Here is a 52,974-nt window from a genome sequence, read left to right on the forward strand (position 1 = left end):
CTCTGGCGGGGCCCCCCGGAGTTCGGAGGCCCCCCCGCTACCGGCTCATGGGGGGTACCCCCGCGGGGGTACCGCCCTTCTGCCGTACGCGCTGCCGTACGTGCTGTAAGTGCTGGCGGGGATTCTTCTCACAGCTCCGGACAGCACGTCCTACGGCTGCCGGAGGGGGTTCCCACGGCTGCCGGAAGGTGTCTCTACGGCTCGAACTTGTAGCCGAGGCCGCGGACCGTCACCAGGTACCGGGGCGCGCCCGGGTCCGGCTCGATCTTGGCGCGCAGGCGCTTGACGTGGACGTCGAGCGTCTTGGTGTCGCCGACGTAGTCGGCGCCCCAGACGCGGTCGATGAGCTGCATGCGGGTCAGGACGCGGCCCGCGTTGCGCAGGAGCATCTCCAGGAGGTCGAACTCCTTCAGGGGCAGGTCGACCTTCGAGCCGGAGACGGTGACGACGTGGCGGTCGACGTCCATCCGGACCGGGCCGGCCTCCAGGGCAGCCGGAGCGACCTCCTCCGGCTCGCCGCGGCGGCGCAGCACCGCGCGGATACGGGCCACCAGCTCGCGCGAGGAGAACGGCTTGGTGACGTAGTCGTCGGCTCCTATCTCCAGGCCGACGACCTTGTCGATCTCGCTGTCCTTGGCGGTCACCATGATGACGGGGACGTTGGATCGGCCGCGCAGCTGGCGGCAGACCTCGGTGCCGGGCAGCCCCGGCAGCATCAGGTCGAGGAGGACGAGGTCGGCGCCGTTGCGCTCGAACTCGTCGAGTCCGTCGGGCCCGGTGGTCGCGACGGCGACCTCGAAGCCCTCCTTGCGGAGCATGTACGACAGGGCGTCGGAGAAGGACTCCTCGTCCTCGACGACGAGCACACGGGTCACGGAAGGACCTCCGGAGCGGAAAGCGTCTGGTACGCGGTTGAGTCAGGGGGTGAGGAAGGGGATGAGGAAGGGTGGATGCCTCCGGCGGAGCCGTCGGCCTCGTCTTCGTCGTCGTGGTGCGACATCTTGTGGTCGCCGTCGGGGGGCTGGTGGGCGCGCTCGCGGGCGACACCCGCCTCCGGCAGCCGGAGCGTGAAGGTGGAGCCCTGTCCCTCGGCGCTCCACACCGTGACCTCCCCGCCGTGCGAGGCGGCCACGTGCTTGACGATCGCCAGCCCGAGGCCCGTGCCGCCGGTGGCACGGGAACGGGCCGGGTCGACGCGGTAGAAACGCTCGAAGATGCGCTCCTTGTCCTTGTCGGAGATGCCGATGCCCTGGTCGGTCACGGCGATCTCGATCAGGTCCCCGCCGTTCATGGTCACCCGGCGGGCGGCTATGCCGACGCGGGTGCGGGCGGGTGAGTAGTTGACGGCGTTCTCGACCAGGTTGCCGAGGGCGGCGGCGAGCTGGCCCCGGTTGCCCCAGACGTGCAGGCCGGCCGTGTCCGCCTGCCTTCGCTCGCCCTCGCCGGACGGTTCGCCGGGCTCCTGGATCGCCGCCGCCATGGTGATCTGCTTGGCGCCCGCCTGGTGCCGGCAGCGGTCCATGGCCTCGGCGACGAGCTCGTCCACGCGGACCGGCTCGGCGTCCTCGAGGGGATCGTCGTTCTGCACCCGGGAGAGGTCGATGAGTTCCTGGACCAGGTTGGTCAGCCGGGTCGCCTCGATCTGCATCCGGCCGGCGAAGCGCTGCACCGCCTCCGGGTCGTCGGAGGCGTCCATGACGGCTTCGGAGAGCAGGGAGAGCGCGCCGACCGGTGTCTTCAGCTCGTGGCTGACGTTCGCGACGAAGTCGCGTCGTACGGCCTCGATACGGCGGGCCTCGGTGAGGTCCTCGACGAGGAGGAGTACGAGCCGGGAGCCGAGGGGCGCGACCCGGGCGGAGACCGCGAGGGCCTCTCCCCGTCCCGTACCGCGCCGGGGCAGGTCCAGTTCGACCTGGCGTATCTCCCCGTCACGTCTGGTGTCGCGGGCCATCTGGAGCATGGGGTCGACGGCGAGCTTGCCGCCGCGGACGAGCCCGAGGGCGTACGCGGCGGAGCTGGCCTTGACGACGGCGTCGGCCTCGTCGAGGACCACGGCCGAGGAACGGAGGACGGAGAGGACGGTGTCGACGCCCGGGGGCAGGACGGGATCGGTGTGCAAGGAGGTCCTGGTGGGTCGGTTCTGGTCGCGTTCGCTCCAACGGAACGCCAGCATGGCGATGACACCGGTGAGCACCCCGGCGATCGCTGCCGCTGCGGCGACCGCCGCGTTCACGTCCATGGCACCAGGTTAGGCATGGCATCCGGCCTGGCCACAGCCATCGAGGTGGGAGCTCGAACACTCGTCGCCCAGAGTTCACCTTGGAGCCAGTGGCGGTTCATTTGGGGTGACGGAATCCGACGCGTAAGGGGCCGACCGTGACAACGTGGGGTTCGCAGGGCCGGTTGCACGGCCGGTTCTCGCCCCCGGAACCCCAAGAGCGACGCACGAGAGGGAACCCTGATGCGGGACGCGTACCACGAGGAACTGGACTCGATCGGCGACGGTCTGGTGGAGATGGCCCGGCTGGTCGGGTCGGCCGTCGGGCGCGCCACGACCGCCATCCTCGATGCCGATCTGAAGCTGGCCGAGAGCGTGATCGAGGCCGACAAGAAGATCGACGAACTGCAGCACGACCTGGAGGCCCGGGCCATAGCGCTGCTGGCGCGACAGCAGCCGGTGGCGACGGACCTGCGGATCGTCGTCACGTCGCTGCGGATGTCGGCCGACCTGGAGCGCTCCGGCGACCTCGCCCAGCACGTGGCGAAGCTGGCCCGGCTGCGCTACCCCGAGCGGGCGGTGCCGCAGGACCTGCACGCCACGATCCTGGAGATGGGCCAGCTCGCCCAGCGCCTGATGGCCAAGGCGGCCGAGGTGATCATCACGAAGGACGTCGACCTCGCGCTCCAGCTGGAGACGGACGACGACGCGATGGACCTGCTGCACCGCACGCTCTTCCAGCACCTCATCGACGAGCGCTGGAAGCACGGCATCGAGACGGCGGTGGACGTCACCCTGCTCGGCCGCTACTACGAGCGCTTCGCCGACCACGCGGTCGCGGTCGCCAAGCGCGTGGTGTTCCTGGTGACGGGCGAGCACGCGGACGATCTCCAGCAGGACCTGCAGACGGAGATCCAGCCGGTCGAGGGGGCGTAGGGCGCGCGACGGGAGGCGGCGGGACGCCGGGGAGCGTGGGCGTGTGCCACGGGGTCCCCGCGGCTCGCGGGGGCGTGGGAAAGCCCCCGTGCGCCGTTGATGCGCCCGGCGGAACGGGCATGGAATGGGCACAGGCGCTCTAGCCTCCAGGAGGAACCCATGGCCGAAGCCCCCAGCACCTCCACGCCCGACCCCGCCCGTGAACGCCCGACCGAGCAGCCCGCCGAGATCAGGAACCTGACGCTGATCGCCGCGTGCGGCTGCGGCTCGGGATGCGGCTGCGGCTGCCAGTCGGGCAACCCCTGCCAGTGCGGCTGAGGGATACGCGTCCGTACTCGTACGACGGGTGAGGGGTCCCGGTGTTCCGACCGGGGCCCCTCACCGTCGTACGGGAACTGGCGGGTGCCGGGGTCCCGGGCGCAGCATGGAAGGGCGGAAGGGACAAGAAGGCAGAGAGCGAAGAGCGGCGAAGAAGCAGAGAGGGGGTGCACGGTCATGACCCGGTTCATGGACGTCCACCGCGGTATGAAGGGCATCACAGCGGACCAGCTGCACGAGGCCCATCAGGCCGACCTCGCCATAGAAGCGGAAGAGAACGTGCACTTCGAGCGCGCCTGGGCGGACCCGGAGTCCGGCACCGTCTACTGCCTGTCCGAGGCCCCGTCCGCGGACGCGGTGCAGCGCGTCCACGAACGCACCGGCCACAAGGCGGACGAGATTCACGCGGTGCCGTTGTCGGTCTGACGGCGGCGCCTACGCTCCCGCCCGCAGCATCGTGGAGTCGAGCTGGCGGAGTTTCCTGAGCTCGATCTGCTGAGGCGTGCCGCCCGCTATCTCCACGGAGAAGACGGCTTCGAACGGGTGCCCCTCGGCGACCACGGGGTTGTTGAGAAGGTCCGAACCGGCGAGGAGCCGTGCCGCGGCGCTCGTACCGAAGCCGAAGCTGCCGGCGAGGATGATGACGTGCCGCTCGCGGTTGAAGGGGTTGGTCGCACGGATCAGCAGGCCCTGATCGACGGTGAGTTGATCGTTGGAGTCCATGACACAGCGCATGACCTCTCCGGTCAGGGCGTCGTAGATGTTCGCGTCGTGCGTCTCCACCGCGCCGAAGCTGAACGTCACGGGCAGGCGCCGCATGACCTCGGCGGTCACCTGGTTGGAGTGCGGCCCGCCGACCAGGACCAGGTTCCCCTGTCGCTCGAGTCCCGTGAGCTGGTGACTCGGTGTCAGGGGGAGATGGCTGACGCCCACCCGGTAGAGCTGCTGTCGCAGCTCGTTCAGAGCGAGTACGTCCCCCACGCCGACCAGGCCGGAGCGCTCCCAGATGTAGTGCTCCTCCTTGATGAAGATCGACGTGACCACCTTCAGGTCACGTGTGGCGAACTGCTTCCAGAAACCCCGCACACTGCGGAAGCGCCAGACGTCCCGCACCCTGTCGAAGGACCAGCCCGCCGCGAAGGCGATGGCCGCCGAGGACAGGTTGATCACGAGGTCGTGGAGGCTGCCGCTCATCCAGGGGTGCTCCGATCGGGAAGGTCCGGCGGTGGGCGCTTCCTGGTTCCTCCCCCTGCCGATCGCCGCTGTCACCGGGTCCCGTGCTGAGCGGTGACGTATTTTTCCTCCGTCACCTCATGCCACTGCTTCGACGTCCGCCGCGTGAGTCCTGCCCGGGACCATGAGACCCTCGGCAGCGCTCCTCGTGGATCGCGGGTGGGCTGGATCGCGGGTGGGTTCTGTGATCCGCTCTGCGAGGCGTGCGGGGTGAAACCGCACGTCCCGGGCCGAGTCCTGCGGCCTCCGCCGACCCGCTGCGGGTGCGCCGGTCCGGGGGCCCGACAGTGCGCTGGTGCCCGACAGGTGCGCTGATCCCCCGGGTGGGCCCGACAGGTGCGCTGGTCCCGGGTGGGCCCCACAGGTGCGCTGTTTCCGGGTGGCCCGATGAGTACCCGTACTCATGCCTGACGGCGTCCTCCGGTCCACCGTGGAGATCACCAACCCGGACGGACCCGAAGGAACCCTGGATGCCTCAAGCCTCCCGCCCGCGCCGCCTCCTCGCCCTTGCCACGGACAGCCTGCTCGCCCGGGGCTACCTGGCGGTGTTCGCCGTCTCCGTCCTGGCCGTGTTCCTCTTCCCGGACGGCGGCTTCCCCCTGGATCCCCTGATGCTCACGGCGCCGCTCTCGTTCCTGAGTGTGGTCCTGCCCTTCGGTCCCGGCACCGGGGGCGGCGGGGCGGCCGGGGTGCTCGCCATCGGCTTCTGGGCCGTGTGGCTCCTCGCGTGCGCCCTCGTGAACGCCGCCGTGCTGGGCGCCCTCGTCGCGAGGTCCGCGACCACCGCGGCGGCCGGCGCGCGTGAGCCCCTCCCGCGTGTCCCGGACCCCGCGGAAGAGGAGGGAACGGGCCCGGCGCGTCCTGCGCGCCCCCGCCTCCAGAGGCTCAGGGCCCTGCTGGCGCCCGCGGTGGACAACTGGCTCGCGCGCGGATACCTCGCGGTGGTCGCGGCGGCGCTGGGGTTCTTCCTGTACGCCGTGTACCTGTCGCCGGACCCGGGGTTCGCCGGGATCTGGCCGCTCATGGCCACGGCGCCGCTCAGCATCCTCGCCTCCGCGGTGGCGGCACCCGCGGAGTACGCCTCGCTCCCCTGGCTGAGCCCGTTGGTCTTCTCCGCCGGTATGGCCCTGTGCGGGCTGTTCAACGCCGTGCTGCTCGGTCTGCTCGCGCGCCGGCTGCGGGCGCGGGAGGCGCGCCCGGCCACCTGAGGGACGCCGAACACCGGCCGGCCGTCACCTCGAACCGGCACCGGAACTGTCGGACGCTTCCTTCACGGCACGGCGGTACTCCGCGTTGATGCGCTGAGCCTCCTCGAGCTGGTCCTCGAGGATGACGATGCGGCAGGCGGCCTCGATCGGGGTTCCCCGGTCGACGAGCTCGCGGGCACGAGCGGCGATCCGCAGTTGGTAGCGGGAGTACCGCCGGTGTCCGCCCTCCGAGCGCAGCGGAGTGATCAGCCGAGCCTCACCGATGGCTCGGAGGAAGGCAGGGGTGGTGCCGAGCATCTCGGCGGCGCGGCCCATCGTGTACGCGGGGTAGTCGTCGTCGTCCAGACGATCACTGAGTGGAGTATCTGCTGCCATGTCACCTCGTTGTCGCAACGCGTCGAGGGGCCCTGGCGCCGTACGGCACCAGGGCCCCGAAGGAAATACAACACCATCTGTCGGCCCTCATGCTGTGCCGACCTTCTGTTTCCGCTATCCGGCCCGGCAAGGGCAGGGATGCGGGGATCGCGGCTGCGTGACCGGGGACCACCATCCAATCCGGGGTCTTGCGGTACCCGGACCGAGAGCTCCTCGGGCCCGGGCGATCCTGATGGCGTCTGCTCCTCCGTCCTTCCTCTGAACCAACCACTGGGGAACGGGTACTGCGGTACCGCTCGATGATGCTGTCGGCAGCCCCTCGACCTGCGGGCCGCCCAGTGCGGCTCTCAGCCCCGTCGCCGTTCTGCTTACACCTTGGCTTCGGAACTCCAGAGCCGCACTGACCTGCGAACTTCAGCTACTTCTGCCCGCCAGTTCGTGTCTGCCGGGTCTCGCTTGACCGTCTCAACGAGAAAAAGAGTAACCCTGCCGGGAGCCAATGTCTACTCTGGCAAATGTAGATTTTGGCGGGGCGGGGCCGAAGGTTTCGCCTGTCCTGCGACGACGGTGGAAGCACGTCCTCGTGGGGCGGTGCGGCGTCCGGGTGGTGCGGTCGCCAGGGCGCGGCCGCCTGGTGGCGCGGAGGCACGGCGGCCAAGTGGCGCGAGGCGCCGGCGGCGGCGCGCGCGGCGGCGGCGCGGAGGCACGACGGCAAGGTGGCGCGGCGCAGGCGGCCAGGTGGCGCGGCGCCCGGCGGCGACATGGCGGCGCGGCGGTGATGCGGCGGCGCGGCGGTGATACGACGATGAGGGCCCTGCCGACGCGCGTCGGCAGGGCCCTCATCGGGTCTTCGAGGGCGGTGGTCCGCCCGTCCTCACACCGCCGGGGAGGCGGCGCCCCCGAGCAGCGCCGATGCGGTCTGCAGCGGAGTGGGGGCACTCACCGGCGCGGTCCCGGGGTGGTCGTGGCACGTGAAGCCCAGGCGGGTCATGGCCCGGACGACTTCGCCGCTGGTGAAGTCGCGGCGGTCCTGCCGGGTGATGACCTGGCCTACTTGCTTGACCGGGTAGCGGCGGCGGCCGATGGTCACGGACTCACCCGTGACGAGCTCGGGCCGGACGCCCTTCATCGAGGCGAGCACCCCGTCCTTGGTCAGGTCGAACGGGTACCGGGCGATGACACAGCGCATGACGCCTCACAGAGCAGACAGAGAAGACAGAGGAGCCCGGGAAGACAGAGGAGCCCGGGAAGAAGGAGTACGGACCGACCGGGCGAGGGTCAGGGCCCTCGGGGTCCGGCCGTGCTCCCCGACGGCGCCGGGCCGAGCGCCGGGCGAGGTGAACGGTCCGTCGAGGACGTCCCGCAGACGGATCCGGTCCGTGTAGGTGGCGCTGTCGCGGAGAACGGCGAGCCGGGCCAGGGTGACCAGGCCCGTGCTCTGGTCGTCCCCGTCGCAGAGGACGAGGTGATCGACCCGGGCACCGGCCATGAGGGACAGCGCCACCTCGACCGTCATGTCGTCACGGACCCGAGGTCCGGACGCGTCCCCGTCGTCGACCACGGCCTGGGGGAACGGATCCACTCCATGGTGCTGCGTCTGGGTCGGCGTCATAGGTGCCTCCTACCGGAAGGGGGTGGGCTGTGTGATCACAGCGGAACTAGGCGGCCGAGTTGAAGCCGGGCCGCCGCGTCCTGCGGCGCGCCGCTTCGCCGACGGGCCGGCCCTGGTCCGGGCGGCCCCGGCGACCCCGACGGCCCTGGGCCGAAGACGCGCCGCGGGGGCGTTCCACCACCGGCGCGGTGACGACGACCGGGACACCGGAAGGGGCCTGGGCGCCTGTGATGCGGGTCAGCTCCGCCTCGCCCGAACGCACCTGGGTGATCCGGGGGGTGATGCCCGCCGAGGCCATCAGCCGGCTCATACCGCGACGCTGGTCGGGCGTCACCAGGGTGACGACGCTGCCGGACTCGCCGGCGCGGGCCGTACGACCGCCGCGGTGCAGGTAGTCCTTGTGGTCACTGGGCGGATCCACATTGACGACCAGGTCGAGGTTGTCGACGTGGATCCCGCGCGCCGCGACGTTGGTCGCCACCAGTACCGTCACGTGCCCGCTCTTGAACTGGGCCAGGGTCCGCGTGCGCTGCGGCTGGGACTTGCCACCGTGCAGGGCAGCGGCGCGGACGCCGTTGCTCAGCAGGTGCTTGGCCAGCCGGTCCGCCGCGTGCTTGGTGTCGAGGAACATGATCACCCGGCCGTCTCGCGCCGCGATCTCGGTCGTCGTCCGGTGCTTGTCCGTGTCGTGCACGTGGAGGACGTGGTGCTCCATGGTGGTGACCGCGCCCGCGGACGGGTCGACGGAGTGGACCACCGGGTCCGTCAGGTAGCGGCGGACCAGCAGGTCGACGTTGCGGTCCAGGGTGGCCGAGAAGAGCATCCGCTGCCCGCCGTGACGCACCTGGTCGAGCAGGGCGGTGACCTGGGGCATGAAGCCCATGTCAGCCATCTGGTCGGCTTCGTCCAGGACCGTGATGCCGACGTCGTCCAGTCGGCAGTCGCCCCGGTCGATGAGGTCCTTGAGCCGCCCGGGCGTCGCGACGACCACCTCGGACCCGGTGCGCAGCGCCCCGGCCTGCCTGCCGATGGACATGCCGCCGACGACGGTGGCGAGCCGCAGGCTCACCGAGCGGGCGTACGGGGTGAGCGCGTCGGTGACCTGCTGGGCGAGCTCGCGGGTGGGGACCAGGATGAGGGCGAGCGGCTGCCGTGGCTCGGCACGCCGCCCCGCTGTACGGGCCAGTACGGCGAGGCCGAAGGCGAGGGTCTTGCCCGAGCCGGTGCGGCCACGGCCGAGTACGTCACGACCGGCCAGGGAGTTCGGCAGGGTCGCCGCCTGGATCGGGAACGGCGCGGTCACGCCTTCGCGGCCGAGCGTGGCCAGCAGCGGCGCGGGCATGGCGAGATCGGCGAACGACCCGACGGCGGGCAGCGCGGGGGTGATCGTCTTCGGCGGCGCGAACTCGCCCTGGAGGGCACGGCCGGCCTGCCGGTTGCCGTAGCCCTTGGAACGGCGCGGGCCACCGGAGCGGCTGGCGCCGGCGCCTCCTGCGAAGCGGTCATATGTGCGGGACGTGTGGGCTCGCTTCATGCGGAACCTTCCTTGATGGGCGCGTAGCAAGGAATTCCCGCAGCAGAGTGAGCGGCGCAGAGAATTGCGAGACGAGCCGAAGTCGATGGGGGTCGTGCCGGACCGACGGGAAACGCGTCACCGGTCGGTGATGCGCTGAAAACTGCCCGTCGCGCGTCCTGAAAAGCAGCGAGCTGGGGCCCGCACCCCAGAGGTGCGGGCCCCAGCTGCGAAGTATGCGTCAGCGCCGATGTCAGGCGGGGACGATGTTCTCGGCCGTCGGGCCCTTCTGGCCCTGCGCGATGTCGAAGGACACCTTCTGGCCTTCCAGCAGCTCACGGAAGCCCTGGGTGGCGATGTTCGAGTAGTGGGCGAAGACGTCGGCGCCGCCGCCGTCCTGCTCGATGAAGCCGAAGCCCTTTTCCGCGTTGAACCACTTCACGGTGCCAGTAGCCATGTCATTTCTCCTTCGGAGGCGGTGTCAGGAATTCACCCTGTGCAAATTCCGTGTCGCCGTGATGATTACCCCGTAGGAAATGAACCTTTTGGCAACCACACCTGCAACTGAGATCGACAGTAGCACGGTGCGATCGGCCCTGCACGATCAAGGAATTCCAACCAGATCCACGGTCGAGGAATACTTGCCGAGCCCGGCACCTATTTCTCCTGTCGCGGGCACAGATATTGCTCGTACGCCGACGCGGCTTTCCTGCCGCACCCTTCCGCCCGCAGCCCTGTGACCTCCGGGGACGGCAGATGTTCCGCTTCCCGCGTCACCGGCGGGCGGCACCACGCCGAACGCCCTGGAACACCCCTGCCGCGACGAAGGTCACATGTGCCACGAAGGGCGCGTCGAACAGCGCGTCGGCTGGCGACCGACAGGCCGTCGCGTGTGTCCGCCGGCACCGCGCAACCGTCGACATCGGCACGGCCCCCCGTGGGTTGCTGCACCTGGCGCTGCTACCGGGGCACCTCGTGACCGGTGCCGAGCATATTGAGTAGTGGCCCCATACCTGGGACGGAATGATCTGTCCTGTGACAGGGACGGCCGACGCGGGCATCGACGACGATCCCGAGGGGATCAGGGGCTTGGCATGGGCTTACGGCCTGATCTCACCGGACCCTGCTGAGCGCGATGCCGCCCTCGACCGTCACGCCGCAGCCCGCAGGAAGGCCGAGCTCGCCTGGGACCGGCTGAACCAGGCCGATTCACCGCCGGCTGGTTGAGGTCCCGAGCAAGAACGCGGGCCTATCTCAGGGCCTGCGGTCGTTGCCTGCCGGGAGCGCTGTGGACCGGGAGCAGATACGCCCACGGGAAGATCAGCACGTGGCCGCGGCTGCCCCTCGCGTTGCTCTTCCTGGAGTGGGAGGCGCGTTATCCACAGGAGTGGACGGGCACGCCAAGCACTGGGGAACGAAAGAGGCTCTGATCCGCGACCTGGCCGCCACCGACCATGATCAGGATTTGACAGCGCGACTCGTCGATCTGGTCGACCTGGCCGTCCAGCGGACCTACCGGTGCAAGGACCGCGAGTACGTGCGTGTCGCCCGAGCAGTGGACGGAGCGCAGCTGCGCGACAGGCTCCACAACGCCCGTCGCTCGCGGAACCCTGCGGCACAGCTTCACGCGGGCTATGTCCTCTGGCTCCTCGACCATCCGGAGACGCCGAACACCCGCCACGTCTGGCGCAGCCGGCTTTCCGGCCCCCGCGCCTGACCCTCACCGGGTCGCGCGGCAACCACGTCACGGCGGACGTCCCTCCACGAGAAGTCGTGCGGACGAGGCGCCCGAAAAACCAGTGGAGCAGCGCCGCTGCGCGCCCTTACCGTGCTGCCCGACCGAGTCGCCCAGGCAAGGACGTGCCGTTGTACACCGTGTGAGACCTCCCGAGCGCTGTTCTGTCGCGCGTCGCGCATGTGCGCCGCGCTGCTTTTTGCTGCGGACTTCTCACTGAAACCGGTGTACTCCTGTGCTCACCACCTGGGTGGTCATGCCCACCTGCCTGCCTACCGTTCTCCGCCGCTGCCACGTGTGCGCGTCGGAGCGCTTCCGGGCGAACGGCAAGTTTCGCGTCAACGCCCACCACAAGCTCCTCGACGCCTGGCTCCTCGTGCTCTGCACCGCGTGCGGGGACACGGCGAAGCTCACGGTCCTGGACCGGATGAATGTCCGCTCCGTACGGCCTGAGCTGCTGGACCGCATGCACGACAACGACCCTGGCCTGGCGGCTGAGCTGCTCCGGGATCCGGTCGTGCGGCGCCGTAATCGCATCGCCCTCGACTGGGACGACGCCTGGCGCCTCGACACCGGCGGATCGGATCACCTGGACCGCGAGGTGATCGACGTCTCGGTCCGTTTCGCGGCGCGGATCCCCGTCCGGCCGGTGCGACTGATCGCCGAAGGCTGCGGTCTTTCGCGGGCCGAGGTCGAGAGACTGGTCAAGGACGGGATACTCGTCTCGGCGGTCCGGTTGAGCGGCAAGCTCTCCGGCGACTTCAACTTCACGCTCAAGCGCTGAGCCCTCCTCGGGACCAGGGGCCTGCCCGGCGAGATCCGCCAGTCAGGCCCCAACGGTCCTCACGCCTCCTCGTCGCCCTCGTCCGGGCCGCAGCCCGCTTGGAGCGCGGCCACCTCGGAGCACGCTCCGAGGCCCTCGCGGCCTGAGCCACCTCAACTGGCTCACAGGTAGTGCCCCCCTCACTCCACCGGACCTGTCTGCGCGTAGGGGCGGATGGCCACGGTGACATCCATGTCGAAAACGTTCGCCCCCGCCGCGGACGGCAGGCCCAGGACCCGGTCGAGCGCGCGGCTCAGGGGGCCGCAGCCGCTGGTGCCCGGGGCGGCGAACTCGGCGTCCTGGGCACCGAAGGCGACGACCAGGGGGTCCTTGGATATCACCCGGGTGGGATCGGTGTCCTTGAGCACCAGGTGGACCGCGTCCTCATCGCTGCCCACCGAGCAGCCGGACGACGGCAGGGCCGGCAGCCTGTGCGCCGAGCCTATGGCGAACTCGATGTCGAACTCGCCGCGCCGGGTGTCGTCGGAGAGGAAGTCCGAGTAGCCGCCGTAGCGCGGAGTCAGAGTCAACGGGGTGCCTGCCACCCGGATGGGCGCAGCGGTCATCTCCCCGAAGACCTGGCGGAATTCACCGTCCACACGGCCTTCCGCGAAGGTGATCCTCATGGGTTCGGTGAGCGGCTCGTCGACGGCGCCCATGCGCAGATGCCCCGTCGCGTGCATGACCTCGCAGCGCCAGGTCCCGGGGTCGGCGCCCGCGGGCAACTCATCGACGGCCGGGCAGGCGGAGAAGTCGAACTCGGGGAGACCCGCCGCCCCTTCTGCTCCCTGCGCGGGTGCGGCGCCCAGGACGAGTCCGGCAAGCAGGACCCCGGCAGCGGCACTTGCGAAGCGGCGGACTGTGCGATGGAAGGTCACTCGGTTCGGCGTCATACCCCCAGCATTGCAGAGATTCCTCTGCAGAGAAAGGTCTGCAGAGAAATCGCTGCTGTACGGATAGACTGGCGCCATGACGAACGAGCGGAGAGCGGAAGCCCCGGGGCGGCGCACGGTCGACAGTCCTGAGGTGCTCAAGGCCCTCTCGCACCCCCTGCGCCTGCGCATCCTGCGCCACCTCGGCACGGTGGGCCCGGCCACCTCGACCACGCTGGCCGCCGCCCTCGGCGAGAACACCGGGACGCTCAGCTACCACCTGCGCATGCTGGAGCGCAGTGGCCTCATCGAGGACATCCCCGAGCGCTCCGCCGGGCGTGAGCGCTGGTGGCGCGGGGTGCGCGGCCTCGACATCCGCAGACCGCCACAGGACGAGCTGACGGAGGCCGAGCGCGCCATGTCGGCCGAGCTGGACCGGATGAGGATGGAGGAGGACGTCGAGCTCGCCCGGCGGTTCACCGCCGGACAGGCGGAGTCCGAAGGCTGGATGCGAGGTTCACGCAGCCTCACCCACCTCACGAAGAGCGAGCTGGACGCGTTCCATGACGACTACCTGGCCCTGCTCGCGCGCTATGCCCGCGGACCCGAGGACGCCCCCGACGACGCCCGGCCCGTACTCCTGCGCTGGTTCGGCCTCCCCGCCGACTGACCGGCCGCCGCCCGACGAACTGCCCGATCGGCCGACTGACCGTACGGGCGACACGTTCGAGGCCGTCAGCGACTACCTGGGGCACCGCGGATCCGGGGCTGACGCCGAGAGCGGGTACGCGCACCTCATGCCGAGCAGCCGGGGACCGTGCCTGTCGTACCAGCTCCCCGCCACGTGACTCATGATGGCGGCGTTACGGCGCTAGGCGGTCGGCTTGCCCTCCACCTCGAAGGCGGCCGGCGTGAACATGTGGCCGATGTCGTTCCACATGAAGCCCTCTCGCCATCCGGGCTTGTCGGCGGCCCAACCGAGGAGTGCTTGCAGCACCGTGTCCTGGGAGACGGTCTGCGTCTGAAAGTGCTCGGCGGCGACGCCCTCGCGGTATTCGAGCATGTAGGTGTTGTTGTCGCGGAGCAGGACTTGGCTCTGTACGCGAGAACGGGCAGCACTTGTGCACCAGTTTGGGAGGCAGCCAGCGTCCGTCAGCGAGTCGAAAAGTTCACGAGTTTCGACAGCACCAGTCTCGGCGGCATCTGATCAGTCTTCAGGCTGCCCGAAGCGCGCTCCTATCCGCTGCGGTCAGCCGGTGCGATGGGAGCGGGCCGGCGCCAGCAGCGCGGCCACGATGCCCCCGAGTCGCCCGGCATTCATGGTGTGGACGTTGGCGGCGGCCAGCTGGACCGAGGCCTGCGCGGCCGCAGATGCCGACGATCGACGTTCGGAGTGGGATGACGGCAGCGGCCGCCGCTGGAAGCCGTTTGAGGATCAGGAGGGCAGGGTTCCGCCGTCGACCTCGCGCCAGAAAGCGTCGACCCGTGCGTTGAAGACGTCCGGGGACTCCTGGAACGGCTGGTGGGCCTCCCCCGCCATGACCTCGAAGCGGGCGCCCGGGATGGCGTCGGCCACGACCCGCCCGAGCCGCGGTGGCGTGGTGATGTCCCGCTCGCCGGCCAGGACGAGGGTCGGTGCGGTGATGCCGGGCAGCCGGTCGAGCGTGTCGTGCCGCATGAACGGCTCCAGTTGACGCTGGAAGGCCTCGGCGGACTGCGGGTACGGGAAGGCGAGCGTTTCGTCGATGAACCGCTGCACCGTGCCGTCGGCGTGGGCGCGCGGAGTGTACATCCACAGGAAGAATGCCTCCTGCATGGCGCGCTCGTCGGGCGCCTCCGTCACTAGCCAGTGCCAGAAGCGGGTCATCGCGGTGAAGTAGGCGTCCGCCCGTGCCCAAGTGCTCATGAGGACTAGGCTGCGGACGGACTCCGGGTGGCGGAGCGCCAGCTCCTGCGCGATCGCGCTGCCGCCCGAGAAACCGGCGACATGCGCCCTGCCGACCCGGAGCACCCGGAGCAGTTCCGCAGTGTCGTCAGCCATCATGGCCACGGACATGGGCCCGTCGGGCAACGGCGTCCGCCCCGCCCCTCGGTTGTCGAAGGCGATGACCCGGTACCGGTCCGACAGCCCGTCGAGTTGCGCCTGCCACGCCTCGGCGGGGTCGCCCAGCCCCGCGATCAGCAGGACCTCGGGCCCTCGGCCACGGCTCTCGGTCCAGATCGTCGTCCCGTTGGCTTCAACGTACTCGCCCATGGGCCACACCTCCCGCCCCATCGTCTCCTCTGCCAGTCCGTGATCAAGTACCGCCGCGCCGCACGCACTCCCGAATACCCTCGGCCACCCGGCCGATCCCGAACGCCCACACCGCTGATGCCTCGAGCAGTCGTCGGATGCCTTGAGCCAGGATGCTGTCGTTTCTCGTGAACATCGAACACGGCAGAGTTCGGGTGCCTCCCGGAGAGCTGAACAACCGCTGCCCCAACTCATGAACAAAACCAGGACCTGGATGTACCAGTCCCCGTCACGGTCCTCGTCCTGCCGCTCAAGCACCATGTGCTCGTTGCCGCGCCGCAGGTTGGCGAGCATCGTCCCGATGGCCGGCTTCGAGGGGCGCTTCACCACGTGACCCCGGCCGCTGGTCGCAATCAGCATGGGCGGATTCTGACGGGAGGGTCTGACAGGGGCGGGAACCGCGACCGCTCGGCTCCTTCCAGCCTGCATACATCCGGGACGGGGGGGAGCTGAGCGAGAGCAGCATCCGGGGCCTGAACGCCCGCACCATCTAGTCCAACGTGCATGCCGCCCTCAGTACGGCCGTGGACGGTGGGCACATTCCCGAACGCGCCCGCCGCTCGCTCCGTCTGGCCACCGACGGTGGATGACAGGCGCGTCGCCGCGGCGGTCACGTATGGCAGACGTCCCTCGATGAGGAGGTGCCGAAGCGGGCGCACGCCTCCGCGGGGTGATCCCCGAGCGGAAGCCGGACGAGTCGTACGCCGAGTCCCGCCAGAACGGCACCCGCGCCCTCCGGCACTTCTACGCCTCGGCGCTCCTGGAAGCCGGAAAGCACATCAAGGCTCTCGCCGAGTACCCCGGCCACTCGGACCCGGGCCTGACGCCACGGGTGTACGCGCACCTGATGCCATCCAGCCAGGAACGGTCCCGCGCGGCTCTGCGTCGGTCTTCGTTCATCGGTGAAGACAACGCCGTAATCGGAGATCGGTACTGCCGTACCCGTATGAGCAGCGGCGTAGGAGTCCTCTGAAGAGTCGAGAGATCAAAGTTCGCGGACAAGCTCACGAAGTTGATTCGTGATTTCACGCGTGAGAGATTGGAGTCTGGAAAGACTGCGGACCTGGATCCGGTTGCAGCCGGACCCAGGCCTCGTGCAGTCAGCGAGCCCGGTCGCCTAGCAGCAGACCGGGCTCGCTGCATGTACAGCTCCCGGTCGCGACCGTCCTCGCGCGTGACTCGCTCATCGAGCGAGCTGCATCACGCTGGTAGCGGTGGTCACCAGCAGACCGACTCCCGCAAGCCAGACCTGCCACTTCTCAGCGCCGGTCCACCTGCGAGGCCTGTCCTTCTCAAGGCTCACCTCTACTGCCTCCCTTCCCCTCCAGCCGACCCGCTTCTCGAGCCGGGGCCTTGGAACTCAGGCGCATCCGCGCGGAGTTCAGGGGAGGTTCAGATGAGGCGCGACCAGCATACCGGGGACATCGCTATTCACCGAGGCGCACGGGAACGCTTGACAGCGGCCCGGAATCCCTTTCACGGCCCGGCGACGGCTCCAGTGCAAGAACAAGCCCCCTGCTCGCGGCAGAACCGCAGGCAGGGGGCTTTGCTGTAGGCGCCTACTTCTTCTTGCCCTGGGTCTTGCCGGGGATCTTGGTGAGCTGGGTGTTTGCTGGTCAGGGGCGGTGGGCTCGTGCGCCTGGTGGTCGTCGTTGGTCGTCATTGGCCACTGTAGAGCGGCGTCGGACGGCCCAGGGACGGCCCAGCTTCGCCCGGTGCGGGTCCTCGCTCGGCTGACGGCCGGCACCTTCGTCGCGGTCCGTCTCAGCCTCAGCCGACGAAAGCCCGCCACGACGGCGCGTCAGTCGACCGACCAGGCGCGCGTGTGTCTCGCTGCACCCCCACCGGCCTCAGCCACGCTATTGGTGTCGTCGACCAGAGCAAGCCGCGACGGTCGGCCCGCGAAGGCAGCTCGTGGCATCCACCCCTCAAGCTCTCAGCTTGGGAAGCTTGGGTTCTAGGAGCTCGATAGTCCCGCTGACCTGCTGTCGATCCATGTCATGACCTGAGGGCGCCTCTGGGTGGGTGACCGCTGTTCCCCGTGGCTCCCCGCAGTATCTGGCACGGGTCTGGCACGGGGCGCGTTCAGGCGGGTCAGTCAGCCGCGCCGCGACCCTGGCACGCCGATACCGGATCCGAGATCGGTGGAGGCGGCCAATGAGTGGGCCGCGGCCCTGAGACCGTTCTCCCATTCCGGGAGTTCGTCCGCGCCCATCCATTCGCTGTAGTCCGCTGCGATGGAGAGAAACCGTGTCTCCTCCGGGGTGCGGGCCGTGACCGTCATCGACAGCTGGTCGGCCACGTCCTTGGGGCTCAGCTCGGCATTCGCGAGACCGACCGCGAGGCTTACGAGGAGCCAGCGGCCAGCTGTCTCCTCGTCGGGAAGGGGTACGCCGAGTTCGTTCAGGGCCTGGACGAACAGTTCACGGATCTCAGTCTCGTCGCTCCTGCGTGGCAGGCCGGCCAGCTCGAGCAGCGCGGGGGAATCACGCCCGTCGACGAGTGCATGAGCAGCAAGCATCGGGAGCTCCTCGGGCGGGAGTACCTCCGCCACATACCGCCAAGCGCTACGCTGCAACCGGTCCATGCACTCATCGTGACACTCACTCTTGCGTGCACGGGTGCTGAAGCAGAGTCCCCTAAAGCTGCACTGCTGTCGGACCCTACGCGCCTACTGCTCCTTGGCCACGCGCATGCCAGCCAGCTCACCGATGGCGTCCTGCAACCGCTGCTCCGCAGTCTCGAGCCAGGCATCGTCGACGGCGAAAATCTCGTTCCCGTCGGGATGCCAGCGGTACAGCACTTGCTTGCCGTCGAGAGTGGCGGGACGAGCATGGAGAACGGCGTTGCGGTCACGAGCAGTGATCGCCAGCAGCTCGCCGGACCGCCGAAGCCAGTCTCGGGTCGAGGCATCAGGCACCTGGTTCAGAACTACCTCGCTCTGGAAGGTCCGTGCCAGACGGCCAGTGGTCATGCCGACCAGCTTCCGCAGGTCCAGTTCGGCTGGCAGGCCAGGAATTTGCGGAAGATCGCCTAGAACCTGCCACTCAAGGTAGGTGACCAGGTAGGAGTAGCGACCTATGCGAATCAAGTAGTCATCCTCGGCAAGCATGAGTACAGAGTGCCGACACTGACAGTCGCCGACCACCGCTTTAGGAGAGAGGCGGGGTGATCTGGCAGCTGAGCCGCGGCTTCACTGACCGAGGAAGGGGGCGGGCACTTGACTTTAGGGCACCGGTGCTGACCGTGGCTGACCGCTGCATCTGGCACGGTTGTGGCACGAACCTTAACCGACGACAGTCAGCCACGACGGTGGGCGCGCCGACCGATTAGGCGCGCGTGTGCCTCGCTGCACCCCCACCGTCCTCAGCCACGCTACAGGCTTGTGTCCTTGACCAGAGTAGATCGCGACGGACGCTCTCTGACGAGATCGGTGTCCTCAGCTGCGGAGCGTTTATGAGTCAACTGCGCACCTGATTACTGAGTATGACCTCGCACACCAATAGCCTGACAAGGTCAATGTCAGGCCATAGAGCCTCAGCTTCATCACTTTGAGGCAGCAGGGCGGGGGTGTCTTGATACTTCGGGTCATCCTTCGCGTGGACGATTCGGTTCCTGATTCTATACACGCGCTCCGCGACCTGATGAGTCAGTGGAATTTTTCGATTTTCTAGATTGACGTTTTCTTCGATCCCCTTGATCGGCCCCTGCTTGGTGAAATGCTTACCCCAGTGATTTTCTTTGAAGAAGTCCTCCAGGATGTCCCCTCTTACGAATTCATCGAGAAGCATCTTGAGGTGTGCTGATTCCGATGCCGTGGCGACACCTTCGCCAACGTTGAGCAATCGCATTAGGTGCTTATCGTTCCGGCGATTGAACAGGGGGTTAGTCAGTTCGCGCTCAATCTTTTTGAGTGCACTTCTTCTTCCTGCGGTCGGGAAGAAGCTTTCCAGGACCTGATAATAGGACAAGAATGAGAGTGGTGGGTTCCCTGAAGCGCTTCCGGCGAAGCGGAACAAGACGGAAATCTCCGGCTCGATTACGGTCTCAGGGAAACGTACAATTCGTTCGGGGGGCTCTGAAATTGAGGGGCGCCGATGATCTATCTGGCTGGGCCACTTGGGCGGACGCATGTTGAGGCGGTTTCGAACGTCCAGCTCGTATAGCAGTGAGGCGAAAACTGGCTCCGCCTGTGCCTCAATCTCGTCCGACTTCATGGGCCTGTCATAGAAGATCCGCAATGAAGTGACGTATCGAGGCGTATCGCTGAATCCGTGATTAACTAGGATGTGGCAGGCTGGCGAAGGGCCGGAAATCTCTATACAGGCATCTTCGCCACTTAGGTGAATCTTGATCGGGCGAAATTCGTCTCGCAACCTTCTGAATTGCAGAGAGGAAGAGTTGTCTAGGTCGTGCTGTCGACTGCACTCGCTTTCGATGCTGTCGGAGACAAGTGCTGACAATTTTCTGGCGAGGTAGTGGGTAGGTACCTGCGCCTGATTGGGGCCGAGGAGTACCTCTAGATACCCCTCAGACGGAATCTTAATTCCGGCCCATGCCTTCGTGTGTTCGATGTCTTTTTGCAACTGACTTAGAAGTGTGGCGTGATGGCTTCTGGGGAGATGCGCCTCTCGATTTATAGTCGTGAAGTTCCACTTCGGGTGCGCTGTGAATGCAAAAGATTCGGCTCTTGTCTTCTTTAGGCCAATTCTGTGTTCGGCCAGTGCGCGGATCATCCTCTGCTCTGAGTCTGTTTCCGTCATTGCCGGCACAGGGGATTCGCCCTGCTCGGCCTCCGGTAGTTCTACGTCTCCCCAGTCCTCTTCGTGATCCTGAGCGGTCATAGCTCCCCCCATGTTGGTTGGAGGAGAGGGTATCCGTAGAGCGAGCGCGGGGGAGCAAGTTTGGCCGACGTTCCGCCCGTGGCGACTCGAGCGGTGCAGTGTGCACGAGTGGCCCCTCGGCCGTATCCAAGGTGAAACCATGACCGGCCAAGTGGTTAAAGCTGTGGAGCTAACGGCCCTAGCGCGACGTACCTCCTCCTCTGGCTCGGGTGGCTGATCGTGTGCGGGCGGCGCGGGCGCCGGCCGGGCTGGAGCGGGGCGGAGACAGGAGCGCAGGCCCGGCCGGGGGCCGGGCCGCCCGCGGTGAGCGGAGCGAGCCGCCTTGAACCCGTAGAGAAAGTTGTAACGCAGTTGGGAGTCTTGGGCTGTCCGGTCCCGGGTGATGCTTGACAGCAACTCAGGGCGTGAAGGGTTTGAAGTCGTATGCGCACATGGGGAGTTCCGCGCCCTGTCGGTGTGCGAGGGGCAGGAAGAGCGCTGGTCGGACGGTCCATGTGACGCGCAGGTCGGCGTGCGTGACAGACACGGTGAAGTGCTCGCGGTGCAGGAGCGCTCGTCTCGTGTCGATGCGGTGGTCGTGGAGCCGTGTCCATGCCTCCTGTGACGCGGCCGTGTCCAGCGCTGGTGAGATCGTGCGGAGGATCGTCGCTACCCAGTTGTTCGCTTCGACTGCCGAGTACGCGTCGTAGGAGCCGACCAGTGCCGGCGCCTGCTGCTCGGCCATGTCCTGCGTCCAACACTCGCACCAGAAGCCGGACTTGATCGTCGTCTTCAGCATGGGTGCTCTCCTCGGCGTGCGTCCGTGAAGAGCTCCGCAGTGACCGTGTGGCCGTGGTCGGTGGCGTGGACGGCAACGCGATGGGCGAGTGCGGTGACCATGCCGAGTCCGCGGCCGTGTTCGGCGTCCTGGTCCTGGTGCTGGACCTTGAGGGCTGTATCCGTGCCTCCGTCGTCCGTCACCGATACCGCGACCACTTGTGCCGAGACGGCAAGAGCCAGGTGGAAGCCGCCCTGTGCGCCGCCGCTGGCCGTGTGGAGGATCGCGTTCGCGCTCAGCTCGCTCACGATCAGTTCGGCGTCTTCGGCTAAAGGGGAGCCACGCAGGATGTCGCGGGTCCAGCGGCGGGCCCGGCTGACCTCTTCTGGGAAACCTGGGCAAGACAGTCCCCAGACCCTCGCTGTACTCGTATACTCGTGCATACAAGTTCCTTCGTGCTGGTAGGCCGCCATGTGCAGCGGGTTCGGGCTAGACGAGTTTCACGCCGTCGTGGGCGCGGATGGCCGGCGGAGACGCCGCGTCGAGTGCGTCGATGACGCGGATCGCGTACGCCTCGTCGGCGAGTTCGGAGACTTCTTCACGGGTCACCCAGCGCAGTGCGCGGGTCTCGTCGCCGGTGGTGGGCGTGCCGTCGGCGGCCTCACAGCGGAAGACCAGCGAGACGATCAGGCCCGTCATGTTCTTGTAGACGCCGGTGAGGGTCGCGGGAAGTGCGATCTTGATGCCGGTCTCTTCGAGGACTTCGCGCTGAAGGGCTTCGGGGATGGTTTCCTCGCGTTCGAGGACTCCGCCCGGCGGTTCCCAGTGACCGTTGTCGCGGCGCTGTATCAGGAGGGCCCGGCCCCGGTCGTCGACGACGACTCCGGCCACGCTCACGGAGTGCGGGCGTTCTGTGCTCACGTTCCTCGGCCCTCTCGGATGGCTAGGCTCTCCACCGTAGCAACAACACTCGCCAGCTCGTCTAGATATCTAAAGGAGTACACACGTGAGCCCTCTTCCTTCGGGCCTCCTCGGTGATCTCGACCCCACGAGCGATCGTGCGGTCTTTCGGCAGATCGCCGACCAGCTACGTGAGGCCATTGACCGTGGGCGATTCCGGGAGGGCGAAAAGCTGCCTTCGGAAGCTGAGCTGGTGGACCACTACGGGGTATCCCGTATGACGGTCAGAAACTCCTTCTCCGTCCTCCAGGGCGAGGGCCTGGTCCACGCTGAGCACGGCAAGGGCGTCTTCGTCCGCCCGCGTCCGCCCGTGCGGCGTCTCGCCTCCGACCGGTTCGCCCGGCGCCATCGCGAGCAGGGGAAGTCCGCGTTCATCGTGGAGGCGGACGCCGCCGGCAGCCACCCGCAGGTCGACAGCCTTGAGGTGAAGGAAGAGAAGGCCACTCAGGACGTCTCCACCCGGCTCGGGTCCGTGCGGCGGGTGCTCGCCCGTCGGCGCCGGTACCTCCTCGATGGGCGGCCGGTCGAGTTCGCGACCTCCTACCTCCCGCTCGACATCGCGCGCGGCACTCAGATCGCCGAACCCAACCCCGGCCCCGGCGGTATCTACGCCCGTCTCGAAGACCTGGGTCACCGCCTCGACCACTTCGAGGAGGAGATCCGCGCCCGGATGCCCTCGCCCGCCGAGGTCAAGACGCTCCATCTGGCGGCCGGCGTGCCCGTCATCCACCTGATCCGGACCGCCTTCGACACTGAGGGGCGGCCCGTGGAGGTCTGCGACACGGTCATGGCGGCGGACGCCTACGTGCTGTCGTACCAGCTCCCGGCCACATGAGCGCGGATCGCGCTGTGCCTGGCGGCGCTTGGACGGGGGACGACAGCGGCCACAACGATGCGTGTCACGAGCGCTGGTCACAGGTGCAGAACAGGCGCACTGATCAGCCCGGTTACCGGGATGACTGGTTCGACGAGCAGTGCGGCGGTTGTCGGTTCTGGGTCGCACTGACAGGAGAGCTGGGGCGGGACTGGGGGGTCTGCACCCATCCTGGCTCGGCGTTCGACGGGCGAGCCCGTTTCGAGCACGACGGTTGCGACGTGTTCGCAATCCGGGAGGACGGTACCTTCGGGTGACCGCGCGGAGGGGCGGACGCTTCTATGAACTCGTACACCCCAACACGCTTACTCGTATAGACGAGTGGGCAAGTTGTGTGGCAAGGTGATCGTCGTGAGTCCGGAACATCGGGTTCGCAGGTTGCTGCATGTATAGACGAGTAGACAGGAGTGTGTGCCTTGCGCACCATCGCGTTGAGACCTCCGCCGCCACCATCCTCCTGACGGAGGCACCGGAACCGAAGGTCCGCGACCGGCAGACCGGCGAGATCGCCAAGGACGCCGTCAGCGGTGAGGCGCTGATGACCATCGGCGTCGTCTACATCGAGGACGGGGAGTCCTCGCTGATCAAGGTCACTGTTCCTGAGGGTGGCGTCTCCGAGGGGCTGGTCCTCGGCTCGCCTGTCTCGCTGCCGGGGCTCGTCGCCCGGCCGTGGGAGTCCGTGTTCAACGGGCAGCAGCGTCACGGCATCGCCTACCGTGCCGCCGCCGTCACCCCGGCCGCCTTCCCGGCCGCCATGGGGGCCACCGCCTGATGACCGATCTCGCGACGCTCCTGGAGGTGGGTGGTCCCCTCGCCGCGCTCGGCGGCGGGGCCGCCTACGCCCGGGCCCAGCACCCGGCCGTGTACTGGTCGGCGGTCGGCGGTCCGATATCCACCATCCGGCTGCTCAGCTCGTACGCATCGGTCATGGAAGCCTGCGGTCTGACCGTGGCGCCGTCCCGGCTGCGGGCCTTCGCCGTCCAGGCCACCACCTGGCGGGAGGTGCGGCCCGTACCGCCCCGGCGGGGCATCATCCGGCCCACCTCGACCGGCTTACGGCTCCGTCTTCGCCTCGCTCCGGGGCAGGAGCCTGCCGACGTCGCGGCCTCGGCCGAACGGCTGCGGCACGCCTGGGGTGTCCACGCCGTGTACGTCACCACCGTCAAGCCGGGTGTCGTGGAACTGCGGCTGGTCGGCTTCGACGTCCTGCGCAAGGTGCGGATGCCACGCAAGGTCGACGCCGGGGTCCTCAAGGTGCCGGTCGCGCTGCGGGAGGACGCCATGCCCTTCATACGCGACTACAGGACCGTGCCCCACCAACTCACCCTGGGCGCAACGCTCTCGGGGAAGTCCATGTACCTGCGCCACCTCATCTCCGGACTCGCCCGTCAGAACGTCGCCCTCGTCGGTATCGACTGCAAGCGCGGCGTCGAACTGGCGCCCTTCGCCCCGCGCCTGTCCGCCCTCGCCACCGACCCGGACGAAGCCGCGGAACTGCTGCCCGTGCTCGTGAAGGAGATGGAGGACCGATACGACCTGATCAAAGCCCGACAGGGCATCGCCCCCAGCACCCCGGACGAGGAGATCACCTCGGACATCTGGGGACTGCCCGAGAGTGAACGGCCCGTGCCCGTCGTCCTGTTCGTCGACGAGGTGGCCGAGCTCTTCCTCACCGCCACTCGCAAGGACGAGGAACGGCGGGACGAGATGGTCACCCAGCTCATCCGCCTCGCCCAGCTCGGCCGCGCGGCCGGCATCTACCTGGAGGTGTGCGGGCAGCGCTTCGGCGCCGAACTCGGCAAGGGCGCCACCATGCTCCGGGCCCAGCTGACCGGCCGCGTCTGCCACCGCGTCAACGACGAAGCCTCCGCCAAAATGGCCCTCGGCGATATCGCCCCGGAAGCCGTCCTCGCCGCCTGCGCCATCGCCCCCGAACGCCCCGGCCTCGCCGTCGCGGGCGACACCTCCGGCGGCTGGTCCCGCATCCGCACCCCCTACCTCTCGCTCGGCGAAGCCGCCGACACCTGCCGGGAAACGGCCCACCTGGTCCCCGACGTACCCGCGCTGAAGCCGTTTCGCCCCGACGTGGCCGTGCGGCCTGTCGAGCCGCTGGCCGACGTCGTCCAGCCGCCCCCGCAAAGCTCCACTGACCGGCGTGACTGCCTCGCGCCACGTCCCTACCCCTCCCATGCCCGAACCCGGAAGGAGCCGCCATCGTGCGCGCCCAACTGGCCCGTTTGGACGCGGTGCTCGTGCAGGCGCTCATCGCCGCCGCGCTGTCCTTCGCTCACATCCATGACGTCGCCGTGGCTGCCGGACAGGACGGCTGGAAAGCCTGGGCCTATCCGGTGTCCGTGGACCTGCTGCTCGTCGCCGCCTGGCGTCGGCTGCGCTCCGGCACCGGCAAGGCAGCGGCCTGGTGCTGGTTCATCATCGCGCTCGCCGCGTCGCTCGGCGCGAACGTCGCCACCGCCGGCCTTCTCGACCTCGGCGACGTCCCGGCCTGGCTGCGCATCCTCGTCGCGGGCTGGCCCGCTGTGGCTTTCCTCGGCGGAACCCTCCTCGCCCACTCCGCACCCAAGACGGCCACGGGCGCCGAGGTCATCGAGGACCAGGAGGACGGCCCCGAACCCATCCACGAGCCGCCTGCCCCCGACCCGCCCGCCATCGAGGCATCACCGGAACGCCCGCCTGTCCCGGTCCCGGCCGCCCTCATCGACCACGCCCGCAAGGTCGCCGCCGAGCACCACACCCGCACCGGCACCCCGATCGACACCCCGACCCTTCGAACGCGCCTCGGCGTCCCGGAGCCCATGGCCGAAGCCATCGCTGCCCACCTCTGAAAGGAAGAGGTGGTGCTCGTCGACTGTGGGCCCCGCGAGATGGATGTGATCCTGGCAGTGCGCAAGGTGACCGGGCAGAGCTTGTGGCACAGCCGAGTCCTGGCGCGCCAAGCTCCCGTCACCCTCCTTGGGGGTCTGTCCGCGTACAGGGCCCAGTCCGCTGTCGCTGTGCTCCAGAGCGTCGGCGCCAGAGCGGAGTGGAGACAGGAGCCGGAGCCCGGAGAGCGCACGGCCCCATCGCCCTGACGGCCCGGAGACGGCCCAGAGGCAGCGAAAAGCCCCCTCCCAGCGGAGAAACCGCAGGTAGGGGGCTTATTCGTGGGCGCCTACTTCTTCTTGCCCTGGTTCTTGACCGCCTCGATGGCGGCCGCCGCCGCCTCCGGGTCGAGGTAGCGGCCGCCCGGGGTCACCGGCTTGAAGTCGGTGTCGAGTTCGTAGTACAGCGGGATGCCCGTCGGGATGTTGAGGCCCGCGATGTCGGCGTCGGAGATGCCGTCGAGGTGCTTGACGAGGGCGCGCAGGCTGTTGCCGTGGGCGGCGACCAGGACCGTGCGGCCGGTGAGGAGGTCGGGGACGATGCCGTCGTACCAGTACGGCAGCATGCGGATGACGACGTCCTTGAGGCACTCCGTGCGGGGGCGGAGCTCCGGGGGGATCGTGGCGTAGCGCGCGTCGTTCGCCTGCGAGAACTCGGAGTCGTCGTCCAGCGGCGGGGGCGGGGTGTCGTAGGAGCGGCGCCAGAGCATGAACTGCTCCTCGCCGAACTCGGCGAGGGTCTGGGCCTTGTCCTTGCCCTGGAGGGCGCCGTAGTGGCGCTCGTTGAGACGCCAGGAGCGGTGGACCGGGATCCAGTGGCGGTCCGCGGCCTCCAGCGCGAGCTGCGCGGTGCGGATCGCGCGCTTCTGGAGGGACGTGTGCACGACGTCGGGGAGGAGGTCGGCGTCCTTCAGGAGCTCGCCACCGCGGACTGCCTCCTTCTCGCCCTTCTCGTTGAGGTTGACGTCCACCCAGCCGGTGAACAGGTTCTTCGCGTTCCACTCGCTCTCGCCGTGGCGGAGGAGGATCAGCTTGTACGGTGCGTCGGCCATGCGTATGAGCGTAATCCAAGGCCCTCTGTCGGCCCGCCTCCCGCCCGCAGAGCGGACGGTTGACTGGTTCTGTTAATTGAGTGGCCCTGGACGGGGCTTCCTTCGTAAGTTCTCGGTACCGCTCGCGCCGCTTACATCGGGGGATCATCCATGTCCGTAGCGTCCCTGAGACGTGCCACCCGGGAGACCGTCTCCGGACTCCCCCGCGAGTTCTGGTGGCTGTGGACCAGCACCCTCGTCAACCGGCTCGGGGCCTTCGTCGCCACCTTCATGGCCCTCTACCTGACGCTCGACCGCGGGTACTCCGCCTCCTACGCCGGGCTCGTCGCCGCGCTGCACGGGCTGGGCGGCGTCGTCTCGTCCCTCGGCGCGGGTGTCATGGCCGACCGGCTCGGGCGGCGGCCCACCCTGCTCGTCGCCCAGGTGGCCACCGCCCTTTCCGTCGCCGCCCTGGGGTTCGTGCACCATCCCGTCGCCATCGCCGGCGTCGCCTTCCTGGTCGGCATGGCCTCCAACGCCTCCCGGCCCGCCGTGCAGGCGATGATGGCCGACATCGTGCGGCCGCAGGACCGGGTCCGGGCGTTCTCCCTCAACTACTGGGCCATCAACCTCGGCTTCGCGGTCTCCTCCATGGCCGCCGGCTTCATCGCCGAGGTCAGCTACCTCGCCGGCTTCCTGATCGAGGCCGGGATGACCCTCGTCTGCGCGGTCGTCGTCTTCCTCAAGCTGCCCGAGTCGCGGCCCCGGAAGGAGACCAAGGGCGCCACGCAGGACGCCGTCGGGCTCGGCACCGTGCTGCGCGACGGACGGTTCATGGGGCTCGTCGGGCTGTCCTTCCTGGTCGCGTTCGTCTTCCAGCAGGGGGTGATCGGGCTGCCCGTGGCGATGGGCCAGGCCGGGTTCACCCCGGCCGACTACGGCATGGCCATCGCCGTCAACGGCATCCTCATCGTCGCCCTGCAGATCCCGGTCACGCGGTTCATCGAGCACCGGGACCCCGGCCGGCTGCTCGTGATCTCCTCCGTGCTCGCCGGGTACGGCTTCGGGCTCACCGCGTTCGCCGGGTCCGTCGGCGTCTTCGCGCTCACCGTCTGCGTGTGGACCCTCGCCGAGATCGTCAACGCGCCGACCCAGACCGGGCTCGTCGTCCGCCTCTCCCCCGTGCACGGACGCGGGCGCTACCAGGGCATGTACACCATGTCGTGGGCCGCGGCGTCCCTCCTCGCCCCGCTCGTGTCCGGCTTCGTCATCGACCGGTTCGGGGCGGAGTGGCTGTGGGGCCTGTGCGCGGCCGTCGGGACGGTGACGGGGGTGGGGTTCGCCGTCCTGATGCGGCGACTGCCGGCGGAGACCCAGGAGGAGGCCCAGGCCAAGACCCTCGGGGAAACCCCGGCCGAGACGCCGGCGGGAGCCTCGGCGCGGACCCCGGCGGAGACCTCGGCGGAGACCTCTGCACGGACCCCGGCGGAGACCTCGGCGCGGACGTCGGCGGAAGTCCTCGCCGGGACCGACGAGCACCCCGGCGAGACCGACGGTGCCCCCACCGCCCCCGAGGCCGATGCGGGCGCGGTCAAGCCCGAGGTCAGCCCGGCCTGACCCGCCGGACTGCCGCCTGACCACCGGCCGGCCGTATGCCCCACCGGTCGGCCATCCGACCACCGGCCGGCCGCCTGACCCACCGCCCCGCCATCCGACCACCACCACTGGTACCGGCACCCGCACCTCACGGATGCATCCGCGCCCCCTTCAGCGCCTTGTCCACCGCGTTGCGCGGGCCGTACACCGCCAGCCCCACCAGGTCGAGTGCCGTCGTCCCGACGGCGCGCACCGCCGCGCGGTTGTCGCGGTCGTTGCCGGTGGCGAAGAGGTCGCCGGTGAACATCGCGCGCGGGAGGGCACGGGACAGCGCGCGGGCGTGGGCCGCCGTCAGCGTCTCCTTCGTGCCCTCGAAGACCAGGACCGGCTGGCGGAACATCGGCAGGTAGGAAACGCCGTCGGCGTCCTCGTACGGCTCCCCGACCACCTCGGGAAGCTGCGTGCCCAGGCCGCTGACCAGGAACGCGGTGACGTTCAGGCGCTGCCAGGTCTCCAGGTCCTCGCGCAGCAGGACGGCGATCTTCGTGTCGAAGCGGATGGGTGCGTCGTCGTTCATGGTGTGAGACTGCCGTCCGCCGTGCGGCGGCGTCTTGTACGTTTTTTGCATGGCCGTATCCCGCCCGGAGCCGCGGACCACCGCCGACGTCTCCGCCTGGCGCCCCCGGGTCCCGGGTGTCGTGGAGGTCTTCCACGCGCACTTCACCGGGTACGCCTACCCGATGCACGTCCACGATGCCTGGACGCTGCTGATCGTCGACGACGGGGCCGTACGCTACGACCTCGACCGGCACGAGCACGGGACGCCGCACGACACGGTGTCGCTGTTGCCGCCGCACGTGCCGCACAACGGCTCCCCCGCCACCCCGGACGGCTTCCGCAAGCGGGTGCTGTACCTGGACGCGAGCGTGCTCGGGGAGGAGCTGATCGGGCCCGCCGTGGACGGGCCGGACCTGCGTGATCCCCTGCTGCGGCGGCGGGTCGGGCAGTTGCACGCGGCGCTGGCCCGGCCCGGCGACGAGTGGGAGGCCGACAGCCGGCTGACGCTGATCGGCGAGCGGCTGCGGGGTCATCTGCGGCCCAGGGATCCGGTACGGCCGGCCCGCCGTGACCCCGTCCTCGCGCGGCGGCTGCGGGAACTCCTCGACGGGAGCGTGGTCGAGGGCGTCGGCCTCGACTCGGCCGCCGGTCTGCTCCAGGCCCATCCGGCGCATCTCGTACGGGCGTTCAGCGGGGCGTACGGCATCGCGCCGCACCAGTACCTGACCGCGCGCCGGGTCGACCGTGCCCGCCGGCTGCTGCTCGACGGGCGTCCGGTGGGCGAGGTCGCGGTGGCCGCCGGCTTCTACGACCAGGCCCATCTCACCCGGCACTTCCGCAAGCTGGTGGGGGTGACCCCGGGGCGCTACGCGACCGCGCGTCACGCGGCCACCGCCGCTCCACCGCGCGCCACCTGACGTCGACGTGGTCGTCGGCCGCGTCCACCACCTCCGCCCCGGCGGAAGCGGGGAGCGGCGGCCGGCTGACAGCAGGTCAGAGAAGGCCGAGCGGCAGCAGGTCAGAGCAGGCCGGCTGACAGCAGGTCAGAGGCGTTCAGTCGGTGGGGCGGCGGGTGAGGTGGCTGAAGGCGTCCAGGTTGCGGGTGGACTCGCCGCGGGAGACGCGCCAGGCGTACTCCTTGCGGATCGCGGAGGCGAAACCGAGCTCCAGGAGCGTGTTGAAGGCGCCGTCGGCCGCCTCCAGCACCTGGCCGAGGAGGCGGTCGGTCTCGTCGGGGGTGACCGCGGCGAGGGGGAGGCGGGCGGTGACGTAGACGTCGCCGAGCTGGTCGACGGCGTAACTCACGCCGTACAGCTTGAGGTTGCGCTCCAGGAGCCAGCGGTGGACGCCTGCCTCGTTCTCGTCGGGGTGGCGGATGACGAAGGCGTTCAGCGAGAGGGAGTGGCGGCCGACGATGAGGGAGACCGTCGTCCTCAGCTTGCGGGTGCCGGGGAGCTGGACGACGTAGGTGCCGGGATCGGGGCTCTCCCACTCCAGTTCGGCGTCCTTCAGGACGCCTTCGATGACCTGCGTCGCGCGCTGCTGCTCACCCATGCTGGGAGCGTACGCGACGGCGGTGGGCCTGTGTCGCGGCCGTGTAGACGTCGGCGGTGGCGGCGGCCGCGGTGTCCCAGCCGAAGGACTGGGCGTGCCGGGCGGCGGCCGCGCCCATCCGCGCGGAGAGGTCCGGGGTGTCGGCGAAGTCCGCGAGCACGCGCGCGTAGCGGGCCGGTTCGTGGCCGTCCACCAGGAAGCCCGTCTCGTGGTCGCGGACGGCCACCGGCAGCCCGCCGACCGCGGCGGCGAGCACCGGCGTACCGGTGGCCTGCGCCTCTATCGCGACCAGGCCGAAGGACTCGCTGTAGGAGGGGACGACGAGGACGGAGGCGGCGCGGAACCAGTCCGCGAGCTGGTCCTGTACGACCGGCGGCCGGAACCGTACGACGTCGGAGATGCCTAGGCGCGCGGCGAGCTTCTGCAGGCCTTCCGGCTTGGCGAGGCCGCTGCCGCTGGGGCCGCCGACGACGGGGACGACGACCCGGGAGCGCAGTTCGGGGCGCTCGTCGAGGAGGACGGCCACGGCGCGCAGGAGGATGTCGGGTGCCTTGAGCGGCTGTATGCGGCCCGCGAAGAGGGGGATCAGGGCGTCCTGCGGGAGGCCGAGGCGGGCGCGGGCGGCGGCCCGGCCGTCGGCGGGGCGGAAGCGGTCGAGGTTGACGCCGGGGTGGACCACTGCGACCCTGCCGGGATCGGCGGAGTAGTGCCGGACGAGTTCGCCGGCCTCCTCGGCGGTGTTGGCGATCAGGCGGTCGGCGGCGGCGACGATCTGGGTCTCGCCGATGACGCGGGCGGCGGGCTCGGGGGTGTCGCCGTCGGCCAGATTGGCGTTCTTGACCTTGGCCATGGTGTGCATGGCGTGCACCAGGGGGGCGCCCCAGCGCTGGGCGGCGAGCCAGCCGACGTGGCCGGAGAGCCAGTAGTGGGAGTGGACGAGGTCGTAGTAGCCGGGGCGGTGGCCGGCCCAGGCCTGCATCACGCCGTGGGTGAAGGCGCACAGCTGGGCGGGGAGGTCCTCCTTGGCGAGGCCCTCGTAGGGGCCCGCGTCGACATGGCGGACGAGGACGCCCGGGGCCAGGTCGACGGTCGGCGGGAGCCCGCCGGTGGTCGCGCGCGTGAAGATCTCGACCTCGATGTTGATCGCGGCGAGGCGCCGGGCGAGCTCCACGATGTAGACGTTCATGCCGCCCGCGTCGCCGGTGCCGGGCTGGTGCAGGGGTGAGGTGTGCACGGAGAGCATGGCGACGCGGCGGGGGCGGCGGTGGAGCCTGAGCCGCGGTGGGGCCGCCGTAGAGCGACGCCCGAGCCTGCTGACGTAGTGGCTCACGTGGCGTTCCTCCTTGCTGCGGGCATGCCGGAAGGAGGGTGTGGGGCGCCCTCCAAGGGGGTGCAACACCGGAGGAGGGCATTCCCATTCCGATGGATCCGGGAAGGGGAGGGCTTTTTGCCCAGGCATTACCGGGGGTCGCTCAACCGTTCGAGGGCGAGGTGCGTCCGGCCGGGACGTGGGCGAGACCGCGGGGCCGGGTCGCGGGCTCAGGAGACAGACCCGCGGGGTCGGGTCGCGGGCTCGGGAGGACCGCAGGGCGGGTCGCCGGCTCACGAAGCCCGCAGGGCACGGGTCGCGGGGGCGGGGGGCCGCCGGGCGTGGGATCGCCTCCCCGCTCACCGCATACCCTCATAGGCATGACATCCCGCGCGACCCGCCCCGTGGGCACGGTCACGCGCGGGACGACCAACCCCAATCGGCTGCGCCGCATGGACCGCTGGATCGCCGCGGTCCACGGCGCCGAACTGCGCCGCGCCGGCGTCCCCGTCGCCGTCGACCTCGGCTACGGCGCCGCTCCCTGGACGGCCGTGGAGCTGCTGACCCGTCTGCGCTCCGTCGCGCCGCACGCGCGCGTGGTGGGGGTCGAGATCGAACCGGCCCGGGTCGCGGCCGCGAAGCCGTACGAGCGTGAGGGTCTCGTCTTCCGGCACGGCGGCTTCGAGGTGCCGCTCCCCGGGCGCCCGCACCTCATCCGCGCCGCCAACGTGCTGCGCCAGTACGACGAGGACGAGGTCGGCGGCGTCTGGGAGCGGCTGTGCGCACGGCTCGCGCCGGCCACGCAGACGTCCCGCGGGGGATTGCTGGTCGAGGGGACCTGTGACGAGGTCGGGCGACGGCACGTGTGGGTGGCGCTCGGTCCGGAGGGCCCGCGCACGGTCACCTTCGCGACCCGGCTGGGCTCCCTGGAACGGCCGTCGGACCTGGCGGAACGGCTCCCGAAGGCGCTGATCCACCGCAATGTGCCCGGCGAGCCCGTGCACGCCTTCCTCCGCGACTTCGACCGCGCCTGGGCGGCGGCCGCGCCGTACGCCGCCTACGGCGCCCGCCAGCGGTGGATCCGGGCGGTACGGGACCTCGCGGCGGACTGGCCGGTGACGGGCGGGCCGGGGCGGTGGCGGCAGGGAGAAGTGACGGTGTCGTGGGAGGCGTTGGCCCCTCGGGGGTGAGGTCGGCGTACCGCGGGGCGGGCGACTGGCTGAAGGCCGCCGAGAAGGCCGGGACCGGGCGGGCGCCGCGCGGTTCACGCCCGCCTCCCGGCCGGCCGCACACCCGCCTGACCGCCGGACCGCGCCGGCCGCGCGCCCCGCCTCCCGGCCGGCGAACGCCGACCCGTCGGCCCCCGCTCCCCCACGGCCCCCGTCGCTCCGTTGGCCCACGTCGCTCCCGGCGGCCCCCTCTCCCTCGCCGCCACCATCGGCCCTCGCCGCTCCCGCCACCCTCATCGGCCCCCTGCCGCTCCCGCCGACCCGCCCCGCCGCTCCCCGCCGGGAACGATCTCCGTGAGGCGTTCGTCACAAAGATGGCGAGATCGTCGTACCGGGGAGAGAGCGGGGGGAAGGCAACCTCTGTCGTTTTCCGTCGTGTCGTGGCACGATCCCCCAGGCGACCGTAAGTTACTGACGGTAAATCACTTTTGATCGGCTCTTGGTGTTTTGGGGGACATATGGGTACGGGCAAGCGCGGCCTGCTCGCGGCGGCCGTGACCGTGGTCTGCGCGGTCACCGTCCTTGCGGTGCCGGGTACGGCGCTCGCGGCCCCGAGCCCCACGCCGCTCCCGACGACGAACCCCAACCTGACCCCGCCGCCGGCCGCCCCCGTCCCCAACAAGGACCTCGAGGCGATCCGGAAGAAGCTCGACAAGCTCTACCACGACGCCGCGGTCGCCACCGACGCCTACAACGCGGCCGAGGAGCAGGCCGAGAAGCAGTCCGCGGAGCTCGTCGAACTGGCGAAGAAGATCGTCAAGGGGCGCGAGAAGCTGACGGAGTTGAAGGACCGCGCGGGCGCCGCGGCCCGTTCCCAGTACCGCGGCGGCGGCCTGCCGGACGAGGCCCAGCTGCTGCTCAGCGACGATCCGGGTGAGTTCCTCGACGGGGCGGGCCGGGTGATCCAGGGCCAGCGGGCGACCAAGGGCCTGATCGGCGAAATGACCCGTACCCAGCAGGACTTGGAGCAGTACGCCAAGGACGCGTCCACCCAGTGGCAGAAGCTGGAGGCCAACCGCAAGACCAAGGCGGAGGCCCAGAAGAAGATCGAGAAGCAGATCACGGCGGCCGAGAAGCTCGAGTCCCAGCTGGAGAAGGAGGAGAAGGAGCGCCTCGCCCAGCTCCAGGAGCAGGCCGCCCAGCAGGCGCAGACCGCCTGGCTGGACACCGGCGTCCTCGACGGCACCAAGGGCACGGCGACCGCGCAGGGGCAGCGGGCCGTCCAGTACGCCACCGCGCAGATCGGCAAGCCGTACGAGTGGGGCGCCGAGGGCCCGTCCTCGTTCGACTGCTCCGGTCTCACCTCCCAGGCCTGGGCGGACGCCGGCCGCACCATCCCGCGCACCTCGCAGGAGCAGTGGCGGCAGCTGACGCACGTTCCGGTCGAGGACATGCGCCCCGGCGACCTGATCATCTACTTCTCCGACGCCAGCCACGTCGCGCTGTACGTCGGCGACGGCACGATGGTCCACGCCCCGCGCCCGGGCCGCAGCATCACGCTGGCGGGGGCCGGTTCGATGCCGATCCTCGGGGTCGTCCGACCGGACGCGTGAGGTCGGGGCGTGAGGTCGGGGCGTGAGCCGACGGGGGCGCCGACGCGGGACGCCGACGGGCCGACGCCTGACCCCGACGGGGCCGGCGAAGGGCTCCGACGAAGGCTCCGACGAGGGGCATCCGCCGTGTGAGGACGGACATATGAGGCCGGACGCGTGAGACCGGGCACGTGAGGCCGGACACAGCCACGGTGGGTTCGCGTGAGCGCGACCACGTGACCCACGGCACGCCCGTGAGGCGCCAAACCCCCACCGACGTGACGTTCGTCATCCCCGGACGCCTTCCGCACTGCCCAACTGCGGTGGATATCGCGGCATATGACAGTGGCCTGAGATCAAGCTACGTGCTCCACGCCATTCCGCTGCGGCGGCTTCTGCCGCTATGGTCCCCGTCGGTGGGTCGAGGTCCCTCGTCCCCGCCATGCCCTCGGGGGGAGGGAAGGAACCCATCACGATGCCCGTACCCGTACCGCGGCAGAGAGCGATCCCGGCCGTGGAGTGTGGTCAGGCGCAGGCCGCGCCCGCAGTCGGCGGCCCCTCCAAGGAAGAAGCCCCGCGCACGGACGACCGGAACGACGATCGCAACGAAGCGAACAACGCGACGGTCGGGGACAACGCCACACCCGGCGACGGCGTCCCCCACGGCGTGAGCGCCGCCACCCACACCAACCTCACACTGCTGCTGATCGAGGACGACCCCACGGCCGCCCCGATCGTGCCCGACCTGCTGGACTCGGCCGGCAAGCCGATCCGCGTGCGCACCGCCCGCAACCTCACCGAGGCCGAGCGGCTGCTCACCGACGACGTCCACTGCATCCTGCTCGACCTCGCGCTGCCCGCCCCGGGCCGCGTCGACGACGACGAGCTCGCCGTACTCCGGCATGTGCTGCGGCTCGCGCCGCGGCACGCCGTGCTCGCGCTGACCGCGTCCGGTGACGCCGAGCGCGGTGCGGAGGCGGTGCGCGTCGGCGCCCAGGACTACCTGTTCCGCGACGAGCTGGACGGCCGGCTGCTGAGCCGTGCCATCCGGTACGCGGTGGAGCGGAAGCGTTCGGACACGGCCGAGCGGCGGCTCGCCGAGGGCAAGCTGCGCGCCCAGGAGAACGCCCGCCTGGAGCGCGGCCTGCTGCCCACACCGCTGCTGGAGGGCTCCACGCTGCGCTTCGCCGCCCGCTACCGCCCCGGTCGCTCGCGCGCACTGCTCGGCGGTGACTTCTACGACACCGTCCGCACCCCGGACGGCACGGTCCACGCCATGATCGGCGACGTCTGCGGCCACGGCCCGGACGAAGCCGCCCTCGGCGTGGAGCTGCGGATCGCCTGGCGGGCGCTGACGCTGGCCGGCCTGTGCGGCGACGAACTGCTGAACACCCTCCAGCAGGTGCTGGAGCACGAGCGCGACGACGACGAGATCTTCGCGACGCTGTGCACGGTGGACATCGCGCCCGACGGCCGTCGGGCCGGACTGTGCCTGGCGGGCCATCCGGCACCACTGATCGCCCGCCCGGACCGGCCGGCCCGACTGTTGCCGTACGACAACAACGGCCCCGCCCTCGGCCTGCTGCCGGGCGCCCGCTGGCCGCGGATGCAGGTCGAGCTGGGCGCGGAGTGGAGCCTGATGCTGTACACCGACGGTCTCATCGAGGGGCGCGTCGGCGAGGGCCGGGAGCGGCTGGGTCAGGACGGCATGGTGGAGATGATCCGCCGCCAGCTCGCCGAGGGGCTGAGCGGCGAGGAGTTGTTGCGGGCGGCCGTCAACGAGGTGCGGGAGCTCAACGGCGGGGAGCTGACGGACGACGTGGCGGTGCTGCTGCTGGACCGGGTGCCGTAACGCTCGGGGGCCGGGGAGTTGTTCGGACGCCCACCGTCCGTGGTCTCGTCATGTCGATCGCGGCGCGTCTGTGCGGACGCTGGGCGAGGGTGGCCGGCCGCCGGGTCCCGTGCGGGCGTCTAAGCCGCGCCCGTCGGGGCCGCACCCGAGCCAGAGGCGCCCGAGAGCCGGAGGCGCCTGAGCCGGAGCCGGAGCCCCCGCCGGGGCGTCTACCGGCCGCCGTTGTACGGCCCGTACGGCCCGTCGCTGCTGGAACCGCCCCGGCTGCGGCCGCCGCCCGGCAGGGAGCGCAGGGCGGGCCGGACGTCGACCATGTACACGATGGTCGCGATCAGGCCGATGATCGGCAGGAACGACAGGATGGGGAAGAGCAGGTTCACCACGAAGGCGAGCCCGAGGATGATCAGCCAGAAGGGCTTGGTCTTCTTGTCCGCCGCCCGGTAGCCGTCCTCGCGACGGATGGCGGCGTCGAACAGAGCGAAGCCGCTGAACACGATCAGCGCCAGGCTCAGCAATGACATGAACCCCGCGAACCCCTGCATCAGCACTACGTCCACCACCCGACTCGGCACGACTCGGCTCGTCCTTACGCGGTCACCGTACCCGCAACCGCGCTCCCGTTACCCGTACAACGGGCCGGGCACCGTCCGAGTGCCCGGCCCGTCGCCGTATCCGTACCCGTATGCGTCTCCGTACGGATCCCGCCATGCGCATCCGTATGCGTGGATCCGTCACGCGTATCCGCATCCGTACGCGATCCGTCCGCGGACCCCAGTGTGATCCGTTCGTGGATCTCTCCCGCAGGTCTCACCTGACCGGCGGAGTGGTCTTCTTCGCGGTGGTGGTCTTGCGGGCCGGGGCCTTCTTGGCGGGAGCCCCCGTCGCCGCGGCGGGCCCGGCCTCGGCGGACTTCGGCTCCTCCTTGACCTGGACCGGCTCGGGCTTCGGCTCGTCCCTGCCCTCGACGACGATCGCCAGTTCCTCGATCTCCTCGGCGGCCTCGCCGCGCCAGGTCCTCACGGCCTGCTCACCGTGCTCGGCGACCTTCTCGTAGGTCTCGCGGGCCTTCACGGCGTACTCGGCGGCGACGCCGACGCTGCGCAGCGCGAGGTCCTGGGCGCTCTCGCCGAGTTTCTTGAGGTCCGCGTCGATCGTGCTGCCCAGCTTCTTCAGGTCACCGTCGAGGGCGCCGAGGAACTCGCCCACCCTGGCCTGGAGACTCTCCTGCGCTTCCTTCGCCTTGACGCCGGCCTCCTTGGCGCGGGCGGCGGCCTTCTCCTGGACGGTCTTGGGGTCGGTGTTGCGGACGGCCTCGAACCGGGCCGGGGCCTCGGTGCGCAGCTGTTCCACCAGGCTCGGCACCTTCTTCGCCTGCTGGATGGCCAGGTCGGCGGTGCCGGCGGCGAAGTAGAGGGGGGTCGGGTCGGTGAAGGTCTTGCGCAGGTCGTCGGCGATGGCCATGGTGATGGTCCTCCGGTGTTCGCGTTGTGGGCGTGTGTCGCGTTCGTGGGTGTCGGTCGGTGCGGGTCCGCAGTCGGGCGGCCGGTCCCCTGGTCCGGTCAACCGGCCGTCTGCTGCGGACCGGCGTCGGTGCCGCCGGTCGTGCGGAGGCCGCTCACGGTGTCGTCGTCGTCCTGGGCGTCCACCGCAGCGTCGGTGACCGCGAATCCGTTCTCCTTGCGGAAGGACTCGTAGATCTGCAGCAGCACCTGCTTCTGCCGCTCGGTCAGCGTGGGATCGGCGAGGATGACGGCGCGCGTCTCGACCTCGTCCCGGTCCCGCTCGGCATCGAGGATGCCGGCGCGGACGTACAGCGTCTCGGCGGAGATCCGCAGCGCCTTGGCGACCTGCTGCAACACCTCCGCGCTGGGCTTGCGCAGCCCGCGCTCGATCTGGCTCAGATACGGATTGGACACCCCGGCGGCATCGGCGAGCTGCCGCAGCGAGAGCTGAGCGTTGCGCCGCTGCTCGCGCAGGTACTCACCGAGATTGCCGACGTTGAGCGATGCCATGCCTCCAGCGTGCCCCACCGTTGCTAACTTTTGCAAGCACCCGCTTGCAAAAGTGTGTCGCGTCACGGGCGGGCGCGCCCTCCGACAGCCTCCGGGACGCGCGTACCCCTGCAGCTCCCCGGGATGCCCCGTCTCCGTGAACCGGATGACGCGCCGCCGGAGACGTCGGACCCCAGGGCCTCCCCTCCGTGGTCACGGGCGGCCGACAGTCCCGCTCGTCGGCGGCCCGCGCGCCGTCCGCATCCCATTCGGGCCTGACGGGCAGCCGTACGCGTCCTCGAGGCTCGCGGCCATGGTGCGCACCGTGTCGGTGATGTCGTCGCGCCGGTGATGTCGTCGCGCCACCGAGCCGGCCAGGCGGCCGAGCGCGGTGGCTGATCCCCGGCCCGGTTCACGCCGTGTGCGTCGACGTGTACGGGAGCGGTCGGTCGAGCCAGGCCTCCAGGGCCGCGAAATCCGTGTCCGTGAGGCCGTACCGGTGGTCCACGCGATGCAGGAGGGCGGGGGCCGGATGGTGGGCGGCGACCCAGGCGGCGTCGGTGGGCGTGATCTCGTCGTCGAGCCAGACGAAGGGCCGGCCGTCCGCCCAGGCGGCCAGGGCCTGTGTCTTCCAGTGCAGGCCGGCCCGCGTCGGGGTCTCCGGCCAGTCCACCACGGGCAGCGGGGGCAGTCCGAGCCACGGCGCGACGACGGCGTTCGCGTCGTCCAGCCAGGTCGTGGCCCACACCAGCTCGCACCCCAGGGCCAGCAGCCGCGGGCCGAGGGACGGGGCGAGGCGCGTCAGGAGCGGGTGCGGGGAGGGGTCGATCCCCGCGCGGGCGCCGTGGACCGGGTACGGCCCCGGCCCGCCGAACGGGATCAGCGGCCCGTCGACGTCGAGGAAGAGCAGCATCGCCGTCCAGCATCGCCCGAGCGCCCCGGGCGCGGCCACCCCGTGCCCTACCAGGGCACCCCTCTCCCCTCCACCACCTCCAGCCGCGACACGGCCCGCGTCAGCACCACGTACAGCCGGTTCAGCCCCCGTTCCTCCGCCTCCGCGATCGCCATCGGTTCGACGGCGACGACGTGGTCGTACTCGAGGCCCTTGACGGCGGTCGCGGGGACCACCGTCACACGGGCGGTGGCGTCCTCGGGGCCGGTCGCGGTGGGGATGCCGGCCTCGGTGAGGGCACGGTGGACGCGGGGCGCCTCGGCGTCGGTGGTGATGACGCCGATCGACCCCTCGTGGGTGAGGGCGTCGCGGACGGCGGCCACCACCGCCTGGGGTACGTCGCCCTCCGCCCGCCGGATGCGGAGTTCACCGTCGCGGCGGAGGGAACGGGCGGGCGGCACGTCGGTGCCGAGACGGGGCAGCAGGCGGTTGGCGAGGGCCAGGACCGCGCCGGGGACACGGAAGCCGGTGGTCAGCGGGACCACCTTCGCGTCGGGTTTGCCCAGGTGGGTCAGCAGGTCCCGCCAGGAGCGCGCGGCCCAGGGGGTGGTGCCCTGGGCCAGGTCGCCGAGGACCGTCAGGGAACCGAACGGCACCCGGCGGGCGATGGCCCGGCACTCCATCGGGGAGAGGTCCTGCGCCTCGTCGACGACGATGTGCCCGTAGCCCGGCGGGTGTTCGAGGAGTCCGGCCACCTCGTCGAGGAGGACCAGGTCGGCGGAGGACCAGCGGGCGGACCTGACGGAGCGGGGCGGGCGCGGCCGGCGGAGGGCCTCCCGCTCGTCGGCGCTCAGCAGGCCGGCCGATGACCGCTCCAGCTCCTCGGAGGACGAGAGGAGTCCGTGCACCACCTCCTCCGGTCGCGCCTTCGGCCACACCCGCTCCACGCACGCGCTCACCGGCCTCGCGCGTTCCAGCCGGCGCAGCCAGGAGGCGGGGGGCGGCCCGCCACGCCGTTCGGCCTGCTCCTGGATCCGGCGCACGATCCGGCTCCGCACGCGCTCGCGCCCGACCTCGTACGGCGGCTCCTCGGCGAGGACGTCGGTCACGATCCGGGCCAGTTCGTCACCCGTGACCCGCCAGCGGTACGAGCCGTCCGGCACGGTGAGGCCGTCCGCCCCGTCGGCGGTCACCCTGCCGTACAGCGCCCGGCGCAGCACCTCGGCCATGCGCGGGTCGTGCTTGACGGCGGCGGTGGGCGCGGGGTCGGTCGCGGTCACCGGGTGGCGGGCGATCTCGTCGGAGAGGGTGGACTGCCGGACGCCCGTCTCGCCGAGGGAGGGCAGGACTTCGGCGATGTAGGAGAGGAAGGTGCGGTTGGGGCCGAGGATCAGCAGGCCGCCGCGGCGGACGCGCTGGGGGTGGGTGTAGAGGAGGTACGCGGCCCGGTGCAGGCCGACGGCGGTCTTGCCGGTGCCGGGGGCGCCCTGCACGCACACGGACTGGGCCGGCTCGGCCCGTACGAGGTCGTCCTGCTCGGGCTGGATCGTCGCGGCGATGTCCCGCATCGGCCCGACCCGGGGGCGTTCGATCTCCCGGGCGACGAGGTCGCTCACCCCGGGCACCTCGGACCCTGCGGACTCCCCCCGCCCGAGGTGTTCGTCCTCCAGGCCGGTCAGGTCGGCGGAGTCGCCCCGGCTGCCCGGCGCCCAGCCGAAACGGCGGCGGACGGCGACGCCCTGCGGGTCGCGGGCGCTCGCCTGGTAGAAGGCGCGGGAGACGGGGGCGCGCCAGTCGACGACGAGGGGCGGGGCGGCGGGGTGCTCGCTGATGCGCACGCGCCCGATGTGGTAGCCGAGGCCGTCATGGTCGCCGCCGGCGCCCTCGGCGAAGTCCAGGCGGCCGAAGAAGAGGGGGCCCGGGGGGAGTTCGCGCAGGGCCTTGGCCTGGCTGCGCAGCCGGTGTCCGAGGACCTCGGCGTCGGCACCGGAGGCGGAGACGTCCTCGCCGGTGACGACCTGGTGGTCGGCGCCCGCCAGCATCGCGGCCAGGGCGGCGCGGCAGGCGTCGTGGTGGGCGCGTTCCCGCAGGAGGGCGGCGTGGAGGGCGGGGGCGGGGAGCGGGGTCGGCTGGTCGTCCTTCGGGGCGGGGTCGGGTGACGTCATGCGGGCGAGCCTACCCGTATAACGTAACCGAGTTAAATTTATAACCGCATCTCACAACAAGGTGCCACCCTACGCCAGGTGCGGCATCCCCGCCCCCAGCACCGCGAAGGCCCGCTCCGCCGCCGCCACCGCGTCCGTCCGCACGTCCTCCACCGGCTCCCCGTCCGTGATCCGCCGCCAGTTCTCCTGCGCGAGGATCCGCCGTACGGCGATGATCTGGCCGGCCGCGAGCCGGGCGTCGAGGTCGCCGCCGAGGGCGTCGGCCAGGGCGGCCTCGGACCGTTCCAGGTGGGCGTGGAGCCGGGCGACCAGGGCGGGGGTGCCGTACAGCAGGGCGTAGAAGGCGCGCACCTGCGGGTGGTCGTTGATCCCGGTGATGGGATCGGCGGCGGCCAGCCCGTCGAGGAAGTGCCGGCGCAGGGCGGCCAGCGGCGCGACCCCCTCCGCCCGCGCCCCCGCGACCACCTCCGCCGCCTCCCGCTCGTGATCGGCGATCCGGTGCAGCACGAGGTCCTCCTTCGCCGGGAAGTACCGGAAGAGGGTCGGCTTGGAGATCTCCGCGGCGGCGGCCACCTCGGCCACGGACACCGCGTCGAAACCACGCTCCAGGAACAGGCGGACGGCGACGTCCGACACGACCTGGTACATCCGCCTCTTCTTGCGCTCGCGCAGCCCGGTGTCACTCATGGGGCGAGCCTACGCAGCCCGGTTTGAGGGTGCCTGTCTGCCGCTGGGCCGCGCCGGCTTCCGCGACCCCCTCGCTCAGCACCCGCCTCGCGTCCCGCGGGTTCCCCGTCGCCGCCGCGCCTCGTTCGGCTCTCGGAGCTCGCTCGGTTCAAAGGGCACTAGCCGAGTGTCAGGTCCGTGGTGATGGTTTCCCAGAGGCCGTCGAACCATTGCTGCGACTCCTGCACGAAGGCCGCCTCCCTCGGGCCCTGACCCGCCTCGAAGGAGAAGAGCAGGGACATGGAACCGAGCACGTCGTACACGTCCAGCGTCCCCGTATCGGTGGCCTCCTCGCGACGGGTGACCATGTAGTACGCCACCAGGGCCTCCTCACGGTTGAGGAGGTACAGCTTCACCGGCGGGGTGAACGGCAGGGCGCGGAAGGTGACATGGACGTCGATGCCGTGCGCGCGCAGGGTGAGCAGGTTGTGCCGCAGGACCTGGCCCTGGGCATTGCGTAGCGACAGCCAGCGCTGGTGCACCGGGTCGTCGTCGCCGTGACCCTCGACCTGGACCGGGAAGGCGAGGGCGATGTCCCGGGACGGCAGCAGGATGCGGACGTCGACCCGGTCCGGGCGGATGCGGCCTTCGTGGATGAGGCGCAGCGGCTCGCCGAGGGCCAGCATGAGGGTCTCGGCCGTGAGGCAGGCGGCGTCGATCCGGACGTGGGGTGCGGCGAAGGCGGCCGCCATACGGGGGGACAGCGCCACCATCGTGGGCTGGGGCTCGTTGCGGGCCGGCGTCGGCTCGGCGATGCGCGGCGGGCTGCCCTTGCTGACGTTGGTGAGGAGGCCGTCCTCCTGGAGTACCCGCAGGGCCTGGCGTACGGCACCACGCTCGACCCCGAACTCCTCGGCGAGCTCGGCCTGGGTGGGCAGACGGTCGCCCGCCTTGAGCTCCCCGAGGCGGATGCGTGCCCGCAGCGCCTCGGCGATCTCCTGTGGCCTGTGCCGTCTGCTGCCGTTCACAGCCGTGTTCTCCTCGGTCACGCGCCCACGGTACGGCGCTTTCAACCCGTCAGGAGCAGTTCGGAACTGATGGTCTCCCACAGGGAGTTGAACCACAGGTGCGACTGCTCGACAAAGGCGCTGTCGCGCGGTCCGGCGCCCTGGTCGAAGCTGAACAGCATCGACTGGGAGCCCTCGGCGCCGTACGTCTCCAGCTGCACGTCGTCGAGACCCGCCGCCCGGCGGCGCAGGGTGTAGTAGGCGAAGAGCGCCTCCGTCCCGTTGAGGAGGTAGAGCTTGACCGGCGGGGTGAAGGGGAGCGCGCGGAAGGTCACCCGGACGTCGATGCCGTGCGTGGAGCGCAGGGCCAGCAGGTTGTGCCGCAGCACCTGGCCCTGGGCGTTGCGCGTCGCGAGCCACTGCCGGTGGACGGGGTCGTCACGGCCCTGGTCCTCGACCGGCACCGGGAAGGCGAGGTCGATGTCCCGGGACGGCAGCAGCACGCGCACGTCCACCTTGGCCGGTTTCAGTCGCCCCGCGTGGATCTGACGCAGGGATTCGCCGAGGGCGAGCGTCAGCGTGGCCGAGGTCAGGCACACGGCGTCGATCTCGACGTGCGGGGCGCCGAAAGCCGCGGTGATCCGCGGGGTCAGGGCCACCGCGGTGGGCAGTGGCGGCGCCGAGGAGCCGACGAGCGTCCCGGCCGGGTCGGGGGCGACGGTCGCCGGGCTCCCCTTGGACATGTTGGTCAGCAGGTGCTCGCTCTGGAGGATCCGCAGCGCCTGACGTACGGTGCCGCGTTCCACGCCGAACTCGTCGGCCAGCTGGGCCTGGGTGGGCATGCGCTGGCCCGGCCTGAGCGCACCGGACCTGATCCGGGCGCGCAGCACGTCCGCCACCTCGGGGGGTGACGGACGCGGTCTCCGTCGACCGTTGAGCACGGCGCTTTCCGACTTCACAGCGCAACACTACAACTTTGCGCCATCTTAGGGCAGTTGCTCAATAGGTGGTTACAGGACACTTCCAAGTCGAAACAACTGCCGCTAAGTTGGCAACCAACTAATCCAACATGGCTGTACTTCACCAGGTTGGTCGGACTCCCCTCCGGAGGGGAGCCGGGAGCCCGACCGTTCCGAGCGCATCGCGCGGCACAACCGAACAGCACAGCCACAACTGAACATCGGGCACCACCGCACAGCCACAACTGAACAACGGCACAGCACTGCACCGCCGACTCGGCTGTCACTGCTACGGATCACCGAGATGGCACGGCCGGCGACAGGAAGGAGCGTCAGAACAGGTCCGGGCACCAAGGTCGCCTGGACGTACGCAGCAGGGCGTCGGCCGACCGGACGGCGCCCGCTCGTTCTTCCCGCACCCGCCCCAGCGCCGCCAGCCGCACCGCCGACTCGTCGCCCAGCCACAGCTTCGCCAGTTCGCCCACGTCCAGCGAGAGGTCGGCGCTCTGTGCCGTCGGCGTACAGGATCCGCCGCGCGGCGACGCCTCCAGCCGGTAGCGGCCCGCGGCCAGGCCTCCCGCGTCGGCCACCTCCAGCACCAGCGATCCCTCACCCCCGTACGTCCGCGCCTCCAGGGCCCGTACGACGTCCAGGATCCGCACCCACATCCAGTCCGCGTGCGCGGTGATCCTGGCCGACCGCGGGTCCGGCAGCAGGAAGGGGAGCAGGTCGTCGGGGGCGCGCCAGCCGCTCTTCACCGTCGTGACCCAGTCGATCGAGCAGAGGTAGCGCCACAGGGCGCGCTCGGCGGCCGGGGTCGCCGCGAGCAGCCACTTCACGGACACCGTGTCGTGCGGCCGCTTGTCGGGCCAGTGGTCGTCCGCGGTGTACGCGGCCAGGCCCTCGACCTCGCCGTCCGGCGAGCGGTACAGCGCGTGGAAGGGCTCGGTCCACGACGGCCCGAAGCGTACGACGCCGGTGTTGAGCTGCCACCACAGGTCGCTGCGGCTGACGGCGCCCGGCTGGACGCGGCGGATCCGCTCGTGCAGGTCGGGGCCGAGCTTGCGGACGTCCTCGCCGTCGACGAGGTCGATCCGGCCGCCGGCCTCGTCCTGGCCGGAGCGGCGGGGGTCGAGGCCGGTGCGCGGCACGTCGACGGTCCACTCGGTCGCCCAGGTGGCGGGGCCGAAGCCGTACCGGCCGTAGATCGGGTATTCGGCGGAGATCAGGGTGGCGACGACGGCCCCGCGGTCTTTCGCGGCCGCCAGGTCATGGCCCATCATCCGGCTGAGGAGGCCTCGGCGCCGGTGGGTGGCGGTGACGGTGACGCCCGTGACGGCGTTGGCGGGGACGGGCGCTCCGCCGACGGCCGTGAGCTGCTGGTCGAAGGAGCGGAAGGTGGCCACGCACCGGCCGACGTCGAAGGCGCCCAGGTAACGGCCGGGGACGAATTCGGTCCGGCGGTTCGACAGCTCGGGCTCGGCGGCCACCGGCTCCCGCAGGAAGCCGGTGTTCACCGCGCGGAGCCAGTCGGGGAACTCGTCTTCGGTGACGGGACGTACGTCGATGGCGGGGCGCGGGTCGCTCATGGGGCCACGGTAGGCGGGTCGCGGGCCGGTGTCGTGGAGTTTTCCGCCCCTGCGGCCCCGCCCGTCCCTCCGGATCCCTCCTCGTCCCGCCGGCCCCGGCCCGTTCCGCCGGCCCGGCCCGTTCCGCCGGCCCGGCCCATCCCGCCTGTCCGCCGGCCCGCCCGCTCCCGCCTACACCAACAGGTCGTCCACCTGCGCCTCCCCCTCCCGGTACCTCCGCGTGATCTCCGCGCCGCAGTCGTCCGCGGTCTTCTGCAGGAGCTGACGGCGGCGGGAGACCTGCTGCTCGTAGCGGACGAGGCGGGCCATGGCCTCGTGCAGCTCGGGGTCGGTGCGGGCGTCGAGGTCGGAGAGTTCGACGTCGGCGAGCATGTCCGCGGCCAGCCGGCGGTACTCCTCGCCGTGCGGCGTGCCCAGGGTGACGTGGCGGGCGGAGGAGCGCTGGCGGGCCGGGGCGTCGGTGAGGATCTCCGACAGGCGCGCGACCATGGAGGCCTCGGCCGGCTCGGGTACGGATGCCGGGCCGCGGCGGCCCAGTTCGGCGCGCAGGATGTCGATACGGCCCTGGAGCAGCCGTCGTACGTAGCTGAGGTCGGCCTCGTCGCGCTGGGCGTCCCGGCGCAGGGTGCGCAGTTCGGGCAGGCTCAGGCGGGCCAGGCCGCGCTCGGGCGGATCCGTGCGCGGAGCGCAGGGTGGACTGTCGGTGCGCTGCACGGGCGGACGCTGGGTGGTCGGGCCCAGCTGCCCGGTGCTCGGTGTGCTCATGTGCCTCTACCGTCCCCTCGACCGGCGTGTGGAAAGCATCGTGCCACCCCAAGTGGCCGCTATGTGACCGAGTGCCCCCGAACGGCCCAGATGCGGGCCAAAGGATCAAAAAGAATTCCCTGAGCGGCGGTTGCGGGAGCGCACGGCATGATGGTGCGCATGCGTGCAGTGGTGCAGAGGGTGGACGGCGCGAGTGTCGTCGTTGACGGCGAGACGGTGGGCGAGATCGTCGGCGAGGGCCTGTGCGTCCTGGTCGGTGTCACCCACGAGGACACCAAGGAGAAGGCCGCCCAGCTCGCCCGGAAACTGTGGTCGATCCGGATGCTGGCCGACGAGCGCTCGTGCAGCGACGTCGACGCGCCCCTGCTGGTCATCAGCCAGTTCACGCTCTACGGCGATGCCCGCAAGGGCCGCCGTCCCACCTGGAACGCGGCCGCCCCGGGGGAGGTCGCCGAACCGCTCGTCGACGAGGTGGTGGCCCAGCTGCGTTCCCTGGGCGCGACGGTGGCGACCGGCCGGTTCGGGGCGCAGATGCGGGTCTCACTGACGAATGACGGCCCGTTCACCGTCCTGATCGAGATCTGAGCCGGGCACCGCAGGCCTGTGGGGCCGGCCGGGGACATGACGGGCCGGCCGGGGTTTCGCCGGGACGGCTTCACGCCACGTGCCCGCAGTTGTCGGCAGCTTGTTTATGGATCCCGGCCATGCGGGGATAACTACCGCAGAGTTGGTTGCCAACTGGGCAGTGTTGGCGCAAGATGCCCTCGGTTTCCTGGCTTCCCTGTCAGCCCAGGTGAGCCGGAGACGGAGGCCGTCGCAGCTGATCACCGGGGCCTGTAGCAGCGGGCCCCGGAGGACTCGGATCGCCCCGGGGGCCTCCAGCGGCCCCGGGGACAGTCGTTCGTTCCCTACGGAGAACGGCGGAGGCCGCCTCCCCTCCCGGCCGTATCCCTTTTCCCGTACACCGGCGCGGTGTTGCGTCGCCCGGCCGGTGGGCATGTCTCCGGCACGGCCACCGCGGCTGCTACCGCGTCGGCCGCTCACCTGGGCTGACGAAGGGAGAGGGGCATGGGACACCACCTGCCCGCGGAGCGGGGCCCCGGGACACCACCGGGGACGGGGGAGGACGGGACCGGCGTCGCGCGACTGCCGGTGTCGAACGCGATCGCGGCGGTGATCATCGCCGTCGCGGCGCTCCTGGGCGCCGTCGCGGTGCTGCTCCTGATGCCGGGCACGCTCGAGGCGCTCGGCACCGCCGTGACGATCAGCGGTTCGGGCTTCACACTGGCGGCGAGGATCGCCGTTCCGCGCTGACCGGACGCCGACCCGCACCGACCGGCCCGGACGGCGCCGGCCCGGACCGCGCTCACCGGCACGCCGGGGCCCGTCGCACGGGACCCGGCGGGCGAGGGCCGCTCAGGGCTCGACCACGACCTCCTGGGCCGCCGCCGTCGTGTCCGCCACCAGGGGCGCGTCCACCGGGACGTTCCGCTTCACCAGGGCCAGGGCGACCGGGCCGAGTTCGTGGTGACGTACGGACGTGGTGATGAAGCCGATCTTGCGGCCTTCGGGGCCGTCGTCCCGGAGGCGGAGCTCGGTGCCGGCCGGCGGCAGGTGGACCTCGCTGCCGTCCAGGTGCAGGAAGACCAGGCGGCGCGGGGGCTTGCCCAGGTTCTGGACACGGGCGACCGTCTCCTGCCCCCGGTAGCAGCCCTTCTGGAGGTGGACGGCGGTACCGATCCAGCCCAGCTCGTGCGGGATGGTGCGGTGGTCGGTCTCGAAGCCGAGGCGCGGGCGGTGCCGCTCGACGCGCAGGGCCTCGTGGGCGAGGATCCCGGCGGCGGGGCCGGCCTGCTCGGCGTACGACTCCAGGTCGGCGCGCGGGAGGAAGAGGTCACGGCCGTACGCCGTCTCGCGGATGACGACGCCCTCCGGCACCTCGGCGATCGAACCGGCCGGCAGGTGCACCACCGCGAAGGCGTCCGTGCGGTCGGCGACCTCGACCCGGTAGAAGAACTTCATCGACTCCAGGTACGCGATCAGCGCGCCCTGGGTGCCGGGCTCCACGTGCGCCCAGACCGTCGTACCGTCGTCCACGAGGTAGAGCGCGTGCTCGATGTGGCCGTGGGCGGAAAGGATCAGCGCCTCGGTGGCCTGGCCCGCGGGCAGGTCACTGACGTGCTGGGTGAGCAGCAGGTGCAGCCAGCTGAGCCGGTCCTCACCGGAGACCGTCACGACCCCTCGGTGCGAGAGGTCCACGAATCCGGTGCCGTCGGCGAGGGCGCGCTGCTCGCGGAACAGGTCGCCGTAGTGGGCGGCGACGCCTTCGTCCACGCCCTCGGCGGGGACGGCGCCGGGCAGGGACAGCAGGGGGCTCTTCATGAAGCCAAGCCTACGACTCGGTAGTTGAACTCTTGGCCGCCGAACCCCTGAGCGAGCAGTCCTTGCAGCGGCCGAAGATCGCGAAGTGCTTCATGTCGGTGTCGAAGCCGAAGGTCTCGCGCAGTTTCGCCGTGAACTCGGCGGCGACCTCGACATCCGCCTCGATGACGTCGCCGCAGTCACGGCAGACGAGGTGGATGTGGTGGTGCCGGTCGGCGAGGTGGTAGGTCGGGGCGCCGTGCCCGAGGTGCGCGTGGCTGACCAGCCCGAGCTCCTCCAGGAGCTCCAGAGTCCGGTAGACGGTGGAAATGTTGACCCCCGACGCGGTCTTCCTCACTTCCACGAGGATGTCGTCGGGGGTCGCGTGCTCCAGGGTGTCCACGGCTTCGAGCACGAGTTGCCGCTGCGGGGTCAGGCGGTAGCCGCGCTGCCGCAGGTCGCTCTTCCAGTCGGTGCTCACCACACCGGAGAGTCTAGGCGGTGTCCGGTGGATCAGGCCGGTTTCGAGTGCGGGTGCCTGCCGGTCGGACCGAACGGGTCTGGTGCGTGCCAGGGCCCGCGACCCCGGCCGGATCCACCGGACACCCCCGGGGGACTACTTGAAGAAGGCGATGCCGTCGTCCGGCATGTCGTCGGGCAGGGCCTTGGCCCAGCGCTCGACCTCCTCCGGGGTGACGACCTTCTTCAGGTGGGCGGACATGTAGGGGCGCAGCTCGACGTCGGGGGTCTGCTTCTCGCCGACCCACATCAGGTCGCTCTTGACGTAGCCGTACAGACGCTTGCCGCCGGAGTACGGGCGGGAGGCCGCCGTCCGCGCCACCGCGTCCGTGACCAGGTCGATCTGGGGCTTCTTGTCGGCGAGCTCGCCGTACCAGATCTCGATGACGCCGTCGTCGCGGGTCAGGGTGACCTCGACCTTGCGGGCGTCGTCGATCCGCCAGAAGCCGGACTCGGACTCCAGGGGCCGGACCTTGTTGCCGTCCTGGTCCAGGACCCAGGTGTGGGAGCGGTACTCCAGGAAGTCCCGGCCGTCGTGCGTGAAGGTGACCTCCTGCCCGAAGTTGCACTTCTCGGAGCCGGGGAAGTCGTGCACGCCCGCGCCGGCCCAGTTGCCGAGCAGGAAGGCGAGGGGCACGAGGTCCTTGTGGAGGTCGGACGGGATCTCGATCATGGGTGGCAGTTCCTGAACGTGGTCGGTCAGCGCTGGCCCTGGTACAGCTTCTTCACGGTCAGTCCGGCGAAGGCGAGGACGCCGACGCAGACCAGGACCAGCAGGGCTTCGAAGAAGATCTCCACGGGGTGCTCCTCGGGATGAGCGTGATGGGTTCCGTACGGACACAGGGCCGGGCCCCAGCTTACGCGGCCGGGACCCGGACCTCCGTGTGAGGTACGCCCTCGCGGGGATCAGCCCAGCAGCTGGCTCTGCAGGGTCACCGTCTGCTGGAAGGGAACGGCCGGTGCGGCGCCCTTCCGGGTCTGCACGACCAGCGCCAGGACGTCGCCGGCCTGGAGGTACGCGTGGCGGACCTGCTCGGCGCCGTACGGTCTGTCCTCGACGTACGCGGAGCGCTGCACTCCCTCGACCCCGGCCTTGACCGGGAAGTCCGCGTCGAGGTGGGACGCGTCCGCGCCGCGCACCTGGTACCAGGCCTCGTCGAACGGGGCGATGTCCGCGCGCATCCGGTCCGCGACCTCGGCCGTGGCGAACCGCAGCAGGTAGACGCGGGTGTGCGTGCCGTCCTTCGTCGTCCAGCCACGGGCCGCGATGTGGCGCAGGCCGGCGTCGACGAGCTTCTGCCCGAACTCCTCCCGGTCCTGCCTCTCCTGGTACTCCGCGAGGAAGTCCTTCTGCGCCAGCCATCCGTCCGACCCGCGCAGGGCCTTGTCCTCGGTCGCCCCGAGGGGAGCGGGCAGGAGGAGGGCGCGCAGGTCGGCGTGGTGCGCGCCGGCGGTGTTGCCGTCCGCGAAGGGCCCGGGACTGCCGGAGGGCAGCGGCGGCCTGGTCAGCGGCGGGTACTCCCACCGCCCGTCCGACACCGTCTCCAGTCCCGGCACGTCCGTCCGCTCCATCCGCGTGATCCCGTACGCCGTCGCCGTCCCCACCGTCGCGAACACCACGGCGGCGGCGGTCCAGCGCAGCACGGCCCGCAGCACGCGGCGGTCCTTCGAGGGCTTCGAGGGAACGCGCTCCTGGGATTCCCGGGCCTGCTCCTGGGACTGCACGGCCTCCCCCTCCCCCCGGGGTTCCCCGGCCCGGCCCTGGGGCCGACCGGGCTTTCCCCCGGGTGCGGCGGGCAGGGGCGGCGGGACGACCGGCTGCTCCGGCTGCCACTCCGGTTCCGTCTGCTGCGTCTGCTCGGTCATACGGCCTCCCCCGGCTCCTCGACGCGGTCGAGCTGCTCGGTCAGCAGCGCGGCGACGGCCTTGGTGTTCATGGGCTTGACGGCCTCCGCGTTGACGCTGACCAGGACCTCTCCCTGGTACGCCGAGCAGGTCATCAGGTCGAGGTCCTCGTCGTCGTCCTTGGGCGTCAGGAAGCACTTGGCGTTCTTGTGGCCCTTGATCGTCGGCCCGTCGCGGAAGACGCCCAGGACCTCCAGGAACTCGCTCTGGAACGTCGCGATGTCCCGGACGGCCGCCTTGCTCTCCATCCGGGTCAGCACGACGCTCACGGTGACCGGCTGGTCGGTGAAGAAGGAGCTGCCGGGTCCCAGGACGTAGCTGCGCATGGCCATGCCCTGGACGCGCTGCTTGTCGATCTCCTTCTCCAGCAGCTTGCGCTGGGAGCGCGGCAGGCCGCTCAGCGACTCCTTGCGCAGGGCCGTGGCCTGGGCACCGCCGAGCTCCCGGTCGGAGCCGAACTCGCCGAGATCCGGTCCGCGCTCCCAGCCGTCGCCGTACGGCACGAGCGTGCCGGCCAGTCCGGTGCCCCCGGCGGACCTCGCCTCCACGGGTTTGTCCTTCGGGAACGCCCAGACGGGAGCGCCCGCGTCCCGGTCGGCGTCGTTCACGGTGACGACGGTGTAGCCCGCACCGACGACGACCGCCCCGGCCAGCAGCACGCCCCCGGCGACGGCGGCGACCCTGCCCGGGCGGATCCGCCGCCTGTCCCCGGCCTCGGCCACCACGGGCGCGGCGACGACGGGCGCGGGCTCCACGACCTCGGGCTCCACGACCGGCGGCTCCACGACCGGCGACTCCACGACCGCCGGCTCGGCTCGCCCCTCGGTGGGGTTCTCGACGTCGTCGCTCACAGCCGCTCCATCTGCCGCTCGGCCAGGTCCATGATCTTCTTCTTGCTGACCGCCCTGGAGCCGTGGACCCAGATCTCCATCGCGATGTCACCGCGCCAGGCGTGCGCCTGCGCGGTGTAGACCGGCAGATGGCCCGCCTCGGTCTCCGGCGCGCGGTGGACGTACACCATGCCGTCGCCGGTGCCCGGGAGCGGCCAGCTGTCGGTCTCCTTGTCCTCCGCCCAGTACTGGTTGTTGTCGCTGTAGTCGGCGGCCACGAGGTCCTCCTCCTGCCGGAACTGCACCAGCCGGATCTCCACGCTGTACGACTCGCCCTCCGCCCAGCCGGTGACGGCGGCCCGCCGGAACTCGTCCTGGACGAGCTCGCCGAACACCGCGCCCGGCTCCTCGTACAGCCCGGCGTAGTCGGCCAGGTCCAGCCAGCCGTCGGCGCCCTCCAGCCACTCGGCGTCCTTCGCTCCGCTGGGCTTCTTCAGCAGCAGTTTCCGCAGGTCGCCGTCGGTCTCGACCATGCGGTCACGCGCGGCCGACAGCGGCTCGGGGGCGGGCCCCGTCGCCTGCGGGAGCGTCGGCTGGGACAGCGGGGGCAGCCTCGTCGGCTCCCGGTCGGCCTGCACGAGATAGCCGCCGCAGGTACCGGCCACCAGGCCGAGTACGACGGCCCCGGCGATCAGGAGCCCGGTGGGCCCGCGCCGTCGGCGGACGGGCGCCGGACGGGGTGTCCCCTCCGCTCCCTCCATGCCTTCTTCCACAACGTCCCCCTCGAACGTAAGCGCGTTCCCTCACGCGCTTCACAGGAGACCCTTGGTCAACACAGGCAGTTGCAGGGCCGTTGATTACGATTCGAGCATGGCGAAGAAGCTCGTGATCAAGGTGACCGCGGGGGCCGATGCCCCCGAGCGGTGCTCGCAGGCGTTCACGGTCGCGGCCGTGGCCGTGGCCAGCGGGGTGGAGGTGTCCCTCTGGCTGACCGGGGAGTCCGCCTGGTTCGCGCTGCCGGGCCGGGCCGCCGAGTTCGAGCTGCCGCACGCCGCTCCGCTGCCCGATCTGCTCGACTCGATCCTGGCCGGGGGCGGGGTCACGCTGTGCACGCAGTGCGCGGCCCGGCGGGACATCACGGAGAAGGACGTCCTGGAGGGCGTACGGATCGCGGGCGCGCAGGTGTTCGTGCAGGAGGCGCTCGCCGAGGACAC

Annotated in this window: 59 protein-coding genes and 1 pseudogene (1 of these 60 cut by a window edge); 23 read left to right on the top strand and 37 right to left on the bottom strand. The window is 70.6% G+C overall.

Annotated elements, in window-relative coordinates:
* Nucleotides 1–194: 194 nt before the first annotated feature.
* Together ACIBBD_RS27005 and ACIBBD_RS27010 are read right to left on the bottom strand one after the other, a co-directional pair.
* Complete coding sequence (locus tag ACIBBD_RS27005; protein ID WP_073941673.1) at nucleotides 195–875, bottom strand: response regulator transcription factor; 681 nt, start codon at nucleotides 873–875, stop codon at nucleotides 195–197.
* A complete protein-coding gene (locus ACIBBD_RS27010; protein WP_399422154.1) occupies nucleotides 872–2,239 on the bottom strand; it encodes a sensor histidine kinase in 1,368 nt (455 codons plus the stop codon). Before ACIBBD_RS27010 ends, ACIBBD_RS27005 begins: the two co-directional genes overlap by 4 nt.
* A gap of 222 nt (nucleotides 2,240–2,461) precedes the next feature.
* On the opposite strand from ACIBBD_RS27010, the gene phoU reads away from it, so the two are divergent.
* The 3 genes from phoU (at nucleotide 2,462) to ACIBBD_RS27025 (ending at nucleotide 3,898) form a co-directional block, all read left to right on the top strand.
* Nucleotides 2,462–3,154, top strand: coding sequence for a phosphate signaling complex protein PhoU (gene phoU / locus ACIBBD_RS27015; RefSeq protein WP_399422155.1), 693 nt, complete (start codon nucleotides 2,462–2,464; stop codon nucleotides 3,152–3,154).
* Nucleotides 3,155–3,313: 159 nt separating this feature from the next.
* On the top strand, nucleotides 3,314–3,472 hold the full coding sequence (locus tag ACIBBD_RS27020; protein ID WP_399422157.1) for a hypothetical protein: 159 nt from the start codon (nucleotides 3,314–3,316) through the stop codon (nucleotides 3,470–3,472).
* Between the two features lie 177 nt (nucleotides 3,473–3,649).
* Entirely contained in the window at nucleotides 3,650–3,898 is a 249-nt protein-coding gene (locus tag ACIBBD_RS27025; RefSeq protein WP_392002727.1) for an SCO4226 family nickel-binding protein, read from the top strand.
* Nucleotides 3,899–3,907: 9 nt separating this feature from the next.
* On the opposite strand, the gene ACIBBD_RS27030 is transcribed toward ACIBBD_RS27025, so the two are convergent.
* A complete protein-coding gene (locus tag ACIBBD_RS27030; RefSeq protein ID WP_399422158.1) occupies nucleotides 3,908–4,666 on the bottom strand; it encodes a hypothetical protein in 759 nt (252 codons plus the stop codon).
* Nucleotides 4,667–5,175: 509 nt separating this feature from the next.
* Between ACIBBD_RS27030 and ACIBBD_RS27035 the strand changes: the two genes are divergently transcribed.
* On the top strand, nucleotides 5,176–5,913 hold the full coding sequence (locus ACIBBD_RS27035) for an SCO4225 family membrane protein (RefSeq protein WP_399422159.1): 738 nt from the start codon (nucleotides 5,176–5,178) through the stop codon (nucleotides 5,911–5,913).
* Nucleotides 5,914–5,937: 24 nt separating this feature from the next.
* Here ACIBBD_RS27035 and ACIBBD_RS27040 read toward each other — a convergent pair whose 3' ends face one another.
* From ACIBBD_RS27040 to ACIBBD_RS27060, 5 genes are all read right to left on the bottom strand, one after another.
* Nucleotides 5,938–6,288 carry a MerR family transcriptional regulator gene (locus ACIBBD_RS27040; RefSeq protein ID WP_399422161.1) on the bottom strand — a complete coding sequence of 117 codons (351 nt, stop codon included), beginning with the start codon at nucleotides 6,286–6,288 and terminating at the stop codon, nucleotides 5,938–5,940.
* A gap of 874 nt (nucleotides 6,289–7,162) precedes the next feature.
* On the bottom strand, nucleotides 7,163–7,477 hold the full coding sequence (locus ACIBBD_RS27045; RefSeq protein ID WP_399422162.1) for an SCO5918 family protein: 315 nt from the start codon (nucleotides 7,475–7,477) through the stop codon (nucleotides 7,163–7,165).
* 6 nt (nucleotides 7,478–7,483) lie between these two features.
* Entirely contained in the window at nucleotides 7,484–7,900 is a 417-nt protein-coding gene (locus tag ACIBBD_RS27050) for a CBS domain-containing protein (protein ID WP_399422163.1), read from the bottom strand.
* A gap of 46 nt (nucleotides 7,901–7,946) precedes the next feature.
* A complete protein-coding gene (locus ACIBBD_RS27055) occupies nucleotides 7,947–9,434 on the bottom strand; it encodes a DEAD/DEAH box helicase (RefSeq protein ID WP_399422164.1) in 1,488 nt (495 codons plus the stop codon).
* A gap of 232 nt (nucleotides 9,435–9,666) precedes the next feature.
* Entirely contained in the window at nucleotides 9,667–9,870 is a 204-nt protein-coding gene (locus ACIBBD_RS27060; RefSeq protein WP_028799214.1) for a cold-shock protein, read from the bottom strand.
* Nucleotides 9,871–10,448: 578 nt separating this feature from the next.
* On the opposite strand from ACIBBD_RS27060, the gene ACIBBD_RS27065 reads away from it, so the two are divergent.
* The 3 genes from ACIBBD_RS27065 (at nucleotide 10,449) to ACIBBD_RS27075 (ending at nucleotide 11,932) form a co-directional block, all read left to right on the top strand.
* A complete protein-coding gene (locus tag ACIBBD_RS27065) occupies nucleotides 10,449–10,640 on the top strand; it encodes a hypothetical protein (RefSeq protein WP_399422165.1) in 192 nt (63 codons plus the stop codon).
* 238 nt (nucleotides 10,641–10,878) lie between these two features.
* On the top strand, nucleotides 10,879–11,130 hold the full coding sequence (locus ACIBBD_RS27070) for a hypothetical protein (protein WP_399422166.1): 252 nt from the start codon (nucleotides 10,879–10,881) through the stop codon (nucleotides 11,128–11,130).
* A gap of 253 nt (nucleotides 11,131–11,383) precedes the next feature.
* A complete protein-coding gene (locus ACIBBD_RS27075) occupies nucleotides 11,384–11,932 on the top strand; it encodes a DUF1062 domain-containing protein (RefSeq protein ID WP_399422167.1) in 549 nt (182 codons plus the stop codon).
* Nucleotides 11,933–12,111: 179 nt separating this feature from the next.
* On the opposite strand, the gene ACIBBD_RS27080 is transcribed toward ACIBBD_RS27075, so the two are convergent.
* Nucleotides 12,112–12,864 carry a hypothetical protein gene (locus tag ACIBBD_RS27080; RefSeq protein ID WP_399422168.1) on the bottom strand — a complete coding sequence of 251 codons (753 nt, stop codon included), beginning with the start codon at nucleotides 12,862–12,864 and terminating at the stop codon, nucleotides 12,112–12,114.
* Nucleotides 12,865–12,940: 76 nt separating this feature from the next.
* Between ACIBBD_RS27080 and ACIBBD_RS27085 the strand changes: the two genes are divergently transcribed.
* Entirely contained in the window at nucleotides 12,941–13,513 is a 573-nt protein-coding gene (locus tag ACIBBD_RS27085) for an ArsR/SmtB family transcription factor (RefSeq protein ID WP_399422169.1), read from the top strand.
* A 201-nt stretch (nucleotides 13,514–13,714) separates the two neighbouring features.
* Here ACIBBD_RS27085 and ACIBBD_RS27090 read toward each other — a convergent pair whose 3' ends face one another.
* Together ACIBBD_RS27090 and ACIBBD_RS27095 are read right to left on the bottom strand one after the other, a co-directional pair.
* Nucleotides 13,715–13,906 (bottom strand): hypothetical protein, encoded by a 192-nt coding sequence (locus tag ACIBBD_RS27090; protein ID WP_399422170.1) that lies wholly within the window; start codon nucleotides 13,904–13,906, stop codon nucleotides 13,715–13,717.
* 372 nt (nucleotides 13,907–14,278) lie between these two features.
* Nucleotides 14,279–15,097 (bottom strand): alpha/beta fold hydrolase, encoded by an 819-nt coding sequence (locus ACIBBD_RS27095; protein ID WP_399422171.1) that lies wholly within the window; start codon nucleotides 15,095–15,097, stop codon nucleotides 14,279–14,281.
* Between the two features lie 709 nt (nucleotides 15,098–15,806).
* Between ACIBBD_RS27095 and ACIBBD_RS27100 the strand changes: the two genes are divergently transcribed.
* Nucleotides 15,807–16,109 carry a hypothetical protein gene (locus ACIBBD_RS27100; RefSeq protein ID WP_399422172.1) on the top strand — a complete coding sequence of 101 codons (303 nt, stop codon included), beginning with the start codon at nucleotides 15,807–15,809 and terminating at the stop codon, nucleotides 16,107–16,109.
* Between the two features lie 1,125 nt (nucleotides 16,110–17,234).
* Here the strand turns inward: ACIBBD_RS27100 and ACIBBD_RS27105 are convergent.
* The 6 genes from ACIBBD_RS27105 to ACIBBD_RS27130 all read right to left on the bottom strand — a co-directional run bounded on the left by ACIBBD_RS27105 (nucleotide 17,235) and on the right by ACIBBD_RS27130 (nucleotide 21,634).
* A complete protein-coding gene (locus tag ACIBBD_RS27105; RefSeq protein WP_399422174.1) occupies nucleotides 17,235–17,723 on the bottom strand; it encodes a hypothetical protein in 489 nt (162 codons plus the stop codon).
* Between the two features lie 84 nt (nucleotides 17,724–17,807).
* On the bottom strand, nucleotides 17,808–18,248 hold the full coding sequence (locus ACIBBD_RS27110) for a hypothetical protein (RefSeq protein ID WP_399422176.1): 441 nt from the start codon (nucleotides 18,246–18,248) through the stop codon (nucleotides 17,808–17,810).
* Between the two features lie 349 nt (nucleotides 18,249–18,597).
* Entirely contained in the window at nucleotides 18,598–19,980 is a 1,383-nt protein-coding gene (locus tag ACIBBD_RS27115) for a hypothetical protein (protein WP_399422177.1), read from the bottom strand.
* A 397-nt stretch (nucleotides 19,981–20,377) separates the two neighbouring features.
* Nucleotides 20,378–20,758: a hypothetical protein gene (locus tag ACIBBD_RS27120; RefSeq protein ID WP_399422178.1), complete on the bottom strand. Its 381-nt coding sequence runs from the start codon at nucleotides 20,756–20,758 to the stop codon at nucleotides 20,378–20,380.
* Entirely contained in the window at nucleotides 20,752–21,180 is a 429-nt protein-coding gene (locus ACIBBD_RS27125) for an ATP-binding protein (protein ID WP_399422179.1), read from the bottom strand. The genes ACIBBD_RS27120 and ACIBBD_RS27125 overlap by 7 nt, the downstream gene beginning before the upstream one ends.
* 46 nt (nucleotides 21,181–21,226) lie before the next feature.
* The gene (locus ACIBBD_RS27130) at nucleotides 21,227–21,634 is read right to left on the bottom strand and encodes an NUDIX hydrolase (RefSeq protein ID WP_399422245.1); all 408 of its coding nucleotides are present in this window, start codon (nucleotides 21,632–21,634) and stop codon (nucleotides 21,227–21,229) included.
* Nucleotides 21,635–21,743: 109 nt separating this feature from the next.
* Here ACIBBD_RS27130 and ACIBBD_RS27135 point away from each other — a divergent pair, with 109 nt between their 5' ends.
* The 6 genes and pseudogenes from ACIBBD_RS27135 (at nucleotide 21,744) to ACIBBD_RS27160 (ending at nucleotide 25,660) form a co-directional block, all read left to right on the top strand.
* Nucleotides 21,744–22,532: a GntR family transcriptional regulator gene (locus ACIBBD_RS27135; protein WP_399422180.1), complete on the top strand. Its 789-nt coding sequence runs from the start codon at nucleotides 21,744–21,746 to the stop codon at nucleotides 22,530–22,532.
* Nucleotides 22,529–22,828, top strand: coding sequence for a DUF3027 domain-containing protein (locus tag ACIBBD_RS27140; protein ID WP_399422181.1), 300 nt, complete (start codon nucleotides 22,529–22,531; stop codon nucleotides 22,826–22,828). The genes ACIBBD_RS27135 and ACIBBD_RS27140 overlap by 4 nt, the downstream gene beginning before the upstream one ends.
* Nucleotides 22,829–22,980: 152 nt before the next feature.
* Nucleotides 22,981–23,343 (top strand): hypothetical protein, encoded by a 363-nt coding sequence (locus ACIBBD_RS27145; protein WP_399422183.1) that lies wholly within the window; start codon nucleotides 22,981–22,983, stop codon nucleotides 23,341–23,343.
* Nucleotides 23,343–24,707, top strand: a pseudogene (locus ACIBBD_RS27150) (FtsK/SpoIIIE domain-containing protein); the annotation flags it as partial. The gene ACIBBD_RS27145 and the pseudogene ACIBBD_RS27150, both read left to right, overlap by 1 nt.
* Nucleotides 24,708–24,787: 80 nt before the next feature.
* Nucleotides 24,788–25,414 carry a DUF2637 domain-containing protein gene (locus ACIBBD_RS27155; protein WP_399422184.1) on the top strand — a complete coding sequence of 209 codons (627 nt, stop codon included), beginning with the start codon at nucleotides 24,788–24,790 and terminating at the stop codon, nucleotides 25,412–25,414.
* Nucleotides 25,415–25,426: 12 nt separating this feature from the next.
* On the top strand, nucleotides 25,427–25,660 hold the full coding sequence (locus tag ACIBBD_RS27160; protein ID WP_399422246.1) for a ribosomal protein L7/L12: 234 nt from the start codon (nucleotides 25,427–25,429) through the stop codon (nucleotides 25,658–25,660).
* A gap of 80 nt (nucleotides 25,661–25,740) precedes the next feature.
* Here the strand turns inward: ACIBBD_RS27160 and ACIBBD_RS27165 are convergent, their stop codons facing one another.
* Nucleotides 25,741–26,502: a phosphoglyceromutase gene (locus tag ACIBBD_RS27165; RefSeq protein WP_399422185.1), complete on the bottom strand. Its 762-nt coding sequence runs from the start codon at nucleotides 26,500–26,502 to the stop codon at nucleotides 25,741–25,743.
* A 150-nt stretch (nucleotides 26,503–26,652) separates the two neighbouring features.
* Here ACIBBD_RS27165 and ACIBBD_RS27170 point away from each other — a divergent pair, with 150 nt between their 5' ends.
* Nucleotides 26,653–28,098: an MFS transporter gene (locus ACIBBD_RS27170; protein WP_399422187.1), complete on the top strand. Its 1,446-nt coding sequence runs from the start codon at nucleotides 26,653–26,655 to the stop codon at nucleotides 28,096–28,098.
* 127 nt (nucleotides 28,099–28,225) lie between these two features.
* Here the strand turns inward: ACIBBD_RS27170 and ACIBBD_RS27175 are convergent, their stop codons facing one another.
* Entirely contained in the window at nucleotides 28,226–28,654 is a 429-nt protein-coding gene (locus ACIBBD_RS27175; protein WP_399422188.1) for a DUF2000 family protein, read from the bottom strand.
* Nucleotides 28,655–28,703: 49 nt separating this feature from the next.
* On the opposite strand from ACIBBD_RS27175, the gene ACIBBD_RS27180 reads away from it, so the two are divergent.
* Nucleotides 28,704–29,552, top strand: a complete 849-nt coding sequence (locus tag ACIBBD_RS27180; protein ID WP_399422189.1) for an AraC family transcriptional regulator — start codon at nucleotides 28,704–28,706, stop codon at nucleotides 29,550–29,552.
* 136 nt (nucleotides 29,553–29,688) lie between these two features.
* On the opposite strand, the gene ACIBBD_RS27185 is transcribed toward ACIBBD_RS27180, so the two are convergent.
* Together ACIBBD_RS27185 and mshA are read right to left on the bottom strand one after the other, a co-directional pair.
* Nucleotides 29,689–30,189: a YbjN domain-containing protein gene (locus tag ACIBBD_RS27185; RefSeq protein ID WP_399422190.1), complete on the bottom strand. Its 501-nt coding sequence runs from the start codon at nucleotides 30,187–30,189 to the stop codon at nucleotides 29,689–29,691.
* The gene (gene mshA, locus ACIBBD_RS27190) at nucleotides 30,182–31,519 is read right to left on the bottom strand and encodes a D-inositol-3-phosphate glycosyltransferase (RefSeq protein WP_399422191.1); all 1,338 of its coding nucleotides are present in this window, start codon (nucleotides 31,517–31,519) and stop codon (nucleotides 30,182–30,184) included. The genes ACIBBD_RS27185 and mshA overlap by 8 nt, the downstream gene beginning before the upstream one ends.
* Before the next feature lie 359 nt (nucleotides 31,520–31,878).
* Here mshA and ACIBBD_RS27195 point away from each other — a divergent pair, with 359 nt between their 5' ends.
* The 3 genes from ACIBBD_RS27195 (at nucleotide 31,879) to ACIBBD_RS27205 (ending at nucleotide 36,111) form a co-directional block, all read left to right on the top strand.
* Entirely contained in the window at nucleotides 31,879–32,688 is an 810-nt protein-coding gene (locus ACIBBD_RS27195) for a class I SAM-dependent methyltransferase (protein ID WP_399422193.1), read from the top strand.
* Between the two features lie 497 nt (nucleotides 32,689–33,185).
* On the top strand, nucleotides 33,186–34,280 hold the full coding sequence (locus tag ACIBBD_RS27200; RefSeq protein WP_399422194.1) for an NlpC/P60 family protein: 1,095 nt from the start codon (nucleotides 33,186–33,188) through the stop codon (nucleotides 34,278–34,280).
* Between the two features lie 454 nt (nucleotides 34,281–34,734).
* Nucleotides 34,735–36,111, top strand: coding sequence for a PP2C family protein-serine/threonine phosphatase (locus ACIBBD_RS27205; RefSeq protein WP_399422195.1), 1,377 nt, complete (start codon nucleotides 34,735–34,737; stop codon nucleotides 36,109–36,111).
* Nucleotides 36,112–36,320: 209 nt separating this feature from the next.
* Here ACIBBD_RS27205 and ACIBBD_RS27210 read toward each other — a convergent pair whose 3' ends face one another.
* The 10 genes from ACIBBD_RS27210 to ACIBBD_RS27255 form a co-directional block, all read right to left on the bottom strand.
* Entirely contained in the window at nucleotides 36,321–36,653 is a 333-nt protein-coding gene (locus ACIBBD_RS27210) for a DUF2516 family protein (RefSeq protein WP_399422247.1), read from the bottom strand.
* Nucleotides 36,654–36,918: 265 nt separating this feature from the next.
* Nucleotides 36,919–37,572, bottom strand: a complete 654-nt coding sequence (locus tag ACIBBD_RS27215) for a hypothetical protein (RefSeq protein ID WP_399422196.1) — start codon at nucleotides 37,570–37,572, stop codon at nucleotides 36,919–36,921.
* Between the two features lie 98 nt (nucleotides 37,573–37,670).
* Nucleotides 37,671–38,123, bottom strand: coding sequence for a helix-turn-helix domain-containing protein (locus ACIBBD_RS27220; RefSeq protein WP_399422198.1), 453 nt, complete (start codon nucleotides 38,121–38,123; stop codon nucleotides 37,671–37,673).
* Nucleotides 38,124–38,514: 391 nt separating this feature from the next.
* Nucleotides 38,515–39,015 (bottom strand): HAD domain-containing protein, encoded by a 501-nt coding sequence (locus ACIBBD_RS27225; protein ID WP_399422199.1) that lies wholly within the window; start codon nucleotides 39,013–39,015, stop codon nucleotides 38,515–38,517.
* A 47-nt stretch (nucleotides 39,016–39,062) separates the two neighbouring features.
* Nucleotides 39,063–41,159 carry a HelD family protein gene (locus tag ACIBBD_RS27230; RefSeq protein ID WP_399422200.1) on the bottom strand — a complete coding sequence of 699 codons (2,097 nt, stop codon included), beginning with the start codon at nucleotides 41,157–41,159 and terminating at the stop codon, nucleotides 39,063–39,065.
* Nucleotides 41,160–41,228: 69 nt separating this feature from the next.
* Nucleotides 41,229–41,846 (bottom strand): TetR family transcriptional regulator, encoded by a 618-nt coding sequence (locus ACIBBD_RS27235; protein WP_399422201.1) that lies wholly within the window; start codon nucleotides 41,844–41,846, stop codon nucleotides 41,229–41,231.
* Between the two features lie 158 nt (nucleotides 41,847–42,004).
* Nucleotides 42,005–42,874 (bottom strand): GntR family transcriptional regulator, encoded by an 870-nt coding sequence (locus ACIBBD_RS27240; RefSeq protein WP_399422202.1) that lies wholly within the window; start codon nucleotides 42,872–42,874, stop codon nucleotides 42,005–42,007.
* 20 nt (nucleotides 42,875–42,894) lie between these two features.
* Nucleotides 42,895–43,731 (bottom strand): GntR family transcriptional regulator, encoded by an 837-nt coding sequence (locus tag ACIBBD_RS27245; RefSeq protein ID WP_399422248.1) that lies wholly within the window; start codon nucleotides 43,729–43,731, stop codon nucleotides 42,895–42,897.
* 392 nt (nucleotides 43,732–44,123) lie between these two features.
* Nucleotides 44,124–45,380, bottom strand: a complete 1,257-nt coding sequence (locus ACIBBD_RS27250; protein WP_399422203.1) for a GNAT family N-acetyltransferase — start codon at nucleotides 45,378–45,380, stop codon at nucleotides 44,124–44,126.
* A 171-nt stretch (nucleotides 45,381–45,551) separates the two neighbouring features.
* Nucleotides 45,552–46,145 carry an aerial mycelium formation protein gene (locus ACIBBD_RS27255; protein ID WP_399422204.1) on the bottom strand — a complete coding sequence of 198 codons (594 nt, stop codon included), beginning with the start codon at nucleotides 46,143–46,145 and terminating at the stop codon, nucleotides 45,552–45,554.
* Between the two features lie 159 nt (nucleotides 46,146–46,304).
* Between ACIBBD_RS27255 and dtd the strand changes: the two genes are divergently transcribed.
* Both dtd and ACIBBD_RS27265 read left to right on the top strand, forming a co-directional pair.
* Nucleotides 46,305–46,730: a D-aminoacyl-tRNA deacylase gene (dtd, locus tag ACIBBD_RS27260; protein WP_399422206.1), complete on the top strand. Its 426-nt coding sequence runs from the start codon at nucleotides 46,305–46,307 to the stop codon at nucleotides 46,728–46,730.
* A gap of 483 nt (nucleotides 46,731–47,213) precedes the next feature.
* The gene (locus tag ACIBBD_RS27265; RefSeq protein ID WP_399422207.1) at nucleotides 47,214–47,459 is read left to right on the top strand and encodes a hypothetical protein; all 246 of its coding nucleotides are present in this window, start codon (nucleotides 47,214–47,216) and stop codon (nucleotides 47,457–47,459) included.
* A gap of 102 nt (nucleotides 47,460–47,561) precedes the next feature.
* Here the strand turns inward: ACIBBD_RS27265 and ACIBBD_RS27270 are convergent, their stop codons facing one another.
* The 6 genes from ACIBBD_RS27270 to ACIBBD_RS27295 all read right to left on the bottom strand — a co-directional run bounded on the left by ACIBBD_RS27270 (nucleotide 47,562) and on the right by ACIBBD_RS27295 (nucleotide 52,521).
* Nucleotides 47,562–48,527 (bottom strand): YgfZ/GcvT domain-containing protein, encoded by a 966-nt coding sequence (locus tag ACIBBD_RS27270; RefSeq protein ID WP_399422208.1) that lies wholly within the window; start codon nucleotides 48,525–48,527, stop codon nucleotides 47,562–47,564.
* 10 nt (nucleotides 48,528–48,537) lie between these two features.
* Entirely contained in the window at nucleotides 48,538–48,990 is a 453-nt protein-coding gene (locus tag ACIBBD_RS27275; RefSeq protein WP_399422210.1) for a Fur family transcriptional regulator, read from the bottom strand.
* A 132-nt stretch (nucleotides 48,991–49,122) separates the two neighbouring features.
* The gene (locus ACIBBD_RS27280; RefSeq protein ID WP_399422211.1) at nucleotides 49,123–49,698 is read right to left on the bottom strand and encodes an FABP family protein; all 576 of its coding nucleotides are present in this window, start codon (nucleotides 49,696–49,698) and stop codon (nucleotides 49,123–49,125) included.
* Between the two features lie 233 nt (nucleotides 49,699–49,931).
* On the bottom strand, nucleotides 49,932–50,891 hold the full coding sequence (locus ACIBBD_RS27285; protein WP_399422212.1) for a hypothetical protein: 960 nt from the start codon (nucleotides 50,889–50,891) through the stop codon (nucleotides 49,932–49,934).
* Nucleotides 50,888–51,781 carry a hypothetical protein gene (locus ACIBBD_RS27290; protein WP_399422213.1) on the bottom strand — a complete coding sequence of 298 codons (894 nt, stop codon included), beginning with the start codon at nucleotides 51,779–51,781 and terminating at the stop codon, nucleotides 50,888–50,890. The genes ACIBBD_RS27285 and ACIBBD_RS27290 overlap by 4 nt, the downstream gene beginning before the upstream one ends.
* Nucleotides 51,778–52,521 carry a hypothetical protein gene (locus ACIBBD_RS27295; RefSeq protein WP_399422214.1) on the bottom strand — a complete coding sequence of 248 codons (744 nt, stop codon included), beginning with the start codon at nucleotides 52,519–52,521 and terminating at the stop codon, nucleotides 51,778–51,780. The genes ACIBBD_RS27290 and ACIBBD_RS27295 overlap by 4 nt, the downstream gene beginning before the upstream one ends.
* Nucleotides 52,522–52,630: 109 nt before the next feature.
* On the opposite strand from ACIBBD_RS27295, the gene ACIBBD_RS27300 reads away from it, so the two are divergent.
* Nucleotides 52,631–52,974 carry the 5' portion of a DsrE family protein gene (locus ACIBBD_RS27300; protein WP_399422215.1) on the top strand. The gene runs 19 nt beyond the window's last position, so 344 of the gene's 363 nt are visible here — the first part of the coding sequence; its start codon is at nucleotides 52,631–52,633; its stop codon lies off the right edge, out of view.

The sequence above is a fragment of the Streptomyces sp. NPDC051315 genome (assembly GCF_044455165.1).
In the GTDB taxonomy this organism is placed as follows: domain Bacteria; phylum Actinomycetota; class Actinomycetes; order Streptomycetales; family Streptomycetaceae; genus Streptomyces.

Coding starts and splice junctions, on each gene's coding strand:
- ACIBBD_RS27225 (WP_399422199.1), bottom strand. CDS start 39,015: ATGCTGCTCTTCCTCGACGTCGACGGGCCGCTGATCCCGTTCGGCGGG.
- ACIBBD_RS27250 (WP_399422203.1), bottom strand. CDS start 45,380: ATGAGCGACCCGCGCCCCGCCATCGACGTACGTCCCGTCACCGAAGAC.
- ACIBBD_RS27175 (WP_399422188.1), bottom strand. CDS start 28,654: ATGAACGACGACGCACCCATCCGCTTCGACACGAAGATCGCCGTCCTG.
- ACIBBD_RS27055 (WP_399422164.1), bottom strand. CDS start 9,434: ATGAAGCGAGCCCACACGTCCCGCACATATGACCGCTTCGCAGGAGGC.
- ACIBBD_RS27180 (WP_399422189.1), top strand. CDS start 28,704: ATGGCCGTATCCCGCCCGGAGCCGCGGACCACCGCCGACGTCTCCGCC.
- ACIBBD_RS27140 (WP_399422181.1), top strand. CDS start 22,529: ATGAGCGCGGATCGCGCTGTGCCTGGCGGCGCTTGGACGGGGGACGAC.
- ACIBBD_RS27255 (WP_399422204.1), bottom strand. CDS start 46,145: ATGAGCACACCGAGCACCGGGCAGCTGGGCCCGACCACCCAGCGTCCG.
- ACIBBD_RS27040 (WP_399422161.1), bottom strand. CDS start 6,288: ATGGCAGCAGATACTCCACTCAGTGATCGTCTGGACGACGACGACTAC.
- ACIBBD_RS27045 (WP_399422162.1), bottom strand. CDS start 7,477: ATGCGCTGTGTCATCGCCCGGTACCCGTTCGACCTGACCAAGGACGGG.
- ACIBBD_RS27030 (WP_399422158.1), bottom strand. CDS start 4,666: ATGAGCGGCAGCCTCCACGACCTCGTGATCAACCTGTCCTCGGCGGCC.
- ACIBBD_RS27095 (WP_399422171.1), bottom strand. CDS start 15,097: ATGGGCGAGTACGTTGAAGCCAACGGGACGACGATCTGGACCGAGAGC.
- ACIBBD_RS27220 (WP_399422198.1), bottom strand. CDS start 38,123: ATGGCATCGCTCAACGTCGGCAATCTCGGTGAGTACCTGCGCGAGCAG.
- ACIBBD_RS27035 (WP_399422159.1), top strand. CDS start 5,176: ATGCCTCAAGCCTCCCGCCCGCGCCGCCTCCTCGCCCTTGCCACGGAC.
- ACIBBD_RS27205 (WP_399422195.1), top strand. CDS start 34,735: ATGCCCGTACCCGTACCGCGGCAGAGAGCGATCCCGGCCGTGGAGTGT.
- ACIBBD_RS27170 (WP_399422187.1), top strand. CDS start 26,653: ATGTCCGTAGCGTCCCTGAGACGTGCCACCCGGGAGACCGTCTCCGGA.
- ACIBBD_RS27125 (WP_399422179.1), bottom strand. CDS start 21,180: ATGCACGAGTATACGAGTACAGCGAGGGTCTGGGGACTGTCTTGCCCA.
- ACIBBD_RS27185 (WP_399422190.1), bottom strand. CDS start 30,189: ATGGGTGAGCAGCAGCGCGCGACGCAGGTCATCGAAGGCGTCCTGAAG.
- ACIBBD_RS27210 (WP_399422247.1), bottom strand. CDS start 36,653: ATGCAGGGGTTCGCGGGGTTCATGTCATTGCTGAGCCTGGCGCTGATC.
- ACIBBD_RS27285 (WP_399422212.1), bottom strand. CDS start 50,891: ATGACCGAGCAGACGCAGCAGACGGAACCGGAGTGGCAGCCGGAGCAG.
- ACIBBD_RS27085 (WP_399422169.1), top strand. CDS start 12,941: ATGACGAACGAGCGGAGAGCGGAAGCCCCGGGGCGGCGCACGGTCGAC.
- ACIBBD_RS27080 (WP_399422168.1), bottom strand. CDS start 12,864: ATGACGCCGAACCGAGTGACCTTCCATCGCACAGTCCGCCGCTTCGCA.
- ACIBBD_RS27200 (WP_399422194.1), top strand. CDS start 33,186: ATGGGTACGGGCAAGCGCGGCCTGCTCGCGGCGGCCGTGACCGTGGTC.
- ACIBBD_RS27265 (WP_399422207.1), top strand. CDS start 47,214: ATGGGACACCACCTGCCCGCGGAGCGGGGCCCCGGGACACCACCGGGG.
- ACIBBD_RS27050 (WP_399422163.1), bottom strand. CDS start 7,900: ATGACGCCGACCCAGACGCAGCACCATGGAGTGGATCCGTTCCCCCAG.
- ACIBBD_RS27105 (WP_399422174.1), bottom strand. CDS start 17,723: ATGGACCGGTTGCAGCGTAGCGCTTGGCGGTATGTGGCGGAGGTACTC.
- ACIBBD_RS27090 (WP_399422170.1), bottom strand. CDS start 13,906: ATGCTCGAATACCGCGAGGGCGTCGCCGCCGAGCACTTTCAGACGCAG.
- ACIBBD_RS27215 (WP_399422196.1), bottom strand. CDS start 37,572: ATGGCCATCGCCGACGACCTGCGCAAGACCTTCACCGACCCGACCCCC.
- ACIBBD_RS27295 (WP_399422214.1), bottom strand. CDS start 52,521: ATGGAGGGAGCGGAGGGGACACCCCGTCCGGCGCCCGTCCGCCGACGG.
- ACIBBD_RS27230 (WP_399422200.1), bottom strand. CDS start 41,159: ATGACGTCACCCGACCCCGCCCCGAAGGACGACCAGCCGACCCCGCTC.
- ACIBBD_RS27110 (WP_399422176.1), bottom strand. CDS start 18,248: ATGCTTGCCGAGGATGACTACTTGATTCGCATAGGTCGCTACTCCTAC.
- ACIBBD_RS27115 (WP_399422177.1), bottom strand. CDS start 19,980: ATGACCGCTCAGGATCACGAAGAGGACTGGGGAGACGTAGAACTACCG.
- ACIBBD_RS27020 (WP_399422157.1), top strand. CDS start 3,314: ATGGCCGAAGCCCCCAGCACCTCCACGCCCGACCCCGCCCGTGAACGC.
- dtd (WP_399422206.1), top strand. CDS start 46,305: ATGCGTGCAGTGGTGCAGAGGGTGGACGGCGCGAGTGTCGTCGTTGAC.
- ACIBBD_RS27120 (WP_399422178.1), bottom strand. CDS start 20,758: ATGCTGAAGACGACGATCAAGTCCGGCTTCTGGTGCGAGTGTTGGACG.
- ACIBBD_RS27010 (WP_399422154.1), bottom strand. CDS start 2,239: ATGGACGTGAACGCGGCGGTCGCCGCAGCGGCAGCGATCGCCGGGGTG.
- ACIBBD_RS27195 (WP_399422193.1), top strand. CDS start 31,879: ATGACATCCCGCGCGACCCGCCCCGTGGGCACGGTCACGCGCGGGACG.
- ACIBBD_RS27060 (WP_028799214.1), bottom strand. CDS start 9,870: ATGGCTACTGGCACCGTGAAGTGGTTCAACGCGGAAAAGGGCTTCGGC.
- ACIBBD_RS27280 (WP_399422211.1), bottom strand. CDS start 49,698: ATGATCGAGATCCCGTCCGACCTCCACAAGGACCTCGTGCCCCTCGCC.
- phoU (WP_399422155.1), top strand. CDS start 2,462: ATGCGGGACGCGTACCACGAGGAACTGGACTCGATCGGCGACGGTCTG.
- ACIBBD_RS27270 (WP_399422208.1), bottom strand. CDS start 48,527: ATGAAGAGCCCCCTGCTGTCCCTGCCCGGCGCCGTCCCCGCCGAGGGC.
- ACIBBD_RS27165 (WP_399422185.1), bottom strand. CDS start 26,502: ATGGCCGACGCACCGTACAAGCTGATCCTCCTCCGCCACGGCGAGAGC.
- ACIBBD_RS27025 (WP_392002727.1), top strand. CDS start 3,650: ATGACCCGGTTCATGGACGTCCACCGCGGTATGAAGGGCATCACAGCG.
- ACIBBD_RS27235 (WP_399422201.1), bottom strand. CDS start 41,846: ATGAGTGACACCGGGCTGCGCGAGCGCAAGAAGAGGCGGATGTACCAG.